Annotated in this window: 49 protein-coding genes and 1 pseudogene (1 of these 50 cut by a window edge); 17 read left to right on the top strand and 33 right to left on the bottom strand. The window is 63.4% G+C overall.

The window, feature by feature from the left end; all coding sequences use genetic code 11:
* A protein-coding gene (locus CK218_RS22680; protein WP_066990689.1) for a lytic murein transglycosylase crosses the window boundary here: on the top strand, positions 1-16 show its 3' portion. It extends 1,163 nt beyond the left edge of the window; the window shows 16 of its 1,179 coding nt (coding positions 1,164-1,179); the start codon falls outside the window, past its left edge; it ends in the stop codon at positions 14-16.
* A 37-nt stretch (positions 17-53) separates the two neighbouring features.
* Here CK218_RS22680 and CK218_RS22675 read toward each other — a convergent pair whose 3' ends face one another.
* Entirely contained in the window at positions 54-1,274 is a 1,221-nt protein-coding gene (locus tag CK218_RS22675) for an alanine racemase (protein WP_066990988.1), read from the bottom strand.
* Positions 1,275-1,485: 211 nt separating this feature from the next.
* Between CK218_RS22675 and CK218_RS22670 the strand changes: the two genes are divergently transcribed.
* The gene (locus CK218_RS22670; RefSeq protein WP_066990686.1) at positions 1,486-2,406 is read left to right on the top strand and encodes a DMT family transporter; all 921 of its coding nucleotides are present in this window, start codon (positions 1,486-1,488) and stop codon (positions 2,404-2,406) included.
* Positions 2,407-2,829: 423 nt separating this feature from the next.
* Here CK218_RS22670 and metF read toward each other — a convergent pair whose 3' ends face one another.
* Together metF and CK218_RS22660 are read right to left on the bottom strand one after the other, a co-directional pair.
* Positions 2,830-3,747, bottom strand: a complete 918-nt coding sequence (gene metF, locus CK218_RS22665) for a methylenetetrahydrofolate reductase [NAD(P)H] (protein WP_095828949.1) — start codon at positions 3,745-3,747, stop codon at positions 2,830-2,832.
* Positions 3,747-4,754: a metalloregulator ArsR/SmtB family transcription factor gene (locus CK218_RS22660; RefSeq protein WP_095828948.1), complete on the bottom strand. Its 1,008-nt coding sequence runs from the start codon at positions 4,752-4,754 to the stop codon at positions 3,747-3,749. Before CK218_RS22660 ends, metF begins: the two co-directional genes overlap by 1 nt.
* A 141-nt stretch (positions 4,755-4,895) precedes the next feature.
* Here CK218_RS22660 and tsaA point away from each other — a divergent pair, with 141 nt between their 5' ends.
* The 3 genes from tsaA to CK218_RS22645 all read left to right on the top strand — a co-directional run bounded on the left by tsaA (position 4,896) and on the right by CK218_RS22645 (position 6,770).
* Positions 4,896-5,402 (top strand): tRNA (N6-threonylcarbamoyladenosine(37)-N6)-methyltransferase TrmO, encoded by a 507-nt coding sequence (gene tsaA / locus CK218_RS22655; protein WP_066990675.1) that lies wholly within the window; start codon positions 4,896-4,898, stop codon positions 5,400-5,402.
* Complete coding sequence (locus CK218_RS22650) at positions 5,399-5,713, top strand: DUF2293 domain-containing protein (RefSeq protein WP_066990672.1); 315 nt, start codon at positions 5,399-5,401, stop codon at positions 5,711-5,713. Before tsaA ends, CK218_RS22650 begins: the two co-directional genes overlap by 4 nt.
* A 97-nt stretch (positions 5,714-5,810) precedes the next feature.
* On the top strand, positions 5,811-6,770 hold the full coding sequence (locus tag CK218_RS22645; RefSeq protein WP_066990670.1) for an aminotransferase class IV: 960 nt from the start codon (positions 5,811-5,813) through the stop codon (positions 6,768-6,770).
* Between the two features lie 70 nt (positions 6,771-6,840).
* On the opposite strand, the gene CK218_RS22640 is transcribed toward CK218_RS22645, so the two are convergent.
* Positions 6,841-7,470: an MOSC domain-containing protein gene (locus CK218_RS22640; protein WP_095828947.1), complete on the bottom strand. Its 630-nt coding sequence runs from the start codon at positions 7,468-7,470 to the stop codon at positions 6,841-6,843.
* Positions 7,471-7,649: 179 nt separating this feature from the next.
* Here CK218_RS22640 and CK218_RS22635 point away from each other — a divergent pair, with 179 nt between their 5' ends.
* Positions 7,650-8,216: an isoprenylcysteine carboxylmethyltransferase family protein gene (locus CK218_RS22635; protein WP_095828946.1), complete on the top strand. Its 567-nt coding sequence runs from the start codon at positions 7,650-7,652 to the stop codon at positions 8,214-8,216.
* A 6-nt stretch (positions 8,217-8,222) separates the two neighbouring features.
* Here the strand turns inward: CK218_RS22635 and CK218_RS22630 are convergent, their stop codons facing one another.
* From CK218_RS22630 to CK218_RS22615, 4 genes are all read right to left on the bottom strand, one after another.
* Positions 8,223-9,344, bottom strand: a complete 1,122-nt coding sequence (locus CK218_RS22630; RefSeq protein ID WP_095828945.1) for a beta-ketoacyl-ACP synthase III — start codon at positions 9,342-9,344, stop codon at positions 8,223-8,225.
* Between the two features lie 118 nt (positions 9,345-9,462).
* Entirely contained in the window at positions 9,463-10,230 is a 768-nt protein-coding gene (tam, locus tag CK218_RS22625; RefSeq protein ID WP_095828944.1) for a trans-aconitate 2-methyltransferase, read from the bottom strand.
* A 38-nt stretch (positions 10,231-10,268) separates the two neighbouring features.
* Complete coding sequence (ettA, locus tag CK218_RS22620) at positions 10,269-11,918, bottom strand: energy-dependent translational throttle protein EttA (protein ID WP_066990654.1); 1,650 nt, start codon at positions 11,916-11,918, stop codon at positions 10,269-10,271.
* Between the two features lie 155 nt (positions 11,919-12,073).
* Positions 12,074-13,084, bottom strand: coding sequence for a ribonuclease (locus CK218_RS22615; RefSeq protein WP_095779065.1), 1,011 nt, complete (start codon positions 13,082-13,084; stop codon positions 12,074-12,076).
* A 196-nt stretch (positions 13,085-13,280) separates the two neighbouring features.
* Here CK218_RS22615 and CK218_RS22610 point away from each other — a divergent pair, with 196 nt between their 5' ends.
* The 3 genes from CK218_RS22610 (at position 13,281) to CK218_RS22600 (ending at position 17,116) form a co-directional block, all read left to right on the top strand.
* Positions 13,281-14,213 (top strand): alpha/beta hydrolase, encoded by a 933-nt coding sequence (locus CK218_RS22610; protein ID WP_095828943.1) that lies wholly within the window; start codon positions 13,281-13,283, stop codon positions 14,211-14,213.
* An 81-nt stretch (positions 14,214-14,294) separates the two neighbouring features.
* Complete coding sequence (locus CK218_RS22605) at positions 14,295-15,470, top strand: CaiB/BaiF CoA-transferase family protein (protein WP_095783840.1); 1,176 nt, start codon at positions 14,295-14,297, stop codon at positions 15,468-15,470.
* Positions 15,467-17,116: a thiamine pyrophosphate-binding protein gene (locus tag CK218_RS22600; RefSeq protein WP_095779068.1), complete on the top strand. Its 1,650-nt coding sequence runs from the start codon at positions 15,467-15,469 to the stop codon at positions 17,114-17,116. Before CK218_RS22605 ends, CK218_RS22600 begins: the two co-directional genes overlap by 4 nt.
* Positions 17,117-17,167: 51 nt before the next feature.
* Here the strand turns inward: CK218_RS22600 and CK218_RS22595 are convergent, their stop codons facing one another.
* The 5 genes from CK218_RS22595 to CK218_RS22570 all read right to left on the bottom strand — a co-directional run bounded on the left by CK218_RS22595 (position 17,168) and on the right by CK218_RS22570 (position 21,982).
* A complete protein-coding gene (locus CK218_RS22595) occupies positions 17,168-17,614 on the bottom strand; it encodes a CHRD domain-containing protein (protein ID WP_066990644.1) in 447 nt (148 codons plus the stop codon).
* 174 nt (positions 17,615-17,788) lie between these two features.
* Entirely contained in the window at positions 17,789-18,760 is a 972-nt protein-coding gene (locus CK218_RS22590; protein ID WP_066990642.1) for an ABC transporter substrate-binding protein, read from the bottom strand.
* A gap of 39 nt (positions 18,761-18,799) precedes the next feature.
* The gene (locus tag CK218_RS22585; RefSeq protein ID WP_095779069.1) at positions 18,800-19,954 is read right to left on the bottom strand and encodes an ABC transporter permease; all 1,155 of its coding nucleotides are present in this window, start codon (positions 19,952-19,954) and stop codon (positions 18,800-18,802) included.
* A complete protein-coding gene (locus CK218_RS22580) occupies positions 19,951-20,829 on the bottom strand; it encodes an ABC transporter permease (protein ID WP_066990637.1) in 879 nt (292 codons plus the stop codon). Before CK218_RS22580 ends, CK218_RS22585 begins: the two co-directional genes overlap by 4 nt.
* 361 nt (positions 20,830-21,190) lie before the next feature.
* Positions 21,191-21,982, bottom strand: coding sequence for an ABC transporter ATP-binding protein (locus CK218_RS22570; RefSeq protein ID WP_066990627.1), 792 nt, complete (start codon positions 21,980-21,982; stop codon positions 21,191-21,193).
* Positions 21,983-22,092: 110 nt separating this feature from the next.
* Here CK218_RS22570 and CK218_RS22565 point away from each other — a divergent pair, with 110 nt between their 5' ends.
* Positions 22,093-22,503, top strand: a complete 411-nt coding sequence (locus CK218_RS22565) for a cupin domain-containing protein (protein WP_176478031.1) — start codon at positions 22,093-22,095, stop codon at positions 22,501-22,503.
* A 17-nt stretch (positions 22,504-22,520) separates the two neighbouring features.
* Here CK218_RS22565 and CK218_RS22560 read toward each other — a convergent pair whose 3' ends face one another.
* The 4 genes from CK218_RS22560 to CK218_RS22545 all read right to left on the bottom strand — a co-directional run bounded on the left by CK218_RS22560 (position 22,521) and on the right by CK218_RS22545 (position 27,065).
* Complete coding sequence (locus CK218_RS22560) at positions 22,521-22,898, bottom strand: hypothetical protein (RefSeq protein ID WP_066990620.1); 378 nt, start codon at positions 22,896-22,898, stop codon at positions 22,521-22,523.
* Between the two features lie 2 nt (positions 22,899-22,900).
* Entirely contained in the window at positions 22,901-24,352 is a 1,452-nt protein-coding gene (hydA, locus tag CK218_RS22555; protein ID WP_095824943.1) for a dihydropyrimidinase, read from the bottom strand.
* Positions 24,353-24,416: 64 nt separating this feature from the next.
* Positions 24,417-25,667: a Zn-dependent hydrolase gene (locus CK218_RS22550; RefSeq protein ID WP_095828941.1), complete on the bottom strand. Its 1,251-nt coding sequence runs from the start codon at positions 25,665-25,667 to the stop codon at positions 24,417-24,419.
* Between the two features lie 69 nt (positions 25,668-25,736).
* Complete coding sequence (locus tag CK218_RS22545; RefSeq protein WP_067328959.1) at positions 25,737-27,065, bottom strand: aspartate aminotransferase family protein; 1,329 nt, start codon at positions 27,063-27,065, stop codon at positions 25,737-25,739.
* Between the two features lie 254 nt (positions 27,066-27,319).
* Here CK218_RS22545 and CK218_RS22540 point away from each other — a divergent pair, with 254 nt between their 5' ends.
* Positions 27,320-27,949 carry a TetR family transcriptional regulator C-terminal domain-containing protein gene (locus CK218_RS22540; RefSeq protein ID WP_095783863.1) on the top strand — a complete coding sequence of 210 codons (630 nt, stop codon included), beginning with the start codon at positions 27,320-27,322 and terminating at the stop codon, positions 27,947-27,949.
* Between the two features lie 12 nt (positions 27,950-27,961).
* On the opposite strand, the gene CK218_RS22535 is transcribed toward CK218_RS22540, so the two are convergent.
* Complete coding sequence (locus CK218_RS22535; RefSeq protein WP_095828940.1) at positions 27,962-28,834, bottom strand: helix-turn-helix transcriptional regulator; 873 nt, start codon at positions 28,832-28,834, stop codon at positions 27,962-27,964.
* A gap of 102 nt (positions 28,835-28,936) precedes the next feature.
* Between CK218_RS22535 and CK218_RS22530 the strand changes: the two genes are divergently transcribed.
* Both CK218_RS22530 and CK218_RS22525 read left to right on the top strand, forming a co-directional pair.
* Complete coding sequence (locus tag CK218_RS22530; protein WP_095828939.1) at positions 28,937-29,782, top strand: SDR family NAD(P)-dependent oxidoreductase; 846 nt, start codon at positions 28,937-28,939, stop codon at positions 29,780-29,782.
* Positions 29,779-30,495 carry an SDR family oxidoreductase gene (locus tag CK218_RS22525; RefSeq protein ID WP_066990603.1) on the top strand — a complete coding sequence of 239 codons (717 nt, stop codon included), beginning with the start codon at positions 29,779-29,781 and terminating at the stop codon, positions 30,493-30,495. The genes CK218_RS22530 and CK218_RS22525 overlap by 4 nt, the downstream gene beginning before the upstream one ends.
* 5 nt (positions 30,496-30,500) lie before the next feature.
* On the opposite strand, the gene CK218_RS22520 is transcribed toward CK218_RS22525, so the two are convergent.
* Complete coding sequence (locus CK218_RS22520) at positions 30,501-30,995, bottom strand: DUF3592 domain-containing protein (protein WP_095828938.1); 495 nt, start codon at positions 30,993-30,995, stop codon at positions 30,501-30,503.
* Between the two features lie 293 nt (positions 30,996-31,288).
* A complete protein-coding gene (locus CK218_RS22515; RefSeq protein WP_095828937.1) occupies positions 31,289-31,954 on the bottom strand; it encodes an outer membrane protein in 666 nt (221 codons plus the stop codon).
* Between the two features lie 335 nt (positions 31,955-32,289).
* Between CK218_RS22515 and CK218_RS22510 the strand changes: the two genes are divergently transcribed.
* Positions 32,290-33,120 carry a glycosyltransferase family 25 protein gene (locus CK218_RS22510; RefSeq protein WP_179294574.1) on the top strand — a complete coding sequence of 277 codons (831 nt, stop codon included), beginning with the start codon at positions 32,290-32,292 and terminating at the stop codon, positions 33,118-33,120.
* Positions 33,121-33,633: 513 nt separating this feature from the next.
* Here CK218_RS22510 and CK218_RS22505 read toward each other — a convergent pair.
* The 5 genes and pseudogenes from CK218_RS22505 to CK218_RS22485 form a co-directional block, all read right to left on the bottom strand.
* Positions 33,634-34,092 (bottom strand): carboxymuconolactone decarboxylase family protein, encoded by a 459-nt coding sequence (locus CK218_RS22505; RefSeq protein ID WP_095828935.1) that lies wholly within the window; start codon positions 34,090-34,092, stop codon positions 33,634-33,636.
* Positions 34,093-34,103: 11 nt separating this feature from the next.
* Positions 34,104-34,622 (bottom strand): Rrf2 family transcriptional regulator, encoded by a 519-nt coding sequence (locus CK218_RS22500; RefSeq protein ID WP_066990982.1) that lies wholly within the window; start codon positions 34,620-34,622, stop codon positions 34,104-34,106.
* A 108-nt stretch (positions 34,623-34,730) separates the two neighbouring features.
* A complete protein-coding gene (preA, locus tag CK218_RS22495; protein ID WP_095828934.1) occupies positions 34,731-36,044 on the bottom strand; it encodes an NAD-dependent dihydropyrimidine dehydrogenase subunit PreA in 1,314 nt (437 codons plus the stop codon).
* 2 nt (positions 36,045-36,046) lie between these two features.
* A complete protein-coding gene (locus CK218_RS22490) occupies positions 36,047-37,411 on the bottom strand; it encodes an NAD(P)-dependent oxidoreductase (RefSeq protein ID WP_066990587.1) in 1,365 nt (454 codons plus the stop codon).
* 111 nt (positions 37,412-37,522) lie between these two features.
* Positions 37,523-37,783, bottom strand: a pseudogene (locus CK218_RS22485) (gamma-glutamylcyclotransferase); the annotation flags it as partial.
* Positions 37,784-37,957: 174 nt separating this feature from the next.
* Between CK218_RS22485 and CK218_RS22480 the strand changes: the two are divergent.
* Complete coding sequence (locus CK218_RS22480; RefSeq protein WP_095779082.1) at positions 37,958-38,734, top strand: VOC family protein; 777 nt, start codon at positions 37,958-37,960, stop codon at positions 38,732-38,734.
* Positions 38,735-38,858: 124 nt separating this feature from the next.
* On the opposite strand, the gene CK218_RS22475 is transcribed toward CK218_RS22480, so the two are convergent.
* Positions 38,859-39,347: a hypothetical protein gene (locus CK218_RS22475; protein ID WP_095828933.1), complete on the bottom strand. Its 489-nt coding sequence runs from the start codon at positions 39,345-39,347 to the stop codon at positions 38,859-38,861.
* 200 nt (positions 39,348-39,547) lie between these two features.
* Here CK218_RS22475 and CK218_RS22470 point away from each other — a divergent pair, with 200 nt between their 5' ends.
* Positions 39,548-39,940 (top strand): DoxX family protein, encoded by a 393-nt coding sequence (locus tag CK218_RS22470; protein WP_067328942.1) that lies wholly within the window; start codon positions 39,548-39,550, stop codon positions 39,938-39,940.
* 27 nt (positions 39,941-39,967) lie between these two features.
* Here the strand turns inward: CK218_RS22470 and CK218_RS22465 are convergent, their stop codons facing one another.
* Together CK218_RS22465 and CK218_RS22460 are read right to left on the bottom strand one after the other, a co-directional pair.
* On the bottom strand, positions 39,968-42,394 hold the full coding sequence (locus CK218_RS22465) for an FAD-dependent oxidoreductase (protein ID WP_095828932.1): 2,427 nt from the start codon (positions 42,392-42,394) through the stop codon (positions 39,968-39,970).
* Between the two features lie 218 nt (positions 42,395-42,612).
* Positions 42,613-44,151, bottom strand: a complete 1,539-nt coding sequence (locus CK218_RS22460; RefSeq protein ID WP_095828931.1) for a trimethylamine methyltransferase family protein — start codon at positions 44,149-44,151, stop codon at positions 42,613-42,615.
* Positions 44,152-44,362: 211 nt separating this feature from the next.
* Between CK218_RS22460 and CK218_RS22455 the strand changes: the two genes are divergently transcribed.
* Positions 44,363-44,953, top strand: coding sequence for a transglycosylase SLT domain-containing protein (locus CK218_RS22455; RefSeq protein WP_095779086.1), 591 nt, complete (start codon positions 44,363-44,365; stop codon positions 44,951-44,953).
* Between the two features lie 20 nt (positions 44,954-44,973).
* Here the strand turns inward: CK218_RS22455 and CK218_RS22450 are convergent, their stop codons facing one another.
* From CK218_RS22450 to CK218_RS22430, 5 genes are all read right to left on the bottom strand, one after another.
* Complete coding sequence (locus CK218_RS22450; RefSeq protein ID WP_066990565.1) at positions 44,974-47,184, bottom strand: ABC transporter ATP-binding protein; 2,211 nt, start codon at positions 47,182-47,184, stop codon at positions 44,974-44,976.
* Between the two features lie 50 nt (positions 47,185-47,234).
* Entirely contained in the window at positions 47,235-48,392 is a 1,158-nt protein-coding gene (locus CK218_RS22445) for an ABC transporter permease (RefSeq protein ID WP_066990564.1), read from the bottom strand.
* Between the two features lie 12 nt (positions 48,393-48,404).
* Positions 48,405-49,439 carry an ABC transporter permease gene (locus CK218_RS22440; protein ID WP_095828930.1) on the bottom strand — a complete coding sequence of 345 codons (1,035 nt, stop codon included), beginning with the start codon at positions 49,437-49,439 and terminating at the stop codon, positions 48,405-48,407.
* 149 nt (positions 49,440-49,588) lie between these two features.
* Positions 49,589-51,247 (bottom strand): ABC transporter substrate-binding protein, encoded by a 1,659-nt coding sequence (locus CK218_RS22435; protein ID WP_095828929.1) that lies wholly within the window; start codon positions 51,245-51,247, stop codon positions 49,589-49,591.
* A 270-nt stretch (positions 51,248-51,517) separates the two neighbouring features.
* Positions 51,518-57,055, bottom strand: a complete 5,538-nt coding sequence (locus tag CK218_RS22430; protein WP_095829011.1) for a translocation/assembly module TamB domain-containing protein — start codon at positions 57,053-57,055, stop codon at positions 51,518-51,520.
* Positions 57,056-57,067 lie beyond the last annotated feature (12 nt).

Here is a 57,067-nt window from a genome sequence, read left to right as displayed (position 1 = left end):
GCTGGCGAAATTGTAGCGCCCTGTCCTTCTCCCACAAGGGGAGAAGGGGGAGCTCAATCCGCCATCGTCTCCAAGCTCGCGAAACCTTGCGGCGCGTCGCCCTCGTCGAACGGCGTCGTCACCTCCACGAACGTGTCGGGATAGAACCCGTTGAATCGCGTCCTCAGTGACAGCGAGTAGGCGCCGATATGGCCGATCTCGATCCAGTCGCCTGTGTCGACCGTTTCCGGCAGCCAGAATGGGCGCGACAGGATGTCGACGGAATCGCACGTTGCGCCGCAAACCTTGAACGGCACGACCGTCTTGTCGCTGCCATTGCGCGTGCGGATCGCCGGATCGGGAATGAAGCGCGCCGGCAGCGTGATCTTGCCGGTCCATGAATCCGAGAGCGACGCCCAGATGCCGTCATTGATGTAGAGCCTTTTGCCCTTGCGCAAGAGCACGCGCACGATCAGCGACAGGCAGCGCGCCACGATCACGCGGCCGGGTTCGGCGACCAGCGGCATCTCGTCGAACTGGTATTCCTTGAGGTCGCCGGCCAGCCGCGACATGAGCTGGCCGAGCGACGGCATCTCGATGTGCTTGCGGTTGGGATCGTGGCCGTACTCGGCCGGAAAGCCGCCGCCCACGTCAAGCCCGGCAATGTCGAAGGTCAGCCGGTTGCGCACCCAGTCGGCAGAGGCCAGCGCGCGCTCGTAGGTGTCGGGGTCCTCGATCTGGCTGCCGACATGGAAGCAAAGCCCGACCTTGTAGCCGGTACGGTTGAGCCGCTCGGCAAGCTCCACCGCATTGGCGGGACCGGCGCCGAATTTCTTCGACAGCTCATAGGCCGCGTGGCCTTTGGTCTGGATGCGCACGAAGACGGTGAGAGCGCCGGGATCGATGTCGAGCGCACGCACCACGCGCGTCAGCTTGGTGATCTCGTCCTCATGATCGAGCGAAATCACGCGGATGCCGTATTTCTCCAGCGCCAGCTTGATGTCCGACTGCGCCTTGATCGGATGCATGTAGAGCATTTCGGCCTCGGGCGAGACGGCCCGCACGGCCGCGAACTCGCCGGGCGAGGCGACGTCGAAGGCGCTCACGCCAGCCTCGACCAGCGTCTTCAGCACGATCTGCTCGCCATTGGTCTTGACCGCATAGGCGGTCTTGCCCGGGAACATGCCCATGAACTGCAAAGCATCGGCCTTAAGCACCTGCGGGCGGAAGCAATAGACCGGATCGTCCGGACGAAGCGCCAGTGCCGCCTCGCGGGCATTTTCGAATCGCTGCATGGACGAATCCTTGATCTCGGCGCGCACAATTAATCCTAGCTAGACGCCAAAGAAAACAGTTCTGTGTCTCGCCTTCGCCTGCGAGCGTCCGCACCCTTTGCGCCACGCTAAACCACTGGTCAGGTTTCGGGTGGCCCTTGCCACCGAACCGTATATCGATTGGAGCTGGTTCGGGGATTGAGGGAGCGATCGGCATGGGAGGGGTGACGACATGACGATGGCGGCTGGCGCCGCGCCGACACGCGGACCGATGACGCTCAGGGATTGGGCGCAGCTCCTGCTGCTCGGCGCGATCTGGGGCGGCTCCTTCTTCTTTGCCCGCATTGCCGTGGCGGAGATCCATCCTTTGGCGCTGGTGCTGTTTCGCGTCGCCATCGCGACGGCCGCGCTTCAGCTCTATCTGGCGATCCGCGGCCCGTCCTTCCGTCTCGCCTTTCCCCACGCCGGCCTGTTCTTCCTGCTGGCGTTGGCCAACAATGTCATTCCGTTTTCGCTGATCTTCGCCGGCCAGACCGAGCTCGGCGCCGGTATTGCCTCTGTGCTCAATGCCACGACGCCATTTTGGACGCTGCTCCTCGCCAATGCGCTCACCGCTGACGAAAAACTGTCCTGGAACAAGCTGGCCGGCATCTCGCTCGGCGTTGCAGGAACAGCTGTCATGATCGGTCCTGGTTTGGCTGCTGGCCTCGGCGAGCCGGCCTGGGCCAAGTTCGCGCTGATCGGCGCCTCGGTGTCCTACGCGATTGCCCTGATGATCGCGCGCCGCTTCAAGGGGGTGCCTTCGCCGGTCATCGCCACCGGGCAACTGACCGCATCGACCATCATCATGATCCCCGTCGTGCTGATTGCCTACGGCCCGGCCGGGCTGTTTTCGGTCTCGCCCCCGGTCTGGGCCGCGGTGCTCGGGCTGGCCCTGCTCTCCACAGCCTTTGCCTACATCCTCTATTTCAACCTTGTTGCCGCGGCCGGCGCCACCAACGCCTCGCTGGTCACTTTGATCGTACCGGTGAGTGCCGTGCTGCTGGGATTCCTGTTTCTGGGCGAGCGGCTGCAGCTCTTCGAACTGAGCGGCATGGCGCTCATCGGAGTCGGCTTGATCACCATTGACGGGCGCCTGTTCGGCCGATGGTAGCGGTGCCATGCCACGGCTTCGCCATAATTTATTCACAAACTCTTGGATCGATTTTTGCCGAAGACTTTCAATGGCTAACGGCAAATTCGAGGTCGCAAATTCCACAATCGCGTCGCAATGCAGCACATTTTCCGCTTGCCTGTGACCCAAATGACTCTAGATTCCGGCCATAGCTCTTAAGAGGAGGCTATGGCATGGGACTGACGAGGCCAATCAACGCATTGATGATTTGTGCTGCGTTTGCATTCATCGGCGCCCTGATCATGGGCGTTCTTCCCTGACCCGCCGAAGCCGGGAAGACCAGCACCGAGGATGAGTCCAACCGATTCGAAAGGCCGGGTTCGCCCGGCCTTTTCCGTTTCAATCATTGTTTTGAATGCATGTCGTTTCGCAAAACCGCTGCACACTTATCGGCGAGTTTGATCAGGCCGCGGCCGAGCCGGCCGCCTCCGCCTCATGCGAGCGGATGCCGATCATGTGGCAGACGGCGAAGACCAGATCGGCACGGTTCATCGTGTAGAAATGGAAATCGCCGACGCCGCGCTCGACCAGATCATGGACCTGCTCTGCCGCGACCGCTGAGGCCACCAGTGCATGCGTTTGCGGATCGTTCTCCAGCCCTTCGAAGCGCTCGGCCAGCCAGGCCGGCACCAGCGCGCCGCAGCGGGAGGAAAAATTGGCGACCTGGGTGAAGTTGTGCACCGGCAGGATACCCGGCACGATCGGGATGTAGATGCCGGCGCGGCGCGCGCGCTCGACATAGCGCTCGTAGAGGTCGTTGTCGAAGAAGAACTGGGTGATCGCCCGCGTCGCGCCATTGTCGACCTTGCGCTTGAGCATGTCGATGTCGGTGGCGAAGTCCGGGCTTTCCGGATGCTTTTCCGGATAGGCCGAGACCGAGATGTCGAAATCGCCGACGCTCTTCAGCGCCCCGACCAGTTCGGCGCCGTTTGCATAACCATCGGGATGCGGACGATAGGCGGTCCCCACGCCTGCTGCCGGATCGCCGCGCAAGGCGACGAAACGGGTGACGCCAAAGTCGGCGAATTCCTGGATGACGGCGTCGACCTGATGCCGGGCCGCGTCGACGCAGGTCATATGCGCCGCCGGCGTCAGCGTCGTCTCGTTGAGAATGCGCTTCACGGTGCGCGCCGTGCGCTCTCGGGTCGAGCCGCCGGCACCGTAGGTCACCGAGACGAAGCGCGGCTTGAGCGGCTCGAGCCTTGTGACGGTGTCCCAGAGCCTTGCTTCCATCTCATCCGTTTTCGGCGGGAAGAACTCGAACGAAACCCGGACCTTGTCGCCAATGTCGGGGCGGCGGGAAAAGCGGAACTGGTTCATCAGGCTGTTTCCCTTGCTGGAAGTGTGTCGTTGGACGGATCGGCGATCAGCAGGCGGCGATCGCGACCCAACCAGAGCTTGACGGTGAGTCTCGCCTCGGCCTGGCCGCGCGGCTCGAACTCCTGGCTCTCTTCGAGGTCAAGCCCAGCCTCCTCGAACCAGTCGGCGATCTGCCGGTCGGAAAAGCCTAGCCGCATATGCGCGTGCTGGTCGCGCAGGAACTCCAGATTGTGAGGCGCGAAATCGACGATCACCAGCCTGCCGGACGGACGCAGCAGCCTCGCGGCCTCGCCGATGGCGCGGGCCGGATCGTCGAGATAGTGCAGCACCTGGTGGATGGTGACGAGATCGAAGGCGTTGCGCTCGACCGGCGGCGAAAAGATGTCACCCTGGCGCACCTGCGCATTGGCGACGCCGGCTTTGTCGAGATTGGCGCGCGCTACGGTCAGCATCTCGCGCGACATGTCGATGCCGACGCCGCGCCGGTAGAGCGGCGCGAAGATCTCCAGCAGCCTGCCCGTGCCGGTGCCGAGGTCGAGCATCGACTGGAACGGCCGTTTGCCGACAAGCTTGAGCAGTGCCGCTTCCACCGCGCGATCCGGCACATGCAGCGAGCGGATGCGATCCCAACTGGCGGCGTTCTCCGAAAAATACTCCGCGGCCCGGTCCTGCCGCTTGCGCTTGACAGCGGCCAGCCGCTCCAGGTCGCGCACCACCTGCAGGTCGGCCTCGCGCACGCCCGAGACCAGGCCCTGAACGAAATCGCGCGAGCTGTCTGTGTCCGACAGCCTGAAAAAGGCCCAGGACCCTTCCTGGTAGCGGCCGATCAGCCCGGCATCGAGCAGCAACTTCAGATGCCGTGAGACGCGCGGCTGCGACTGGCCAAGGATTTCGGTAAGGTCGGAGACCGTGAGATCCCCGCGCGACAGCAGCACCAGAATGCGCAGGCGGCTGGATTCGGCAGCCGCCTTCAATGTATCTACCATCGTGTCGAGCGTGACATGCATGAAAGGTTCTCGCTGAAAGATATAAAGATATGTTTATGTCGAATTTGAAAGCCTGGCAAGCGCTATGTCGCTCCCTGACAAGAAAATGGCGCAGCCATGATCCGCGCATTGCAGGCCATGCGTCCGCGGATTGATTGAACGATGTTCGAGAGACGCGAGGACGAGACGCTCTTGGAAAACGACCCGGCCGATCTGCCGCCGGACGGCCATGTCGTCTTCATCGGCCGGATCGCCTCGCCTTGGACGAGCCGCGAGGATTGTCCCAAGAACATGCGCGCCGCCCGCGAGACCGGCCGGACTGCGGCCATCCTGATCGACAAGCCCTACCGCCGGGGGCTGCAGAACCTCGATCGCGCCAGCCACATCGTCATCCTGTCCTGGCTCGATCATGCCCCACGGAATCTGATTGTGCAGAAACCGCGCCATGCGGCTGAACCGAAAGGCGTTTTCTCGCTGCGCTCCCCTGCCCGGCCGAACCCTGTCGGCCTGCACATCGCGAAGCTCGTCGCGCTCGATATCGAGGAAGGCCGGATCGAGATCGACGCCATCGACGTGCTCGACGGCACGCCGGTCGTCGACATCAAGCCCTACTATGCGTCGACCGATGCCTTCCCTGAGGCGGCCATTGCCGGACGCGAGGAGAAATGAGCGCGCCGACCGGCCGTCGCCGCGCGATTGCCAAGGCGCTCACCGCGCTCTTGCCGCTCGCCCCCTATTCCGACATGGAAAAAATCCGCGCCGATGCCGGAGCCGTGCATATGAAGAGCTTGCCGCCGACGATCGCGGTGTGGCTGGCAACCATCGCGCATGTCCGCCACACCCATACCGACTATGACAAACTGCTGGCCGAAGGCTATGACCGCGACTCGGCACGCTTCTTTGTCATCGACGAGACCAATGAGGTGCTGACCCGCTGGCGCGCGACGCGGCTGCTGGAAGAGGATGACGAGGACGAGTAAAGCACAGGCTAGGCTAGACAGCGCCGTTGGCCTGGCTCTTACTTCATTCGAAGCGGGACGCTAGCCTGCCTTTCCACAACGACGAAGAAGGAGCGAAATGAGCCAAGCCGCCCCCGCGCCTGCCGCGCCACTACCCGTTCTGTCAGAGCGTCATCTCGATCCGCATGCCTATCCCAACGGCGTCGCTTACCTCGATGGACAATATCTGCCGATGTCGCAGGCAAAGGTGTCGGTGCTGGACTGGGGCTTTCTGCATTCCGACGCCACTTACGACACGGTCCATGTCTGGGACGGCCGCTTTTTCCGTCTCGATCTGCATCTCGACCGTTTCTTCGGCGGGCTGGAAAAGCTTCGCATGACCATCCCGTTCGACCGCGACGGCGTTGCCGAAATCCTGCACAATTGCGTCGCGCTGTCCGGCCATCGCGCCGCCTATGTCGAGATGCTGTGCACGCGCGGTGCCTCGCCGACCTTCAGCCGCGATCCGCGTCAGGCGATCAACCGGTTCATGGCTTTCGCCGTCCCCTTCGGCTCGGTCGCCAATGCCGAACAGTTGCGAAGCGGCCTCCACGTCGCGATCAGCGACAAGGTCCGTATCCCACCTGCCTCGATCGATCCCTCGATCAAGAACTACCATTGGCTGGACCTGGTGCGCGGGCTCTACGACGCTTATGACCGCGGCGCCGACACCGCGCTGGTCCTCGACTTCAACGGCAACCTCGCCGAAGGTCCAGGCTTCAACGTGTTCTGTGTCAGGGCAGGCAAATTGACCACGCCCGCCGTCGGCGTGCTGCCCGGCATAACGCGCCGCACCGTGTTTGACCTGTGCGCCGAGGCGCGACTGTCCGCGGTTGCCGCGGATGTCAGCGTGGCCGCGCTCAAGTCAGCCGACGAAGTCTTCATCACCTCGACGGCCGGCGGCATCATGCCCGTCACGATGATCGACGGTGCTCCGGTTGCCTATGGCAAGGTCGGGGCGATCACTGAGCGTCTGATGCGCCTCTACTGGCAAAAGCACGAGGATCCGGCCTGGTCGAGCGCGGTGCGCTACGGATGACGACCAAAGCCACTCCAACAGTTCACTCAGAGCGAGACTTGAACCGGCGATATCCAAAGCCGAAGCCCGATCACGCGCGATAGATCCACTGCTCCGGCACCCGCACCGAAATCTCTTCGCCGGTCCTGATGATGCCGGGTTTTTCGACCCAGGCGACCAGACCGCGCAGCCTCTTCGCCGTCTTCGGAAACAGCAAGGCCGTCGCGTCGCGATCCGCCGCGTTGACATGTTCGGCGATCGATTGCCCGGCGACCCGGCAGGGCTTGTTCTGGCCGTCGATCTTGATCGTCACGCCGCCCTTGAAGAACAACAGCGACCCCGCCGGCAGCATCGAAAGATGCGGCAGGCCTTCGATCATCAGGTTGGCGCCGATCCATTCCGCCTTGATCTCCTCGAGGCCCATGCGGTGGGCGACGATGGCGAGCTCATCCGCGGCGACGAGCGACAATTGCCGCTCGTTGCGCATTTCGGTGCCGCGCGGGTACCAGGGCTCGCGCCCGCCGGAGCGCCGCGTCGCGCCGGCATGGAAGTCACCCTCGATCCCGTCGAAGCCAAGGCGCAATTCGTCCACGGGCCTTGTCTCGAAATGATCGGACGGCGCGGCATAGAGTGCCGCTGCCAATGCTGTCAGCTTGCGGCCGGCGACGATGTCGGCCGTCGGCTCCGCCGACGGAAAAAGCTCTAGGTTCGTTTCCTGCATAGCGTTGGTCTAGAGACGCTCGGCTACTCGGTCCAGTCGAAAGCGCTGATGATCCGATCACAGCGCTTGATGGCGATCACGACTTTCTTACCTGAAGATGCCGCACGCTTTCACGTTCCGCCGCATTGCCGCCGCTCCGGCGGCGTAAATGGCGGCGCGAACTTGGGAGGGTTCAGATCATGCAGGTTCAACATGCGATCGCCGCGCTCTGGTTGGCCTGGGTGGTGTCTTGGGTGCTGGCCGCCGCGTGGGCCGATCCAGCGCAAAAGCGCGCGGACTTCAAGGCTGAGGCCCGTTACCGGGTTCTCTGGCTGGCCGGCACCTTTCTGCTGTTCGCGCCGGCGCACGGCTATGTCGGCCGATTGCGGCTGTGGACGCCGACGCTTGCCGAGGCCTGGATCTGCGTCGCCCTGATCGCGATCGGCATCGCTTTCGCCTGGTGGGCGCGCTTGCATCTCGGTCGGCTGTGGTCGGGCACCGTCACCGCCAAAGCCGATCACCGCGTGGTCGACACCGGTCCCTATCGGCTGGTCCGCCACCCGATCTACACCGGCCTGCTGGTGTCGATCCTCGCTACCATGGCAGCCAAGGGCACTGTCTGGGGTGTTGCCGGCACTGCCCTGCTGCTCGTCGGCATCGTCGTCAAGGCCAGGCTGGAAGAGAGCTTCCTGCGCGGCGAGCTCGGCCCCGCCTATGACGACTATGCCAGACGCGTGCCGATGCTGGTGCCGTTCGTCCCCGCCTGAGCCGGTTTACAACATCCTCAGCAGCGCGCCGCCGATCGAATAGCCGGCGCCGAAGGCGCAGAGCAGGCCGAAATCGCCGGCCTTCATGTCCGCATGATTTTCGGACAGTGCCACGATGGCGCCGGCGCCCGCCGTGTTGCCGAGGCGTTCCAGCACCATCGGCGCGCGGTCGTGGTCGACATCGTGGCCGAAGGCGAGTTTCAGGATCATCGCATTCATGCGCGCATTGGCCTGATGCAGCCAGAAGCGGCGGATGCCTTGCGGCGTCAGACCATGCTCGGCCAGGAACTCGACGATGAACTTGTGGCCCGCGACCGTGACTTCCTTGAACACCTTGTTGCCGACCTGCTTGATCAGATTGCCCTCGAGTTTGATCTGGTAGGGATCGTCCTGGGCAGTGCGGGTGTGGTAGCCGAGATTGGTGCGGATGTTGTTCGACATTTGCGTCCAAGTGCGCGTGTCGAGCACCTCGAAGCGTCCCGGCCGCTTCTCGCCCTGGTCGAGCCCTTCGATGACCATCGCGACTGACGCGTCGCCGAAGATGAAATGCGTCTGCCGGTCGCGGAAGTTGAGATGGCCGGTGATGATTTCGGGCGTCGACACCAGGATGCGCTTGTGCGCCCCTGCCCTGACAAGGTTGACCGCGATGTGCAGCGCCGCCGCGGCGGAAGAGCAGCCGAGCCCCATGTCGAAGCCGGCGCCCTTGCTGCCCAGGGCCTGCTGCATCTCGATGGCGATCGCCGGATAAGGCCGCTGATGATGCGAGGCCGAGCAGATCACCAGATCGATGTCCGAGCCTTCCACGCCGGCAAGGGCGATGGCCTTTCTGGCCGAAGCGATGCCGAACTCCGCCTGCAGCGACAGTACGTCGTCCGGCCGGGCCGGAATGCGCGGCGCCATGCGGGTCGGATCGAGGATGCCTTCGCGTTCGATCACATGGCGGGTCTGCACGCCCGAGGCATGGACGATGAAGTCGCTGTCCGACTTCTGCAGCAGCGTCTCGCCTGTGACGGCGCGGCGCGCATTCTCGGTGTCAACCCAGCTGTTGAAGCTTTCGACCAGCTCTTCATTGGTGATGACAGGCTCGGGGATTTCGGCGCCGATGCCGCTGATGATGACGCGATGCATGTCCAATCCGTCCGAGGCACGGCCTTTGTGCCGGAGCGCGCTACCCTTGTCGCATTTGGCCGGTTTATGCCAGCCTAAATCGCAGTTCCGGCTATCGCGATGAGTTGACCGGAAACGGTCAGGCCCGCTTGGCAATGATGAAGATGCGCGGGAAGCGCAGCAGCACCTTGCCGTTCGCCGTCTTCGGATAGGCCTTTGCGATCTTTGCGGTGTAGCTTTCGAGGAATGTCTTTCTCTCGTCCGCGCCGAGCGGATCGAGGAACGGCCTCAGCCCCGTCGCCTTGACCCATTCGACGATCGCTTCGGCATCGGCCAACGGATGATTGTAGATCGTGTGCCAGATATCCACGCGATCGGCGAGCGGCGACAGAAGATCGTAGTAGAAGGAAACCGTAGGCAGCGGCGCGCGGGCGGCACTCCTGAGCTTGGCCGAGAACGGCATCTCGGCCGCGGTGTCGCGCATCAACCGATGCGAGGGTTCGCCAAGATTATCGGGCATCTGGATGGCCAAGGCGCCGCCCGGTGCGAGCAGCCCGATCAGCCGCTGGAACACCGCCGGATGCTCCGGCAGCCATTGAAAGACCGCGTTTGCGAAGATCACGTCGACGGGCTGCGCCGGCTGCCAGGCGGAAGCATCGGCTAGCGCGAAATTCACGTTGGGCAGCCGCGCCTTCGCCTTCTCGATCATGTCGGGTGAGGTGTCGAAACCGCTGACCTCCGCATCTGGCCATCGCTCGACCAGCAGCTCCGTCGAGTTGCCCGGACCGCAGCCAATATCGACGACGCGGCGCGGGAAGTCGACCGGGACTTGTGCTGCCAGGTCCCGCGCGGGCCGCGTGCGCTCATCCTCGAACTTCAGATATTGGGCGGCGGACCAGTCAGCCATTTCAGAACCTCATATTTGTTCGCCGCCCATGGACTTTGCTACCGCGTCAGCCGCTTGTGCGTCATGCGGTGCGGGGTTGCCGCTTCCGCGCCCAGGCGGCGCAGCTTGTCCTTCTCATATTCCTCGAAGTTGCCTTCGAACCATTCGACATGCGCGTCGCCCTCGAAGGCGAGCATGTGGGTCGCCATGCGGTCGAGGAACATGCGGTCGTGGCTGATGATCACCGCGCAACCGGCATAGGCTTCGAGCGCATCTTCCAGCGCGCCCAGCGTTTCGGTGTCGAGATCGTTGGTCGGTTCGTCGAGCAGCAGCACATTGCCGCCGCCCTTCAGCATCTTGGCCAGATGCACGCGGTTGCGCTGGCCGCCGGAAAGATTGCCGACCTTCTGCTGCTGGTCGCCGCCGCGGAAGTTGAAGGACGAGCAGTAAGCGCGGCTGTTGACCTCGTGCTTGCCGAGCTTGATGACCTCGGCGCCGCCCGAGATCTCTTCCCAAACCGTCTTGTTCGGGTCGAGCGCGTCGCGGCTCTGGTCGACATAGCCGAGCTTCACAGTCTCGCCCTTGCGGATCGAGCCGGCATCCGGTGTTTCCTGACCGGTGATCATCTTGAACAGGGTCGTCTTGCCGGCGCCGTTCGGGCCGATGACGCCGACGATGCCGCCCGGCGGCAGTTTGAACGACAAATCCTCGATCAAAAGCTCGTCGGCAAAGCCCTTGTTGAGGCCCTCGACCTCGATGACGACATTGCCGAGGCGCTCGCTCGACGGGATGACGATCTGCGTGTCGGTCGGCTTGCGGTTCTGCGACTGCTCGACCAATTCCTCATAGGCCTTGATGCGCGCCTTGGACTTGGTCTGGCGCGCCTTCGGCGAGGATTGGATCCATTCGCGCTCGCGCCAGATCGCCTTCTGGCGGGCGTCGTCCTCGCGCCCTTCCTGGATCAGGCGCTTGGCCTTGGCGTCGAGATATTTGGTGTAGTTGCCCTCGTAGGGAATGCCGCGGCCGCGGTCGAGCTCGAGAATCCAGCCGGTGACGTTGTCGAGGAAGTAGCGGTCGTGGGTGATGATCAGCACCGAGCCCGGATAGTCGCGCAGGTGCTTTTCCAGCCACTGCGTGGTCTCGGCGTCGAGATGGTTGGTCGGCTCGTCGAGCAGCAAAAGGTCGGGCTGCTCGAGCAGCAGCCGGCAGAGCGCCACGCGGCGGCGCTCGCCGCCCGAGAGGTTCGTCACCTCGGAATCGGCCGGCGGGCACTGCAGGGCGTCCATCGCCATCTCGACCTGCTGCTCGAGATCCCAAAGGTTCAGCCGGTCCATCTCGTCCTGCAGCTTGGCCGACTCGTCCGCCGTCTCGTCGGAATAGTTCATCATCAGCTCGTTATAGCGCTCGATGATGGCAGTCTTCCTGGCGACGCCGTCCATGACGTTTTCACGCACGGTCTTGCTGTTGTCGAGCTGCGGCTCCTGCGCGAGGTAGCCCACGGTCGCGCCCTCGGCCAGCCACGCCTCGCCCTGAAACTCCTTGTCGAGCCCGGCCATAATGCGCAGGATGGTCGACTTGCCCGAGCCGTTGGGGCCGAGGATGCCGATCTTGGCGTCCGGATAGAAGGACAGGTGGATGTTATCGAGCACCTTCTTGGTGCCGTAGGCCTTCGACAGGCCTGACATGTGATAGATGAACTGGCGAGCCACGCGCGCTTTCCCTGAAACTGAACTGTCGAATTGGGTGGAGTTGCGCGCTATGTAGGCGATGAAGCGCCGAACGGCAATCGCTTTCGCCGCGTCGTGAACTCTACCGGCCGGCAATCATGCTCGGTTCGGTGGCCGAATCCGGGCGGTGGCACGTCCTATTGGAACCCTATCGCGTCGACCGTGCCCTTCGGGCAGCCCGCCTTGCTCGTCGGCGCCGAGGCGATCAGCAGGCTGGCGAGCTTGCTGTCGGGGCCGATCGGACCGGAGAGACCGAGCGTCAGCTCGCCGATCAACCGCCTTCCGCTCGACGGATCGACAAGGCAGGAGACGCGCACGCGGTCGCCGGCACCCTTGCCGAAGGCCTGGTCGAAGGCATTGCGGATCTGCTCCGATGTCAGCTGCTTGCCGATGTTTTTGACGAAGAGATCGCGCACTGGCGAGGCGTTCACCGCGCGCATCAGATTGAGCGCGTCGGAGAAATACTCTTGCTGGCTCTTGCCGTAGCAGGTGCCGTGCTTGATCCATTCATGGCGCTCCAGCTTGGACGCCGTGCCCGGCATCATCTGGTCGAGCTCGGCGCGCGTGTTGGCGTCGAGTTCGACGGGTGGCAAATCTCCCCAATGCGCGGGATTGTCGTTGGCCTTGTCGCCCGCCGACACCTGGCAATAGAAATTGCCGTTCGGCTGCGGCCACAGCCCATGCAGCGTGAAGTGCGAAGCGTCGAATTCGTTGGGATTCTGCGCCTTGCATTCGGGTTTGTTGGCCTTGGTCTCACAGAATGCGGGCTGCCAGCTCAGCGCGAACACATATTCAGGCTTGCCGGAACCAGGTTGCGACGGCTTCATCGGATCGGCCGGCGAGGGCGTGGCGGACGCGCTGCTGCCGGTGACATGACCGCAGCCGATCTTCACCCAGCGTCGCTCCGGATCGGCGCCAGGAACCTGGATGAGATAATGGGTGGGCTCGTCCTTGTTGCCTGCCAGAAGCTGATAGGTCTGTCCCGCTTCGGTAGACACGTTGCCGGAGTTCTTGCCGCTCCTGATGGCTTGCGTTGCCGGACAGGCGCTGTCGGCCACGAAGGTGCCGCTCATCTTCACATCGGCCTGAGCCGCGCCGGCGCCAACCAGGGCCAGAACAACCGAACCCCATACTGCCCAAACCCGCATTCCCGCTCTCCCGGCGATCATCGAACCGTATCGGATTCGCCACATTAGAACAGGCGACGTGTCAGAATTGCGATCTTTGTCGTCGCGCGAAAATAATCCCCAGGAGAGCGATAAGCGCACTCCACATGGCTCGAAAGGATCGCGCTCTCTTGACGCAGCCGAAGCCCTCGCCCATCAGTCGCCAAGGGAGCGAGACATGCCATTCGACAAGCAGACCAGGCTGGCCTCACCGACCGGGGCCGACCTCAACCTCTATGTGAGACATGCGCAAATATCCCCGCGCGCCGTCATCCAGATCAATCACGGCTTGGCCGAGCATGCGGCGCGTTACGCCCGCTTTGCCGACTTCCTCTGCGCGCGCGGCTTCCATGTCTACGCCCATGACCATCGCGGCCATGGCGCGACAAAGGCGCCCGATGCGCCGCTCGGCCGGTTCGCCGATACCGACGGCATCGCCAAGGTGATTGCCGATGTCGGCGCGGTGCATGATCTGATCGCCGTTGAACATCCGGGATTGCCGGTCATCGCTTTTGGACATTCGCTCGGCGCCTCGATCGCGCTGAATTTCGTGCTCCGCCATTCCGATCGCGTCCATGCCGCAGCGATCTGGAACGGCAATTTCTCGCAAGGCCTGCTCGGCCGGCTGGCCCTGGCCATCCTGGGCTGGGAAAGGATGCGGCTGGGCTCCGACGTGCCATCTCGGCTGCTGCCCAAGCTGACCTTCCAGGCCTGGGGCAAGGCCGTGCCCAATCACCGGACCTTGTTCGACTGGCTGTCGCGCGATCCGGTCGAGGTCGACAAATACATCGCCGACCCGCTCTGCGGCTGGGATGCCTCCGTCTCCATGTGGCGCGATGTGGTCAACCTCGCGCTCTACGCCGGCAGGGATTCGAGCTTCGCCGGCGTGCGCCGCGACCTCTTCGTCAATCTGATCGGCGGCGAGAAGGATCCGGCATCGGACCACGGCAAAGCGGTTCACCACCTTGCCCGGCGGATGGACAAAATGGGCTTTTCGAATCTGGTTTCAAAGGTTTACGCCGACACCCGCCACGAAAGCCTGAACGAGGTCAACCGCGACGTCATCATGAATGATTTCGCCGCCTGGGCGGATCATACGCTGAAACCCTAGCGGCATTGGCCCATTGCATGGGTCGTGACAGGGGCGACCTCTGTTGGTAGACGCTGCGCTTTCAACCCTTCACGGTGATCCATGGCTGAACCCCCGCTGAAAGGCATCCGCGTCATCGAACTCGCTCGCATCCTGGCAGGCCCCTGGGCCGGGCAGCTGCTCGCCGATCTCGGCGCCGATGTCATCAAGGTCGAGAGCCCGGACGGCGGCGACGACACCCGCAAATGGGGCCCACCCTTCGTCATGAGCCATGACGGCGAGAACCTTTCGGCGGCCTATTATCATTCCTGCAATCGCGGCAAGCGCTCGATCGCCATCGATTTCTCCAAGCCCGAAGGCGCCGACACGCTCCGCCGCCTCGTCGCCACGGCCGACGTGCTGATCGAGAACTTCAAGCTCGGCGGTCTCAAGAAATACGGGCTCGACTATGAGAGCCTGAAGAGGATCAACCCGCGCCTCGTCTATTGCTCGATCACCGGCTTTGGCCAGGACGGGCCCTACGCGCCCCGCGCGGGTTACGATTTCATCATCCAGGCCATGGCCGGCATGATGTCGATCACCGGCGAGGCCGGCCGCGAGCCGCAAAAGGCAGGCGTCGCCATCTCCGACCTGTTCACTGGGCTTTATTCGGTGATCGCCATCCAGGCGGCGCTCCGCCACGCAGAAAGGACCGGTGAAGGCCAGCATATCGACATGGCGCTCTTCGACAGCCAGATCTCGGCGCTCGGCAACCAGAACCTCAACTATCTGGTCTCCGGCAAGTCGCCCATGCAGATGGGCAACGCGCATATGAACATCGCGCCTTACGAGGTGCTGCCGGTGAAAGACGGCCATATCATCCTGGCGGTCGGCAATGACGGACAATTCACCAAGTTCTGCGCAGCGGTCGGCCTCACCGATCTGCCAGCCAATCCGGATTTCGCCACCAATCCGGCCCGCGTCGCCAATCGCGCCAAGCTGCGCGAACAGATCATCGAGACGCTGAGCACGTGGGATCGCGATCCGCTGCTGGCGAAGCTCGAGGCGGCCGGCGTGCCGGCAAGCCCGATCAACACGATCGGCCAGATGTTCGCCGACCCGCAGACGATCGCGCGCGGCATGCGGCTCGACCTGGACGACGGTCATGGCAATTTGCTGCCTACGGTACGTGCGCCGATGGTGATGTCCGGCACGCCGCTCGTCTATGAGCGCCCCTCGCCGCGTCTCGGCGAGCACACTGAGGAAATCCTTGCCGAACTGGAGAGATCAGCAAAATGAAGACCGGCGGACAATTGATCGTCGAGGCGCTCGAAGCGAACGGCACCGACCGCATCTTCTGCGTTCCAGGCGAATCCTATCTGGCGGTGCTCGACGCGCTGCATGACTCGCCGATCCGCACTATCGTCTGCCGTCAGGAAGGCGGAGCGGCGATGATGGCCGACTGCCAGGGGCGCCTGACCGGCAAGCCCGGGATATGCTTTGTCACCCGCGGCCCCGGCGCCACCAACGCTTCGGCCGGCATTCATATCGCCATGCAGGATTCGGTGCCGCTGATCCTGTTCATCGGCCAGGTCGCCAGTCACGCCAAGGAGCGCGAGGCTTTTCAGGAGGTCGACTACAAGCGCTTCTTCGGCGACATCGCCAAATGGGTGGTCGAGATCGACGATGCCTCGCGCATCCCGGAATTCGTCACCCGCGCCTTCGCGGTGGCGACGTCGGGCCGACCTGGTCCGGTCGTCATCTCGCTGCCCGAGGACATGCTGACCAGCGAGGTCGAGGCCCCACCGGCGCTGGCTCATACGCCGGTCGAAACAAGCCCCGGTGAAGCCGAACTCGACCGGCTTGAGGCCCTGCTCAATGCCGCCAAACGGCCAATTGCTATCCTGGGCGGCACGCGCTGGGATTTTCAAGCGGTTCAAGACGTCACCCGGATCGCAGAGGCCTGGTCACTGCCGGTCGGCTGCTCCTTCCGCCGCCAGATGCTGTTCGACCACTTGCATCCGAACTATGCCGGCGATGTCGGCATCGGCATCAATCCGAAGCTGGCTGCAGCGATCAAGCAGGCAGACCTGGTGCTGCTCATCGGCGGCCGCATGGGCGAGATGCCGTCCTCGGACTATACGCTGTTGAAAAGCCCTTACCCCGACCAGATGCTGGTGCATGTCCACGCCGACGCCGGCGAGCTTGGCCGCGTCTATCGGCCGACCCTGGCGATCAACGCCTCCCCCACCGCCTTCGTGCGGGCATTCGCCAGACGCAAAGGTTCGGCCGCGCCCGGTTGGGCGGCGGAGACGGCAAAGCTGCATGCCGCCTATCTCGAATGGTCGACGCCGCCTCAGACCGGCCCCGGCGCCGTGCAGATGGGGCCGATCATGACCTATCTGGAAAAGGCGCTGCCGGAAGACGCCATCCTCACCAACGGCGCCGGCAACTACGCCACCTGGGTGCATCGCTTCCACCGCTTCCGCCGCTTCGCCACGCAGGCGGCGCCGACTTCCGGCTCGATGGGCTACGGCACGCCGGCCGCGGTCGCGGCCAAGGCCCTATACCCGGACCGCGAGGTCATCGCGTTTGCCGGCGACGGCTGTTTTCTGATGAACGGGCAGGAGTTCGCGACCGCCGTGCAATACGACCTGCCGATCATCGTGGTGGTCGTCAACAACGGCATTTACGGCACGATCCGCATGCATCAGGAGCGGGAATATCCGAGCCGCGTCGTGGCGACCGACCTCAAGAACCCGGATTTCGCCGCTCTCGCCCGCGCCTATGGCGGCCATGGCGAGACCGTCGAAAAGACCGAAGACTTCGCTCCGGCCTTCGAACGCGCACGCGCCAGCGGCAAGCCGGCGATCGTCGAGATCAGGCTCGATCCTGAAGCCATCACGCCGACCCGCACGCTGACACAGATACGCGACAAGTCCTGATCAGGCAGAACGAGGCGGTCGCCCCCCTCGTTGCTGCCTGAGGAAACTCCGCTACATCGATCCGCCGGCTTTCTCGATCTGGCCGCGGATCTCGCCGTCCGGATTCGCCTTGGTGTGGACATTGACGTAGTACTTGCCGGCCTCGAGGTCGGCCGCCTGCGCGTCGGTCAGCGTCGCCGATCCCTTGATCGGGCTCTTGAGCTTCTTGAATGGGATCACCGGAGGTGCGTTTTCACCCGACGCGGCCGGGCCGTGAATATGAGCAGCCGTCGCAGGTCCGCTGAGGCCGGAATATTTGACGTTCCAGCTGAGCTTCTTCTTGGCGGTGTCGAAGGTGAATGTGGCGGTTCCCTTGCCTTTGGTGGTGACGGGCGGGCTCTGCTGGCTACCGTCGAGCGTCGCATTGTACTTCACAGTTTCGGCCAAGGCCGGAGATGCGAGCAGCAAAGCAGTCGAGACAGCAAAGGCCGAAAGCATCGGCCATGATTGGATGCGCATTGGAGAACCTCCTTGGCTGGCGCGCATCCGCCCCGCCGCGGCTCCCCCGGCGCGCGGATGCCCCACTGCAACGGTTGGCAGGCCGCTTGTATCCCTGCACACGGATATTTTACCACAGCCAAGCAAAAGGGGCGGTCACCCGCCCCCGTTAAGTCTCGACTGGCTAGGTCAACCTTACTTGATCGCCTTGTCGGTTATCGCGGTCGTATAGGCGCCCGACGGCTCCTTCGCGATGATCTTCTGGTCGAGCAGCGCCTTGGCGGTGCGCTCATAGGTGGCCGGATCGAGCTTGCCGTCGGCATTGTCGATCAGCTTGGCGACTTCGCCCATCATGCGCTTCTGATGGTTCTCGTCCTGGCCGCCATTATCCATGACGATCTCGGCCGCCTCATCCGAATTGTCGACGGCGTATTTCCAGCCCTTCATCGAGGCGCGCACGAAGCGCACCATCTTGTCCTCGAAGGCCGGATCCTTGAGCTTGTTCTCCAGCGCGTAGAGGCCGTCCTCGAGCAGGTCGTTGCCCATGGCCGAATAGTTGAAGACGGTGAGCTGCTCCGGCTTGTAGCCGGCGTCGATCAGCTGCCAGTACTCGTTATAGGTCATGACCGAGATGCAGTCCGCCTGCTTCTGGATCAGCGGCTGCACGTCAAAGCTTTGCTTCAGCACGGTGACGCCGTCCTTGCCGCCGTCGGTCTTGAGGCCGAGCTTGTTCATCCAGGCATAGAACGGGTACTCGTTGCCGAAGAACCAGACGCCGAGGGTGTGGCCCTTGAAGTCGGCTTCGGTCTTGATCGGGCCGTCCTTCGGGCAGACCAGCTCCATGCCGGCTTTCTTGAACGGCTGGGCAATGTTGACCAGCGGCACGCCTTTTTCACGGGCGGCCAGCGCGCCGCCCATCCAGTCGACGATCACATCGGCGCCGCCGCCGGCGATCACCTGCTCGGGCGCGATATCCGGCCCACCCGGCTTGATGTCGACGTCGAGCCCTTCGGCCTCGTAGAAGCCCTTGGCCTTGGCGACGTAGTAGCCGGCGAACTGGGCCTGCGTGACCCATTTCAGCTGCAGCGTCACCTTGTCGGCCGCCATCGCTTGGAAAGCGGCCAGCGACATCGCCCCGGCCAGAGCAGAAATTACCAGTCTTTTCATGTTTTTACCCTCTGAAGTTAGCACCCAAACCCACAGCCCCTATCCACCACGGACAGAGGGATGCCAAAACGTGACGGCTCTCTCGACAAGAGCGACCACGCCATAAAAGACCGAACCCGCAAGTGCTGCAACTGCGATTTCGGCCCAGACCATGTCGATGTTCATCCGCCCGACTTCCGTCGAAATGCGGAATCCCATGCCGACCACGGGCGTGCCGAAGAACTCCGCGACGATGGCGCCGATCAGCGCCAGCGTCGAGTTGATCTTCAGCGCATTGAAGATGAACGGCATTGCCGCCGGCAGCCCCAGCTTCAGCAAGGTCGGCCAGTAGCCCGACGCATAAGTGCGCATCAAATCGCGCTCCATGTGGCCGGAGGCGGCAAGCCCCGCGACGGTGTTCACCAGCATCGGGAAGAAGGTCATGATGATGACGACCGCCGCCTTGGACGGCCAGTCGAAGCCGAACCACATCACCATGATCGGCGCGACGCCGATGATCGGCAGCGCCGATACCATGTTGCCGATCGGCAGCAGCCCGCGTCTGAGGAACGGCACACGGTCGGCAAGGATGGCGACGACGAAGCCGGCGAGATTGCCGACGATGTAGCCGATCAGCACTGCCTTGAAGATCGTCTGCCGCACGTCCGATCCCAGGATCGGCAGCGAGTTGGCGATGCGCGCGCCGATGGCGCTCGGCGGCGGCAAAAGGATGAAGGGAATGCCGGCGCCGCGCGTCACCGCTTCCCAGATGATCAGGATCCAGGCGCCGAAGATCGCCGGAATGATCAGCCGCAGCGCCGTTTTGGCCCCGCTGGCTGCCGGCCGTAGCGAGGACAACAGCGCGACGCAGCGCCAGGCAAGCAACCAGGCGGCCGCGAGAACCAGAAAGTACGGCGCCAGTGCCGTGCCCTCGAAGCCTCCGATGCCCTTGACCAGAAGCCACGCTGCGACATGGGCGCCGATGAACAGGACAACGGCTTCGATAAGTAGCGCGAGTCTCACCGTCGAAACCAGCGCCGCGATCAGCAGCAATCCGAGGATGAGACCTTTGGTGCCCATATACGGGTAGGCAACCGTCGCGGCAGGCTCGGCCAGCGCAGCCGCTTCCGGTGTCGACATCGCGCCGAGCGCGAAGGCGACGACGCAAAGAAGGATCGCCAGCACCGCTTGCCAGGATGGTTTCAGCCAGGTCATGCCGGCCTCCCGCCCATGGCGCGGTCGACCAGGCGGCCAGCGATGCCGACCACCATGACCAGAAGCGCGGCAACCACCGAGCCCGCAACCAGCGCCGACCAGATGTCGATCGTCTGGCTGTAATAGGCGCCGGAAAGCAGCTTGGCGCCGATGCCGGCGACAGCACCCGTCGGCAATTCGCCGACGATGGCGCCGACCAGGCTCGCCGCCACCGCCACCTTCATCGACGTGAACAGGAACGGCACCGATGCCGGGACGCGCAGCTTCCAGAAGGTCTGCGAGGCGCTGGCATTATAAGTGTGCATCAGGTCGAGATGCATGAGCTCGGGCGAGCGCAATCCCTTCACCATGCCGACCGCAACCGGGAAGAACGACAGATAGGTCGAGATCAGCGCCTTCGGGATCAGCCCGGTGATGCCGATGGCCGCCAGCACCACGATGATCATCGGCGCCACCGCCAGGATGGGAATGGTCTGCGAGGCGATGATCCAAGGCATCAGGCTGCGGTCGAGCGTCGTCACATGCACGATGCCGACGGCGATCACGATGCCGAGCGCCGTGCCGAAAGCAAAGCCGAGCAGCGTCGAGGACAGCGTCACCCAGGCATTGTAGACAAGGCTGCGGTTCGAGGTGATGCTGCGCAGGAAGGTGTTCTCGAAGAAGTTCACCGCCACCTGGTGCGGCGCCGGCAGCGTCGGCTTCGGCTGCGATAATGTCTTGCCGATGAATTCGACCGTGCCGGGGGTTTCGTTGGCTCTGGCGTCGAGATCGCGCTGGAACGGCGCATTGAGGATGACGGCGAAGACATACCAGAGCACCACCACGCCGGCGAGGATTGACGTGACCGGGATGATCTTGGAACGGAAGGAGTCCATTTAGCAGGCCTTCCCCCGGCGCAACGGCAGCACGCGGCGCTGCGCGTTTTTCGTCATCATAGGGCGGAGCAAGGAGCGAAGCGACGCGGCGCAGACCCTAGGATCCATGCCGTTACCTCGACGCTCCGCTGTGGCGCAGAATACGGCTCCGTGCGCCGCGCTCAGCTCGTCGGGTATTCTGAGCCGCTTACGGCCTTCGGCCGAGGTCACGGCATGGATCCTAGGGTCTGCGCTCCGCTTCGCGTCGCTCCGCCCTAGGATGACGAAATCACGGCGGTCGGCTCCCGCCACGCGCGCGGCTTCGCGCTTGCTCCGGCCCAGGATGTCGAAGCAGCGGGTGTCCGTCCGCTGGCAAGCACCCTCAATCATCATAGCTGTGCCCCGCCCTCAACCCGTCGCGCACGCGCGCGGCGATCGCCAGGAATTCCGGCGTCTCGCGGATGTCGAGCGGCCGCTTCCTGGGCAAGGTAGATTCGATCACGTCGGTGACGCGGCCCGGCCGCGGCGACATCACCACGATGCGGGTCGACAGATAGACCGCCTCGGGGATCGAGTGAGTGACAAAGCAGATCGTCTTGTTGGTCGAATCCCAGAGTTCGAGAAGCTGTTCGTTCAGATGATCGCGCACGATCTCGTCGAGCGCGCCGAACGGCTCGTCCATCAAAAGCAAATCGGCGTCGAAGGCGAGCGCGCGCGCGATCGAGGCGCGCTGCTGCATGCCGCCGGACAGCTGCCAGGGATACTTCTTCTCGAAGCCGGAGAGGTTGACGAGTTCGAGGGTTCGCTTGATGCGTTCCGCCTGCTCGGCCTGGCTGAGGCCAATGATTTCCAGCGGCAGCGCCACATTCCGCTCGATTGTGCGCCAAGGAAACAGCGCCGCCGCCTGGAAGACATAGCCGTAAGCCCGCTTCTCGCGCGCCTGCTCCGGCGAAATCCCATTGACGGAGATCGTTCCCGAGGTCGGCTTCTCCAGATCGGCGATGACGCGCAGCAAGGTTGTCTTGCCGCAGCCGGAGGGGCCGATGAAGGAGACGAACTCACCCTTGCCGATGGTGAGATCGACATTGGACAGCGCCTGCACCGGACCGTCATTGGTCTGGAAGGTGAGGCCGAGCTTGCTTGCCGAAACGACGGCTGGCGACTGTCCGCTCATCGGCAGAAACCTGTCTTTCGCAGCCGCTGCCGCGCCGGCCGGAATCCGGTTGATTTTACGATTGCCTTGCTTTCCACTCGTCCAGTCCCACTTGATCGACGCCCGGAGCCTTGCCGATGTCGCCTAAACCCACATGCCACCTTATTCGCCCTGAAAGCACTTATGAAGGCAAGCAAGGCTTGAGCTATTTCGCCGGTATAGCCGCCGAAACCGTCGGCTCCTCCGGCATTTGTATGCACCTTCTCACCATGCCGCCCGGCGCCCGCGCCAAGGCGCATATGCATGAGAACCACGAGACCGCGATCTATGTGCTCTCCGGCGAGGTCCATACCTGGTATGGCGACCGGCTCGAGCATCACAAAGTCGTCCAGGCCGGCGACCTGTTCTACATTCCGGCGGGCGTGCCGCATCTGCCCGCCAATCTGAGCGGAGCGCCCTCTTCGGCGGTCATCGCCCGCACCGATCCCAACGAGCAGGAAAGCGTGGTCCTGATGCCGGAACTGGATGCGTTGGTTGCCTGAGGTCGACGGGACCGCCGTCATTTGCACCGGGAGACTTCTCCCATCGCGTTGCCGTCCTTGTCGGCGATCACCAGTCTCTTGGCGTTCTTGGCGCTGCGCTTGATGATGAACTGGGCCGGCGTCTGCCCCTCCTCGCCTTCCGCCTCGCACTGCGCCGTCACCACAAGGGAGCCATTCGCCTGGGGTCTCTTGTCGGTAAAGGTGCAGGCGCTGGCGACCGTGACGAGCGCCTCGCTGGTCAACAGCAGCATGTCCTCGGCATAGACCTCCTGGCCGTTCTTGTTGATGCAGCCGGATTTGTTGCCCCAGGGTTTGGAGAGATCGATGCCGGCGGCGAAAGCTTGGCCGGCGGCCAGCAGCACGGCTGCCCCGGTCAGAAGGTGAGTTGCGCGCACGCTCAAACTCCGGTCGCCGGAATGCCCGTGCGCTCCACCTTGCGCGGCGCGCTGATCTCCTTCCAGGTCGAAAGCGCGCGGTTGACGGCGGCGTTCGGTTCGCGCGCCACGAACTCGCCGTGCCCGACCTTGGCCTTGACGTCCGCTTCTTCGATCGACAGTTCGCCGCGGGAAAAGACGAAGCGCGGCAGCCCCGTCACCTCGAAGCCCTCAAAGACGTTGTAGTCGATCACCGACTGCTGGTTCTTGGCCGTGATTGTCTTCTTGCGCTTCGGGTCCCAGACCACGATGTCGGCATCGGCGCCTTCGACGATCGCGCCCTTCTTCGGATACATATTGAGGATCTTGGCGATGTTGGTCGAGGTCACCGCGACGAACTCGTTCATCGTCAGTCGACCGGTGTTGACGCCGCTGGTCCAAAGCACGGGCAAACGATCCTCGAGGCCGCCGGTGCCGTTCGGGATCTTGGTGAAGTCGCCGACGCCGTTGCGCTTTTGCTTGGTGGTGAAGGAGCAGTGGTCGGTCGCCACCACCTGCAGCGATCCGGCCTGCAGGCCCGCCCATAGCGAATCCTGGTGCCACTTGCTGCGGAAAGGCGGGCTCATCACGCGCCGCGCCGCATGGTCCCAGTCCTTGTTGAAATATTCGCTCTCGTCGAGCGTCAGGTGCTGGATCAGCGGCTCGCCATAGACGCGCATGCCCTTCTGGCGTGCCCGGCGGATGGCTTCATGGCTCTGCTCGCAGGAGACGTGCACGACATAGAGCGGCACGCCCGCCATGTCGGCGATCATGATGGCGCGGTTTGTCGCCTCGCCTTCCACTTCGGGCGGACGCGAATAGGCATGCCCCTCGGGGCCGTTATTGCCGGCGGCAAGCAGCTTCTGCGAGAGTGCCGCGACCACGTCGCCATTCTCGGCATGGACCAGCGGCAGCGCGCCGAGATCGGCGCAGCGCTGGAACGAGGAATACATCTCGTCGTCGTCGACCATCAGCGCGCCCTTATAGGCCATGAAATGCTTGAACGAGGTGATGCCCCTGTCGACGACGGTCGCCATCTCGTCGAAGACCTGCTTGCCCCACCAAGTGATCGCCATGTGGAAGGAATAGTCGCAGGCAGCCTTCGAGGTCTTGTTGTCCCACATCTGCAGCGCCTCCAGCAGCGACTGCTGCGGCGCCGGCAGGCAGAAATCGACGACCATGGTCGTGCCGCCGGAAAGCGCCGCGCGCGTGCCGGATTCGAAATCGTCGGCCGAATAGGTGCCCATGAAGGGCATTTCGAGATGGGTGTGCGGATCGATGCCGCCCGGCATGACATAGCAGCCCGTTGCGTCGAACTCGTGATCGCCATGCAGGTTCGAGCCGATGGCGATGATCTTGCCGTGCTGCATCAGCACGTCGGCTTTCCACGTGCGGTCGGCGGTGACGATGGTGCCGTTCTTGATGACTTTGGTCATATCTGTTCCCCTGATCTTTTCGCGCTTCTTTGCGAGCGGCTTTTTCGAGGTGATTTCTATTGGGTCATTCGACGATTCCTGCCGTCTCGACCACCGCGTGGAACAGCACATCGGCACCTGCCGCCGCCCATTCCTTGGAGATGTCCTCGGCCTCGTTGTGGCTGAGCCCGCCGACACAGGGACACATGACCATGGTCGCCGGCGCGACCTTGGCCGCCCAGCAGGCGTCGTGGCCGGCGCCGGAGATGATGTTCATATGGCTGTAGCCCAGCTTCTCGGCGGCGGTGCGGACACGGCCGACCAACGTCGGATCGAAGGTCACCGGATCGAAATGGCCGACCGCCTCGACGGCGCATTTCACGCCGAGCGGCTCGCAGATCTTCGGCGCCTCCTTCTCGATGCGGGCGCGCATGCCGTCGAGCTTCGCCTTATCGGGCGAGCGGATATCGACAGTGAAGATCACCGTGCCCGGCAAAACGTTGCGGGAGTTGGGCGAGAACTTCACCTGGCCTACACCGCCGACGGCGCCAGGCTGGTTCTCCATCGCGACCGTCTGCACCATCTCCAGGATGCGGGCCATGGCCAACCCCGCATTGACGCGCATGTTCATCGGGGTCGAGCCGGTATGCGCCTCCCGGCCGGTCAGCGTGAATTCCAGCCACCACAGGCCCTGGCAGTGGGTCACCACGCCGATCTGCTTGTTCTCGGCCTCGAGGATGGGCCCCTGCTCGATATGGTACTCGAAATAGGCGTGCATCTTACGCGCGCCGACCGTCTCGTCGCCGACCCAACCGATCCGCTTCAGCTCGTCGCCGAAGCTCAGGCCGTCGAGATCCTTGCGGGCATAGGCATAGTCCTGAGTGTGGACGCCTGCGAACACGCCGGAGGCGAGCATGGCCGGCGCGAAACGGGCTCCCTCCTCGTTCGTCCAGTTGGTGACGACGATCGGATGTTTGGTCTTGATGCCGAGATCGTTGAGCGAGCGCACGACCTCGAGGCCAGAGAGCACGCCGAGCACGCCGTCATATTTGCCGCCGGTGGGCTGGGTATCGAGATGGGAGCCGACATAGATCGGCAGCGCGTCCGGATCGGTGCCGGGCCGCGTCATGAACATGGTGCCCATCTGGTCCACGCCCATCGTGAGCCCGGCCTGGTCGCACCAGGACTTGAACAGTTCGCGGCCTTGCTTGTCGGAATCGGTCAGCGTCTGGCGATTGTTGCCCCCGGCGATGCCGGGGCCGATCTTCGCCATCTCCATGATGGAATCCCACAAACGGTCTGAATTGATTCGCAGATTCTCGCCGGGGGCGGCCATTCAAAGTCCTCTCATTTCAGGTCTCCGGTCGGGCGGCGGTTCCCGTCGCCGCCCGAGCGGTTTGAGCACTTAGTCTATAGAGCGCAGCACATCGCGAACATGGTCGATCAGTTCGTTGATCTGGCCCTTGGTGATAATCAGCGGCGGCGACAGCGCGATGATGTCGCCGGTTGTGCGGATCAGCGCGCCGCGTTCGAACGCTTTGACGAAGGCCGAGAAGGCCCGCTTGGTCGGGCTACCGGCGATCGGCGCCAGCTCGATCGCGCCGATCAGGCCGATATTGCGGATGTCGATGACATGCGGCTCGCCCTTCAACGAATGCAGCGCGTCTTCCCAGTAAGGCGCCAGCTCCTCGCCGCGGGTTAGCAGGCCTTCTTCCTTGTAGGTGTCCAAAGTGCCGAGAGCCGCGGCGCAGGCGATCGGATTGCCCGAATAGGTGTAGCCGTGGAAGAACTCGATCATGTGCTCCGGGCCGTTCATGAAGGCGTCGTGGATTTCCTTCTTCACGAAAACCGCGCCCATCGGGATGACGCCGTTGGAGACGCCCTTGGCCGTCGTCATGATATCCGGCGTGACGCCGAAATAATCGGCGGCGAATGGCGCGCCAAGACGGCCGAAGCCGGTGATCACTTCATCGAAGATCAACAATATGCCGTGCTTGGTGCAGATTTCTCGAAGCTTCTGCAGGTAGCCTTTCGGCGGCAGGATGACGCCGGTCGAGCCTGCGACCGGCTCGACGATGACCGCCGCGATGGTCGAGGCGTCATGCAGGGTGACGAGACGCTCGAGCTCGTTCGCCAATTCGGCGCCGTGCTCAGGCACGCCCTTCGAGAAGGCGTTCTTCTCCGGCAAGTGGGTGTGCGGCAGATGGTCGACGCCGCCGAGCAGCGTGCCGAACATCTTGCGGTTGGCGACGATGCCCCCGACCGAAATGCCGCCGAAATTGACGCCGTGATAGCCGCGCTCGCGGCCGATCAGCCGGGTGCGCGAGCCCTCGCCGCGGACACGGTGATAGGCGATCGCCATCTTCAACGCGGTCTCGACCGACTCCGAACCGGAATTGGTGAAGAACACATGGTCCATGCCCTTCGGCGCGATATCGACCAGGCGGTTCGCCAGTTCGAAGACGATCGGGTGGCCCATCTGGAAGGCCGGCGCATAGTCGAGTTCGGCGGCCTGCTGCTGAATGGCCTCGGTGATCTTCGGCCGGCAATGGCCGGCGTTGACGCACCAGAGGCCTGCAGTGCCGTCGAGCACCTTGCGGCCATCGCTCGTCGTGTAGTGCATGTCCTTGGCGGACACGAACATGCGCGGCGCCTGCTTGAACTGCCGGTTTGCCGTGAACGGCATCCAGAATGCGCTGAGATCGTTCGGCGTGACTTTCAGCCGGTTGGACATGACCAAGATTTCCCCTTGTAACCTGTTTCTGTGCGCTAACGCTTGGTCTTCCCAAGGCTTGGTCTTCGTTGCGTTTTCGTGCTACGCAAAATTTTGACCGGTTGGACAAACGTTAGCACCGCCCTGTCGGCGGTCAAGGGACTACTAACGGAAATGCGGCATCGAAAGCGCGCTCCACGACTCGGAGAAAAACTGGTCCAGAGAATTGGTCCAGAGTGCCCACACGGCAGCAGCCGGCAAGGATGACGGACACGATGGAAGGCTCAGCTCCACGCCGCACCCGCATCCAGCAGGAAAAGCGCGAGCTCATCCTGGAAGCCGCGCTGGAAGTCTTCTCCGCCAACGGTTTTCGCGGCTCGACCATCGACCAGATTGCCGAAGCCGCCGGCATGTCGAAGCCGAACCTCCTCTATTACTTCCGCCGCAAGGAGGACATTCACGAGACGTTGATGCAGCGGCTCCTGGACACCTGGCTGGCGCCGCTCCGCGAGCTTGACGATATCGGCGATCCGATGACCGAGCTCAGAAGCTACATCCGCCGCAAGCTCGAAATGGCGCGCGATTTTCCGCGCGAAAGCCGGCTCTTCGCCAACGAGATCCTGCAGGGCGCGCCGCGCATCATGCCGATGCTCGAGGGCGAGCTGAAAACGCTGGTCGAGGAGAAGGCCGCCGTCATCAAGGGCTGGATGCGCGCCGGCAAGATAGCCCGCACCGACCCCTGGCATTTGATCTTCTCGATCTGGGCGACGACGCAGCACTACGCCGATTTCGATGTCCAGGTGCGCGCCGTGCTCGGCCCCGACCGCGGCGGCGACGGCCGCTTCGAGGATGCTGCCCGGTTCCTGGAGCAACTGTTCCTCGATGGGCTGAAGCCGAAAGTCTAGGTCGGGCGAAGATCAGGCGCTGCGCCGCTCGGCGGGCTTCTCTTCTAGCAGCTTCTTGAGCTTGGCGATCGTATTCTGCTCGGGCAACGGCGTGTAGACGATCAGCCGCATGTCCGAGCCGTCGTCGATCGACAGGCTCATATGCTCGAAAGCCATCGGGCCGGCTGTGGGATGGCGGACGTGTTTCACGCCCGTCAGCCTTCTCGCCACGTCCCGCCGCGGCCACCAATCACGGAACTCCGGGCTTGAGCGCATCATCAGCGCGATCAGCCGCTCGAAATCCGGATCGCCGACATATTTGGCGCTCTCCGCGCGAAACGAAGCGAGCACCACGCGGGCAAGCTCTTCCCAATCGACCAGCAGCCGGCGGTGATGCGGGCTTGTGAACACCAGATGGACGATGTTGCGGGCATCGCCCTCCAGCAGGCCATAGTCGCCGAACACGGCTCCCGCCGCCGGATTCCAGGCGAGCACGTCCCAACGCCGGCCAACCACATAAGCCGGCTGCAGGACGAGGCTCCTCAGCATGTGCAGCAGTGTGGCGTCGACCTTTTCAGAGGTCGCCGCGCGCTGCTCCGGCTGCTGGCGGCCGGCAAGGATGAACAGATGCCGCTTCTCGACGGCGTCCAGTCGCAGCGCCTCGCAGAGCGCGGTCAGCACTTCGACCGAGGGCCGCACGTCTCGCCCCTGCTCCAGCCAGGTGTACCAGGTGGTGCCGACGCCGGCGATCATTGCCACTTCCTCGCGCCTCAACCCGGGCGTACGCCGCCTGGCGCCGCTCGCAATCCCAATGTCGGCAGGCGAGAGCCGCTCCCGGCGCGAGCGCAGGAAAGCGCCGAGCTCGCGGCGGCGACTGTCCTCGGGGGAATGGGGCACGGCATCCATGCAGCTATTATAGCAGTATCGATACCAGGATAAAAATTGAACTGTTTGGCCTGCGCGCCGCGCCCCATCTTGCGTTCAGAGCAGCATAAGGAGGCTCTGAACATGGACCTTAAGAATAAGACCGTTCTCGTCACCGGCTCGACCGACGGGGTTGGCCGCGTGGTCGCTGAAAGGCTCGGCGCTGCCGGCGCCCGCGTGCTGGTGCATGGCCGCGACCAAACTCGCGCCAAGGCGACAGTCGCTGCCATCGAAGCCGAGGGCGGCAACGCCGAATTTCTGCTTGCGGATCTTTCGTCGCTTGCCGAAGTGCGCCGCCTTGCCGGCGCCGTGCGGGCAGGAACCGACCGGCTCGACATATTGATCAGCAATGCCGGCGTCGGCACGGGCGGCGAAGGCGCAAAAAGGCAAGTGAGCGCCGACGGCTACGAAATGCGCTTCGCCGTCAACTATCTCGCAGGCTTCCTGCTGTCGTCGGAGCTTTTGCCCTTGCTGAAGGCAAGTGCGCCGGCGCGCATCGTCAATGTCGCCTCCGCCGGCCAGCAGGCGATCGATTTCGACGATATCAATCTGGCCCGCGGCTACAGCGGCGTGCGCGCCTATTGCCAGAGCAAGCTGGCGCAGATCTTGTTCACCATCGATCTGGCCGAGCAGCTCGAAGGCAGCGGCGTCACCGTCAATGCACTCCATCCGGCAAGCTACATGGATACCACCATGGTCCGGCAGGCCGGCATCACACCGTGGAGCTCGGTCGAGACCGGCGCCGACGCGATCCTCAACTTGGCAATATCTCCGGCGCTCGAAGGGCGCAGCGGCCTCTATTTCGATGGCCAGCGGGAAGCGCGCGCCGATGCCCAGGCCTATGACGAAAGAGCCCGCAGCCGGTTGCGGGCGCTCAGCCTCGAACTGACCGGACAATCTTCCGCGACATCCAGGGAACAGCATTCATGAGCATCGAACATTGCGTCATCATCGGCGGCTCGTCTGGCATTGGCCTTGCCACAGCCAAACGGCTGCTCAGCCCCACGATGAAGGTGACGATCACCGGCCGCAGCGAGGACAAGCTGAACAACGCCTGGAAGAGCCTCGGCGGCACCGTCGGCAAGGCCGCTTTCGACGCGACCAAGCCGGACGCGGTCCGGCACTTCTTCGATGGTCTCGGCCCATTCGACCATCTCGTTCTCGCCGCAAGCGGCGGCAGGGGCCTTGGGCCGTTCGCGACCCTCGACCTTGCCGACATCGGCAGCGGCGTCGACGAGAAGATCAAGCCGCAGCTAGGCTGCTTGCAAGCGGCCCTGCCGACCTTGAACAAAGCCGGATCGGTCACTTTCATTTCGGCCGTCTCGGCGCAGATCGCAGCACCCGGCATTGCCGGCATCGGCGCCATCAACGGCATGCTTTTGACCGTAGTCCCGATCCTGGCCGTCGAACTGAAGCCGCTGCGCGTCAACGTCGTGGCCCCCGGCGTCATCGATACGCCCTGGTGGGATTTTCTATCGGGCGAAGAGCGGCAGGCGGTCTTTGCCGAGTACGCCGGAAAGACGCCGGTCGGCCGCATCGGCCGCGCCGAGGACGTCGCCGACGCGATCGCCTTCCTGGTGTCCAACGGTTTCATGACCGGCCAGGTGCTGACCTGCGACGGCGGCCTGCGCTTCGCCGCCTGAATGGATCAATTGGAAAAGAGGCCGGGCAAGAAGGCCAGCACCATCAGCCCGGCGACGACCGCATACCAGACAGCCAGGTGGACGGCCTTCATCAGCGGGCGGCCGACTTCCCGCGCCCGCTTCGGGTGGAGAGGGTCATAAATCACTTCGACCACTGCGCCGACGTTCCCGGTCGTTCCGTTGACCGGCAGATGCGATCCGAAACGCCAGGTCTTGCCCAGTCGGTCGGCGAATTCGATGATCGGCGTGTCCGGCCCGTCGCTCGACTTGTCGATGCCGATCACCTTGCCGGTGGCAAAGGCGCCGCGTCGCCTGAGCATGATGTCGCCATAGGTCTTTATGGCGACGACCGCTAGGAAGAAGACGCCGCACAGAAAGCACCATATCTGAATGTCGCTCGGATGCTGGCCGAAGGCTCCCGCGACTGCACGGAACGGAAACAGCGCCTGGTGGAAGGCATCCGAAACGCGTGCCCAGAATGCAGTCCAGCTCTGCTCCATGAACGCTCCGACGGGCGAACCTGTTTTTTGCCAATACAGGACAATCGCGACAAACCGATTAACGCGGCGCCGCTCAATTGTGCGGAATCCGCAGTTGTCAGGCATAGTGCGTGATCAGTGCCAGAATGCCGCTGGGTAAGGCGACATTGGCGACGAAGCCGTTGATGCGTGAGGCGCGATCCGGCCCTGATGATCCCAGAAATCTAAAACATCGGCGTCGCGAAGGCCGCTGCAGCGAGGCCACCCCCAAGCAACGACAGGCAGGGGCGGCTCCTATGAACCCACCGAGCGCCTCAGAATTTGTAGTTGATCTTGCCGACGACGACATTTTCCGTGTCGCGATTGTCGACCGGAGCAATCGGTACCACACTGGCAAAGCCGCTCCTGGTGCCGAAGTCGTAGTAGTTCCATTCCGCTCCGGCGGTCCAGTGATCGGTGAAGGCGTATTCAACGCCAAGGCCAGCGGTCCAGCCGACGCGCGATCCGCCCCCGAAGGTCTGAACAAAAGGCTGAAACGCGGTGAATTTGTACTTAGTGAATGCGATACCACCATCGCCATAAACCAAGAAACGGTCGAAAGCGTATCCGAGACGGCCACGCACCGAGCCCAGGTAATCCTGCTTGGTCTCGCAGGTGGTGAATGTGGCATTTGGACCACATTGGTCGTCGCCCTTTACGGTCGAGCCCGCGAGGTCGCCTTCAATGCCGAGGACATATTGGCCGATCTGGTAATTGTAGCCGATCTGGCCTCCGAAATTCCCCCCGGACCCGTTGGTGTTGAAGAGAAGGAAGAAATTCCCCGACCAATGGCTGTCATTCCACCCGCCGCCGATCTGGCCGCCGACATAGAAGCCGGTCCACGAAAAAGGCATGGCGGCGACTGGCTGGACGAGGTCCGCCGCCAGGACCGGTGACGAGATCGCCCGAACCGCGACCGAACAAAGCAATGCAAGTTTCATGCGAGCCTCCCGCATGGATCGACGCAGTCGTATCTCTGGGGGTTCGTGGATCACAACTACACGTTTAAGCTCTCGAAATTGTGATCACGTGCAGTTGCACGAATGCAACAGCTACCGCACGCCGAAGAGCCACGGCAAAGCCGGCCAAATCCCCACTTTCAACCATCGACAGGCAAGGATCGCTCCCATGAGTCCAACACCGATCCGTCCATCACCCAGATGTGATGCCAACCAGCCGAAACGTGCTGAGACAAGGTGACGGTCTCAAACTAAATCGCCGACCTCAAGAGCAGTTCAAAGAGACTGATCTGCCAGCAAAGCTGACGACCAACGCCATGAAATCGTACGTCATCAACTTGGATCGCAGCCCCGACAGATGGCAGCGGATGGTCGATCGCCTCAACTCGATCGGAGCAGCCTTCGAACGAGTCCCGGCGGTCGACGGGCGGCTGCTCAGCGACGCTGAAATTTGGGACGTCCACAAGCCCGTCGCTGGCGCGGCCACGATGACGCCGGAAGAGGTGGGGTGCTTCCTGAGCCACCGTAAATGCTGGGAGCGGATCGTGTCGGGCCCGGACGCCTACGGCTGCGTTTTCGAAGACGACATGTTGATATCCAAGCAAGCGGCACTGTTCCTGGGTGAGGACACCTGCTGGATTCCCGCGGACGCGGACATCATCAAGATCGAAGCAGTCCCCGGAAGAGCGTGGCTTGACCGCGTGATTTCTCCGCTACCCGGCACCTTCAAACTGGCGGTTCTGCGGAGCTTTCTCTGGGGGTCCGGCGGATACATCCTGTCGAAAGTGGCGGCCGAGCGCCTCTTAGCACTCACAAGAGTATTCTCGGACGCGGTGGACCATGTGAAGTTCAACCCCGCCTGTGGAATAGCCCGCAGTCTGAAATCCTATCAGGTGATCCCGGCCCTTTGCGTTCAGACACAGGTCTTCTATCCCAACGGATCCAATTTGATCGATGCTCCGGCGCTCGCAATGCACAGTGATCCGCGTTTTCCGGAGAACCTGGAGAACAGGCCATGGCTGGAGCGAAAAGTTCTGCGGGCGTTTCATCGGGTGGCACACAGGCTGCGCCGACATTGGCGAACCGAGATCCTGTTTGCCGATCAGCCAGCTGCTTTCGGCCACACGCAAGGTAGGTCAGTTTGTTGACGTATTCTCGGTCGGTCTGGACGAAATCCCGCGCGAACAGATCAGCACCGAAAGGATCCTATCGATCCTCCACCGTGAGGGCCGGTTCAGCACTTTTGAGGCCTCGGCAAACCCAACGATCGCCCGCGCCATGACGACCATCTTGAAAAAGATGTCTGGCCTGGTCGAGACCTATCTGGAGGAGAGCCACAAAACATCGGCGTCGCGACGATCAGGAACGGGGTCAGGCTTGCCACCAGCCCGGTCCATAAGCCGCCGATCACCAGCAGTCCGGAGCGACCTGCAGGACATGCCCAGCCACAATGCCGGCCCTGCCTACGGCACGCCGCGTGCCGCCACCATCAGGATGAGCAGGTCTTGTGCTGGGCGTTGCGCAGGCCGGCAATGACGAAGGCGCCGCCGAGCAGCAGGCGCGCGGCAAACAGAATCTCGTTCTGAAAATTCTCAAACATTCATTGATCTCGCAAATGAAAGCCGCGCGGAACGTTTTGCGATCCGCGCGGCTTTGGATGGTCAGGCAGCCCTGGCGGCCGGCATCGGATGAATGGCGTGGAACGACACGCAGAGCCGGTTCCAGGTGTTGATCATGCCGATCACCACCGTCAGCTTGACCAGCTCTTCCTCGGAGAACTGCTCCAGCGTCCTGGCGTAGAGATCGTCCGGAACGCCGTTGTCGGAGATGTTCGTCACCTTCTCGGTCCAGGCGAGCGCGGCGCGCTCGCGCTCGGAAAACAGCGGCGACTCCTTCCAGGCGGCGACCAGATATAGCCGCTGTTCCGTTTCGCCATCTCGCCTTGCCTCGCGGCTGTGCATCTCGACACAATAGGAACAGCCATTGATCTGCGAAGCCCTGAGCTTGACCAGGTGCATCATGCTTTCTTCCAGCCCGCACTCCTCGACGGCCTTGTTGAGCGCCATCACCGCCTTCATGATTTCAGGCGCCTTGGCGAAGAATTGCAGCCTCTGTTTCATTCTCTTACCTTTCACGCTTTGCTTGGTTGTTGAACTTTCTGCAGCCGCTGATGGCGTTCGACGAAGGCGCAGCTTGCGGCGACGGTGCGGGGATCGGCGTCGTTCATGAAATCGGCGACGATGTCGGAGAGCTTTGCCTCGGCAAGGGCGGCACGATAGGCGCGCTCGGCCTTCAGCATCGCGGCATTGATGCCGCACGGTTTGACATAGGCCGACGCGTCTAGCTTGACCGGCCCGCGCTGGCGGATCTCTCCGCAGCGGAAGGCAGGCTCCCTGCCCTCGACGGCAAGCACGATGTCGAGCAGCGTGATCCGCTCGGCCGGCCGCGCCAGCCTGTAGCCGCCTGCCGGCCCCGGCACGGATTCCAGGATGCGCGCCGTTGTCAGCTGATTGAGATGCTTCAAGAGATAGCTCGGCGACAGGCCGAACGCCTCGGCCATCGCTGCGCCCGACATGGTGCTGTTGCCGTCGACGCCGGCAAGCATGGCGGCGCAGTGGATCGCCGCTTCGACGCCCTCTCCCAGCTTCACGATCTTTGGCTCCAATTCATGGATAGTACCTATCATGGATAATTATTATCTGCAATAGGTAACGAAAAACGGCACCCGAAGGCGCCGCATTTCGTTCAAAAGTGTTCCCTACTCCGCGGCCACCTTGGCCATCGGATTGTTCGGATGCGTCGTCCAGTTCGCGTAGACCGGCGACACCGGCATGCCCGTGCGCTGATCCAGCACGCCGGCCGCCAGCGGTTCCATGGTGATGCAGCCCTCGACCGGGCAGACATTGACGCAAAGATTGCACCCGACGCATTCGGCCTCGATCACCTCGAAATGCCTGACGCCGTCGACCATGCTGGTGATCGCCTGGTGCGAGGTATCCTCGCAGGCGATGTGGCAGCGCCCGCATTTGATGCACGCGTCCTGGTCGATATGCGCCTTGGCGACATAGTTGAGGTTGAGATACTGCCAGTCCGTGACATTGGGTGTGGCGCGGCCGATGATGTCGGACAGCGAGGCGTGGCCCTTCTCGTCCATCCAGTTCTCCAGCCCCGCGATCATCTCCTGCACGATCTTGAAACCATAGGTCATTGCCGCCGTGCAGACCTGCACGTTGCCCGCGCCGAGTGCCATGAATTCGGCAGCATCCCGCCAGGTTGTGATGCCGCCGATGCCCGAGATTGGCAGGCCGTGCGTTTCCGGATCGCGCGCGATCTCGGCCACCATGTTCATCGCGATCGGCTTCACCGCCGGGCCGCAATAGCCGCCATGCGAGCCCTTGCCGTCGATGGTCGGCTGCGGCGCAAAACTGTCGAGGTCGACCCCGGTGATCGAGTTGATGGTGTTGATCAGCGACACCGCGTCGGTGCCGCCGGCTTTGGCGGCCCGCGCCGGCTTGCGGATGTCGGTGATGTTCGGCGTCAGCTTGGTGATGACCGGCATGCGCGTGTACTGCTTGCACCAGCGCACCACCATCTCAATATATTCCGGCACCTGGCCCACCGCCGAGCCCATGCCGCGTTCGCTCATGCCGTGCGGGCAGCCGAAATTGAGCTCGATGCCGTCGGCGCCGGTCTCCTCGACCAGCGGCAGGATCGCCTTCCAGCTTTCCTCCTCGCAAGGCACCATGATCGATGCGACCAGCGCCCGATCCGGCCAGTTCATCTTCACCTGCTTCATCTCGCGCAGATTGGTCTGCAGGTCGCGGTCGGTGATCAGCTCGATGTTGTTCAGGCCGAGCAGCCGGCGGTCGGCGCCCCAGATCGCGCCGTAGCGCGGGCCGTTGACGTTGACGACCGGCGGGCCCTCTTCGCCAAGCGTCTTCCAGACCACGCCGCCCCAGCCGGCTTTGAAGGCGCGTTCGACATTATAGGCCTTGTCGGTCGGCGGCGCCGAAGCCAGCCAGAACGGATTTGGCGACTTGATGCCGACGAAGGTGTTGCGGATGTCTGCCATGCTCATGCCCTCCCGTTAGAGGTCAGTGCCCGGTGGATGGATTCGGCGGCGTCGCGGCCTTGCGCCACGGCCGAGACCGTCAGGTCGTCGCCTCCGAAGATGCAGTCGCCGCCCGCCCAGACTTTCGCCAGCGAGGTGCGGCCCTCGGCATCGACCCTGATGCGGCCGCCATCGAGCTCGATGGAAGCAACGCTGCCGTTGAGATGAGCCGGCACAAAGCTCTGGCCAATCGCCTTGAACACCTGGTCGGCGTTGAGCCTCAGCATTTCGCCGGTACCGGCGAGCTTGTCGCCATTCATGGCTGTGTATTCGAGCTCGATCGCCGACACTTTGCCGTTCTCGGCGATGACGCGCTTCGGCTGCAGCCAGTGGCGGATCGTGACGCCGTTCGCGGCGGCCAGATCCTGCTCGAAGCCGGAGGCATTCATATGCTCCTGGCCGCGCCGGTAGCAGATCGTCACCTCCTCGGCGCCGAGCAGCTTCGACTGCACCGCGGCGTCGATCGCCGTCATGCCGCCGCCGATGACGACGACGCGGCGGCCGACCGGCAGGCTGGAAAGGTCGCTTGCCTGCCTGAGTTCGGCGATGAACTCGACTGCGTTGGCGACGCCATCCGTATCCTCGCCTTCGGCGCGCAGCGCATTGACGCCGCCGAGCCCGAGGCCAAGGAACACCGCATCGTAGTTGCGGATCAGGTCGGAAAGCTGGAAGTCCCGTCCGAGCGCTTTGCCGTTCTGGATGTCGATGCCGCCGATCGCGGTGACGTAGTCGACCTCGGCCTGAGCGAAATCGTCGACGCTCTTGTAAGCCGCGATGCCGTATTCATTGAGGCCGCCGGCCTTCGGCCGCGCTTCGAGGATCGTCACATCGTGGCCGTGGCGGGCCAAGCGATGCGCCGCCGCCAGGCCCGCTGGCCCGGCGCCGACCACGGCGACCGTTTTTCCGGTCGGTTCGGCGCGCTTGTAGAACTGCTTGCCCTCATCCATCGCGACATCGGTCGCATAGCGCTGCAGCCGGCCGATCTGCACCGGCTTGCCCTCCGCGACCTCGCGCACGCAGACCTCTTCGCACAGCGTCTCCGTCGGGCAGACGCGGGCGCACATGCCGCCAAGAATGTTCTGGTCGAAAATGGTCTTGGCCGAGCCCAGCGGATTGCCGGTCGCGATCTGCCGGATGAACAACGGGATATCGATCGAGGTCGGGCATGCATTCATGCACGGCGCATCGTAGCAGAAATAGCAGCGATCGGCCTCAACCAGCGCCTCGTGGTGATCGAGCGGCGGGTGCAGGTCGGAAAAATTATCGGCGTATTGCTCCGCAGACAGCCGGCCGCCGGCTATGCCTTCGATGAAATGACCAGTCGCCATTCCAGTTCCCCTTGTTTGTTTTGAGGAAGGCTAGCACGTTTTATTTTTTTATCAATTGGTCAATTTTCGGCCAAGCTGCTGTATTGCTTGGACAAAACATGATAGTCGTACTCATATTATCGCGACGCCGATGTCTGTCGGTTCAGCGCTTTCAATCCTGGAGGGATGGATCGACCTGATCTCGTCGGCCACGAGTTCCTGCAGGCGCCACAGATTGCGGTCATGGATGCCGAATGTTTCGAGGTGGCTGACGGTGTTGTAAAGATATTCGGCGCCGGAACCGACATGGCCGCATGCGCGTGCCAGTGTCTTTGCCACCCTTTCGAGCGGCTGCCTGAGCGACGTGCCCCTACCCGTCACCCCGATCCAGAAGCTCCGTTTTTGATGCGTGTCGGCCGCCCAAAAACCGCTGCGCATTTTTGAGTGACACGCATGAGCGCCTTGCCGTTCTCGATTTCTGGTCCAGATGTCGGATTTCTGTCGCCGAGATCGTCCTATGATGGATCGGAACCGCGATCGCTGCCTGAACCGGTGAGGAGACCGACCATGCCGAATGCCGCAAAACCCTTCTTCTGGTACGAACTGATGACCACCGACCTCGACGCCGCCGAGGCTTTTTATACTGCCGTCGTCGGCTGGCGGGCCGAGCCCTTCGACAAGGCGCCGGGCATGCCGCGCTATATCGTGATGAATTCCAGCCTGCGCGGCGTCGGCGGTTTGATGACGATGCCAGAGGATGCCGCCAAGATGGGCATGCCGCCGGCCTGGCTCGGCTACATCTACACCAAGGACGTCGATGCCTCGACGAAGGCGCTCAAGGAGGCCGGCGGTGCCGTTCATCGCGCGCCGGATGATATTCCCGGCGTCGGTCGCTTCGCCGTCGTCGCCGACCCGCAGGGCGCGACCTTCATGTTCCTGCAGCCCAACCAGCCCGAGCAGCCGCCGGTACCCGCTACCACGCGCGGCCATGTTGGCTGGCACGAGCTCTACACCTCGGACTGGAAAGCCGCTTTCGACTTCTATTCCAGCCAGTTCGGCTGGGAGAGCGCCGGTCAGTTCGACATGGGCGAGATGGGCATCTACCAGACCTTCGGCGCCGGCCCCGAATCCGGCGGCGGCATGATGAACAAGCCGCCGCAGATCCCGGTCCCGGTCTGGCAGTTCTATTTCAACGTCGACGCGATCGACGCCGCCGCCAAGCGCGTCACCGACAATGGCGGCAAGGTATTGATGGGACCGATGGAGGTGCCGAGCGCGCAGTGGATCATCCAATGCCAGGACCCGCAGGGCGCGCATTTCGCGCTGCTGGCGCCTGGGCGATAGAAACTGCCGCCCCCCTTGTGGGGCAGATGTCCGGTCCATCCTCCGCAGCCGCGGCGCAGCTGCGCGGAGGTCGGGCCGGGCAGAGGGGAGCGCTGGCCCGGCGCCGGCGTCGCCCTCTTGGGCGTCACTCCGGCGTCAGCACCGCCACTTTGAGATCGGCCTTCTTGGCGCCGCTGAGCTGCACGGTGGCCGGACCGGCGGACAGCTTGAAGCGCACGCTCTTGCGAATGCCCGGGCAGGTCTTTGCGCGGCTGAAGCCCGCCGACTTCACCGCGCGGCCGTCTTGGACGACATCAATCCAGACCTCATCGGACAGGCTGAACTGGAGCTCTCCTTCAGCCGGTACGGTCACGGTTGCCATCGCGCCAAACGTGCCGGCTGCCGGTGCACGTCCCGGCGGAAGTTCGAAGCCGATCGTGTCGACCGCTGCAAGTGCGAAATCCGCCGCTTGCCCGACTGTCAGGGCGGCGCCGGACTGGGCGGCGGACGCTGACGGAAACAGGGCCTGCTCGCGTGTCACCGGCCATTTGAAGGCATCACAACCAGCATCGGCAGCTATGGCGAAGCTCGTGCCTGCAAGGAATGCGAAGAGGCTGATGGCGAATTTTTTCATGGCGATTGGATTCCCGGATCATTTTGTGTATCCGCGCATTAATACAACTTATGAGAGACAATTGCAACCATGGAGAGAGTGGACGAGAAGACATGAAACCATGCCCACTCACCGATTGTTGATGGCGGGGCATGGGAAGTGAATGGCCCGCTTCCGGGCGATAAATTATGGCGGGTCGAGAAGGGCAAGATGGAGTTTAGATGAAGCTTTTTGAAGGTCTCTCCCGCTATCAGCCGCAGGCGCTGGGCGTGCTTCGCATCATGACGGCGCTGCAGTTCACCGAGCACGGCACCCAGAAGCTGTTCAATTTCCCCGCCGGCGCCCATGCCGGGGCGCTGACGGGGCTCGCGCTGACGTCCGCAATCCTTGAATTCGCCGGCGGCATCCTGCTGGCGCTGGGGCTGTTGACCCGCCCCGTGGCGTTCCTGCTCTGCGGCGAAATGGCCATCGCCTATTTCATGGCGCATTTCCCGCGCGACTTCTTCCCCGTCAACAATGGCGGCGACGCGGCGATCTCGTTCTGCTTCATTTTCCTCTATCTGGTCTTTGCCGGTCCCGGCGCTTTCGCGCTCGACAACCGCCGCAGCGCCTGATGCCCTGTGCGGACGCGCGCCTGTTTTTCAGGCGCGCATCCGCTCGAAATTGGCATCGAACAGCGGCGTTGCCTGAATGCGCGCGGCGTGGCGCTTGCCGAGGATCTCGATCTCGAAGCCGTCGGGCCTGTCGGCGATCTCCTTCGGCACGTAGCCCATGGCGATGGACTTTTTTGCATTGTGCGCATAGCCGCCGGACGTGACCCAGCCGCGCACGACGCCGTCATGCCAGATCGCCTCGTCACCGATGACATCGGCATCAGTGGTCTCGACGATGAAGGCGCGCAGCCGGAGCTTGCCGCCCTGCTTGCGCTCGGCAAGTGCTGCTTCCTTGCCGATGAAGTCGGCCTCCTTGCCATAGGCGACGAAACGGTTGAGCCCGGCCTCGACCGGTCCGTAGATCGGCCGGTATTCGCGCGCCCATGAGCCGTAGTTCTTTTCGAGCCTGAGCGCATTGAGCGCGCGCGATCCGAACAGGCCGATGCCGAATTCCTCGCCGGCCGTGATCAGCGCCTGGTAGGCGGCGCGCTGATACTCCGGCGCCATCCAGATCTCGTAGCCGAGATCGCCGGTGTAGCTGACGCGGCCGACAAGACACGGCGCCATGCCGATATCGATCGTGGCGACGGCCATGAATGGGAACGCCGGGTTTGAGACGTCGGCGCGGGTGACTTTGGCCAGCACCGCCCTCGCTTTCGGCCCGGCGATGGCTAGGCCGGTGAGCTTCTGCCCCAGCGATTTTATCTGCACCGAGTCGTCCTTCGGCAGATGCGCCTCGAACCAGCGCATATGGTACTGCTCGGCGACGCCGGAGCCGGCGACGAACCAGTCGCCCTCGCCGACATTGGCGAGCGTGAAATCGCCGATCAGCTTGCCGTCTTCCTTCAGCATCGGCGCCAGCGTCATGCGGCCGGGCTTGGGCAGGTTGCAGGCAAGCATCCGGTCGAGCCAGGCCGCCGCCCCCTCGCCCGTCACCTTGTACTTGGCGAAGCTCGAGATCTCCGAGATGCCGACGCCGTTGCGAACGGCGGCCACTTCGCTGCCGACATGGTCGAAATCGGTCGAGCGGCGCCAGGAGAACTCGTCCTTGACGCCGTCGGGCGCATACCAGAGCGGCACTTCCAGCCCAAAGGCGACGCCCCATTGCGCGCCCTTGGCCGACAATGTGTCGTAAAGGGGCGTTGTCTTCAGCGGACGCCCGGCCGGCAGTTCCTCGTTCGGGAAGCGGATCGAGAAGCGGCGCGAGTAATTCTCGCGCACCTTGGCATTGGTGTAGGCCATCGTCGCCCAGTCGCCGTAGCGCGCCACGTCCATCGCCCAGATATCGGCGCCGGGATCACCCTCGATCATCCAGTTTGAGAGCGCCAGGCCAACACCGCCGCCTTGAGAAAAACCCGCCATGACGCCGCAGGCGACCCAGAAGCCCGGCAGGCCGCGCACCGGACCGACCAGCGGATTGCCATCCGGCGCAAAGGTGAAGGGGCCATTGATGATCTGCTTGATCCCGGTTTTCTGAAAGGCCGGGAAGTGACGGAAGCCGACTTCGAGCGAGGGCGCGATACGGTCGATATCCGGCTCCAACAGCTCGTGGCCGAAATTCCATGGTGTGGAGAATTCGGACCAGACCTTGTTGGCTTTCTCGTAGGTGCCCATCAGCATGCCGCCGCGCTCCTGGCGCAGATAGAGCTCGCCGTCGAAGTCGACCGCATGGATGATTTCCGTGCCGGTCTTCTTGTTCCAGTCGGCGACCTCCGGCATGTCCTCGGTGATCAGATACATGTGCTCCATGGCGAGCACCGGCAGTTCGAGCCCGACCATGCGGCCGACCTCGCGCGCCCAAAGCCCGCCGGCGTTGACGACATGCTCGGTGATCACATCGCCCTTGTTGGTGATGACCCGCCACAGCCCGTCGGGCCGGCGCACGATGTCCTCGACCTTGGTGAAGCGCTCCACTTCCGCGCCCAGCTTCCGCGCCGCCTTGGCGTAAGCGTGGGTGACGCCGGAGGGATCGAGATGGCCGTCCTCCTTGTTGCGCACGGCGCCGACGAATTGCTTCGGATCGATGAGCGGCATCAACTCGGCCGCTTCCTTCGCCGAGATCACCTCGAGGTCGATGCCGAGATAGCGGCCCTTGGAGACGACGCCGCGCAGCCAGTCGAGCCGCGCCTCGGTTGCTGCCAAGAGCACGCCGCCGGTCAGATGCACCCCCGTCGCCTGGCCGGAAAGCTCCTCGATCTCCTTGTAGAGCGAGATCGTGTATTTCTGCAGCTTGGCGACGTTGGGATCGCCGTTGATGGTGTGCATGCCGCCGGCCGCGTGCCAGGTCGAGCCCGAGGTCAGCTCATCGCGCTCCAGAAGCACCACGTCCGTCCAGCCGTGGCGGGCAAGATGGAACAGCACGGAACATCCTACAACACCGCCGCCGATGACCACGACCTTTGCATGCGACTTCATGGGTTCTTCTCGTTGTTTCAGTGAGTTGGATGACTGAGTGGATTCAGGATGAGAGGCATGTCTCTCCTCAAACGTCGGCGCTGCCCCTCACCTTGCCCTCTCCCCGTGAAAAACGGGGAGAGGGGTCGCCAGCGCTGTAGCGCTTCCCTTCTCCCCGTCCTTCACGGGGAGAAGGTGCCGGAAGGCGGATGAGGGGCGGCGCCAGCGTTCCAAAACCGTCACGGCTCGCCCTGCCCGATCGCTTCCTTGCGGCGCGCCATATAGACTTCAAGTGCCTCGCGCACGGCTGGGTCCATTGTCGGCTGAACGTACTCTCCCAGCGCCTTCTTCCAGAGCCGGGTCGCGCGCGCCGTCGTGTCAAGCGCGCCGGCCTCCTGCCAAGCCTCGTAGTTCTGCCAGTTGGAGAGCATCGGCTGATAGAAGGCGGTGGCATAGCGTTCAAGCGTATGCGGCTCGCCGAAGAAGTGGCCGCCGGTGGGCACGGCGCCCAATCCGTCGACCGCCAATTCGCCTTCGTCGACCACGATCGGTCGCAGGAATTCCATCATGTGCTGCATCATCTCGACATCGATGATGAGTTTTTCGAATGAGGCCGTCAGTCCGCCCTCCTGCCAGCCGGCGGCATGATAGACGAGGTTGCCGTGGCCAAGCACGGCACCCCACAGCGCCATCAGCGTCTCATAGGCGCCTTGCGCATCGGCGGCATTGGACGCCGAGCCCGGCGTCGTGCGGTACGGCAGATTGTAGCGCCGCGCCAATTGCCCGGAGGCGATGTTGGCCTTGGTGTTCTCCGGCGTGCCGAAGGCCGGCGCGCCGGACTTCATGTCGACATTGGAAGTGAAGGCGCCATACATCACCGGCGCGCCCGGCCGCACCAATTGGGTCAGCACGACGCCGAACAGTGCCTCGGCATTTTGCTGAGCCAGCGCGCCCGCAAGCGTCACCGGGCTCATCGCGCCCATCAGAGTGAACGGCGTCACCGCCACCGACTGGCCGAACTCGGCCATGGTCATCAGCCCTTCGGCCATCATCTCATCGAAGCGGCGCGGCGAGTTGACGGAAATGATGGTGGTGACGCCGGGGTCCCGGCCGATCTGGTCGAGAGTCAAGCCACGCGCGATCGCCATCATCTCGATGCCGTCCAGCGCCCTGCCCCGGCCGATCGCCGAGACATGGAAGCATTTGTCGGTCAGCGTCAGATTGGCGAAGTAGGTGTCGAGGTGCCGCGAATTCGCCGGCAGCTCGATCGGCGCGCAGACCTGGTTCCCCAGCATGTGGATGCAGTTGAAATGCTGCGCCAGCCGGACGAGATCGCAATAGTCGGCGAGATTGCCGGCGCGGCGGCCGCGCTCCATGTCGTGCACATTGGGCGGCCCGGCCACCAGCGTGAAGTTGATCGTGTTGCCGCCGAGATGAACGGCGTGAGCCGGGTTGCGTGGCCTAAGTGTGTAGCTGGCCTGTGTCGTCTTCAGCGCTTCGTCGACCATGCCCCGATCGAGGCGCACATTCATCGAGCTGTGATCGACCTTCGCGCCGGCGCGCTCGAACAGCGCGAGCGCTCGCGGGCTCATCACCTCGATGCCGAAATTTTCGAGAATATGCATCGAGGCTTGATGAATGGCCTCGATCTGGCCGGCCGAAAGCACCGCCATCGGCGGGTAAGGGTTGACCACGCGCCGTGGCGGCAGCTGCGGAATGGCGGCGGGCCCGCGGTTGCTGGTCCGTTCGGCGCCGCGTTTTCGTCTTGGTTCGGTCATGCGTCTATCAGAGCGCCGACGTCAGGCGCGAGCTGTCAGGAATTCGCCATTTGCCGGCGTGATTATAGCCAAGGCGGCATTTTTTCACTCTGATGAAGACAAATACGACGAGCGAAGTCGAAATATCGATAGAGCCAAGGTCGAGGCGCCTCGGCCGGCGTTAAGGAAGCTTGAAAGACTCCTTTTATGATTTCGGCCTATTCGTCTTCCGATGCCTAGGTCGAGTTTTAGTAAAATTGTCGTTGTCTCTGTGCTGCTGGCGCTTTCGGCCTGCGCGACGGCGCCCAGCCACATCAACAATGTCTGCGCCGTCTTCGACCAGAATGACGGTTGGTTCGACAACTGGCAGGCCGCCGCCGAGCGCACCGAACAAAAATACGGCATTCCCGTTCCGGTGCTGATGGCGACGGTGCGCAAGGAATCCGGCTTCAAGAGCAACGCCCGGCCGCCGCGCACCAAGCTGCTCGGCTTCATTCCCTGGAAACATGTCTCCACCGCCGCGGGCTATTCGCAGGCGCTAGACGGCACCTGGTCGCAATATCAGATGGAGACCGGCAACTGGGCGGCGCGCCGCAGCCGTTTCGCCGACGCCATCGACTTCGTCGGCTGGTATCATTCCAAGACTGTCGACAGCTTCGGCGTCGCCCGCAACGACACCTACAGTCTCTATCTCGCCTACTATCTCGGCTGGTCGGCCTACGGACGCGGCAATCGCGGCGATGCCGGCGTGCAGAACTACGCGCGCGCCACCGACCAAATGGCCCGCGACTACGCCGCCCAGTTGCGGCAATGTGGGAGCTGAGGCCGGGACCCGGCGAAGTTTTAGTTCGGCTTCGGCCTCTTGCCCCTCGGGCGCTTGGGCGGGGTGCCGGCAAAACCCGGCCCGGTGCCGTGCGGCGCGTCGTCCGGCACGCCTTCATGTGCCGCATGCTCCTTGTCGAACTTGATGACCGGCTCCATCTTCGCCAAGACATCGTCCGACAGCCAGCACAGGCTCATATGGCCGTTGCCGAGATTCTTCACCGGCGGCACCGTCGTCTCGCACAGATTGTCCGGCACCAGCTTCTTGTAGCCGCAGCGCGTCTGGAAGGGGCATCCGGTCGGCGGGTTCATCGCCGATGGGATATCGCCTTCGAGCACGATGTGCTTCTTGACCACGCTGGTGTCGGCGATCGGGATCGCCGAGAGCAGCGCTTCCGTGTAGGGATGGTAGGGCGGCGAGAAGATCTGGTCCGTCGTGCCCTGCTCGACGATATAGCCGAGATACATGACGACGACGCGGTCGGCGATGTAGCGCACCACGGACAGGTCGTGGCTGATGAACAACATGGTCGTCTTGTTCTTGCGCTGGATGTCCATCAAGAGTTCGGTCACCGCCGCCTGCACCGAGACGTCGAGCGCCGAGACCGGCTCGTCGGCCACCACCACCTTGGCGTCGCCAGCGAAGGCGCGGGCCACGCCGATGCGCTGCTTCTGGCCGCCTGAGAGCTGGCGCGGCTTGCGGGTCTCGAAGGCCCGCGGCAGCTTCACCAGGTCGAGCAGCTCCAGCATGCGCTTGCGCCGCTCGGCGACGGTCTTGCCGACATTGAACTTCTCCAGCGTGCGGATGATCTGCGAGCCGACCGTATGGCTGGGGTTCAGCGTGTCGAACGGGTTCTGGAAAACCATCTGGATCGACGATACCGTTTCGACATTGCGGCTCTCGATGCCGGTCGACTGGATCTCCTTGTTGCCCAGCGTCACGGTGCCCGAGCTTGCGGTCTCAAGCCCCAGAAGCACCTTGGCGAGCGTCGATTTCCCGCAGCCGGACTCGCCGACGATCGCGACCGTTTCGGACTCGCGCGCGGTGAACGAAATCGTCTCGTTGGCCTTGACGACGCGGCCTTCGCTCGAGCCGAACACCTCGCTGCCGCCGACCTTGTAGTACTTCTTGAGATTGTCGATCTTGAGCACCGGCGCGCCGGGCTCGACCTTTTCGTTGACCTTCTTGGCGCCGGGCGGCAGCGCTTCCCAGTCGATCTCGTTGAAACGCACGCAGCGCGAGAAATGGCCCTCATGCCCCTCAACGGCAACCATCGGAATTTCGGCGGCGTTGCAGACGCCCTCGACGAAATGGTGACAGCGGGGTCCAAAATTGCATCCCTTCGGCCGCTCATGCGGCAGCGGCAATTGGCCGGGAATGGAGATCAGCGGCCGCGAATTCTTGTCGGCGCCAGGCAACGGAATCGAGCGGAACAGTCCTTGCGTATAGGGGTGGCGCATCCGGTCGAACACGTCCTCGATCTTGCCGGTCTCGACCGCCTCGCCGGAATACATCACCGTGATCTTGTCGCAGGTCTCGAGAATGAGGCCCAGATTGTGCGACACGAAGATCATCGAGGTGCCGAACTTCTGGCCCAGCCCCTTGACCAGTTCGACGATGCCGGCCTCGACGGTGACGTCGAGCGCCGTCGTCGGCTCGTCGAGGAGCAGCAGCGCCGGTTTCGACAGCAGCGCCATGGCGATGACGATGCGCTGCTGCTGGCCGCCCGAAAGCTGGTGGGGATAGGAGCGCATCATGCGCTCCGGATCGGGCAGCTTGACCGCGCGCACCATCTCCAGTGCACGGTTATGGGCCTCTTCCTTCGAGACCTTGTCGTGGATCAGCGGCACTTCCATCAATTGCTGGCCGACCTTCATCGCCGGATTGAGGCTCGCCATCGGCTCCTGATAGATCATGGCGATCTTGTTGCCACGGATGGCCCGAAGCTCCTCGTCGGACATCTCGCCCATGTCCCTGCCCTGGAACTTGATGCGGCCGCCGACGATCTTTCCGATGTTTGAGAGGTCGCGCATGATGCCGAGCGACACGGTCGACTTGCCGCAGCCGGATTCGCCGACGATGCCCATCGCCTCGCCGGGCATGACCGTGCAGGAAAAGTCCATCACCGCCGGGATCTCGCCCTTGCGGGTGAAGAAGGAGATCGAGAGGTTCTCGATCTCGATGATCGGCCCATTGGTCGTCTTGGCTGGATCTCGAACTGCCTCGTTCATGGGTCGCTCCAATCCTTGCTTCCTGGAAGATGGGGCCCGAAGCCCCGCCATCAATCCTTCATCGACTGTTCGCGCAGCGAATCCGCCAAAAGGTTCAGGCCCAGCACGAACGACATCAGCGCGATCGTCGGCGGCAGCGCCGGGTGGATGAAGGAGCGCAAGAGCCGGCTGGCATCCTTGATCGCGGTGCCCCAATCGGGACTCTCCGGCGCCAGCCCCAGGCCGAAATAACCCAGCGTGCCGAGCAGGATCGTCGTATAGCCGATGCGCAGGCAGGCATCGACGATCAGCGGTCCGCGTGCATTGGGCAGGATTTCCCACAGCATGATGTACCAGGGCGATTCACCGCGCGTCTGCGCCGCCGCCACGTAGTCGCGCGTCTTGATATCCATGGTCAGCCCGCGCACGATGCGGAACACGCCGGGGCTGGAAGCGAACACCACCGCCACGAAGATGTTGAGCTGGTTGGGATCGATGTGGACGATCCTCAGCGGATCCTTGTCGAAGACGAGGCCCGTATAGATCCAGCCCCCGATGACGAGCGTCAGGCCGAGCAGGATATAGAGCCGGTCCGGCCGGTTCTTGTAGCGGGTCCAGAACAGCACGCAGAAGAAGATGATCGGGAACAGGAAGAACAGCCCGGCCAGGGCGTACGGGATAGGCGTATCCATGATGCCTGGCGTCACCAGCAGGTAGAACAAAAGGATCACCGGGAAGGCCAGCACCAGATTGGCGAGGAAGGACAGCACCGTGTCGATCTTGCCGCCGTAGTAACCGGCCGGCAGGCCGAGCGTGATGCCGACCATCAGCGCAAAACCGGTCGCCGCCGGCGCGATGATCAGCACGATCTGGCTGCCATAGACCATGCGCGAGAACACGTCACGGGCGAGCTTGTCGCCGCCGAAATAGTAGACGAGCTTCGATGTCGGCTCGATCGCGCCGGGCAGCGTATCCTTCATGATCGACACCTGGGCCAGCGGATCGAAAGGCGAGATGGTCGAGGCGAAGATCGCCGTGAACAGCCAGAACAGGCAGATGCCGACGCCGGCAATGCCGACGCCGCTGTCAAAGAGCTGGCCGTAGAGCCCGAGCTTCTTCTTGTAGGTAAAGCTAACGCCCATCACCAGGACAAGCGCGACCCATACCGGCCAGAAGCGCCAAAGCACGCCGAGCACGACATCGAAGGCACCGATATATTCGATCTGCATCCGCCCTGCCCCCTATTGAACTCTGATGCGCGGATTGAGAAACGCGTAGCCGACATCCGAGATGAGTTGGGTGATCAGCACGATGAATACCGAGACCAGCGAGCAGCCGAGCAGAAGGTCGATGTCGTTGTTGCCGGCGGCCTCGACCAGCGTGTAGCCGAAACCCTGGTAGCGGAACATCACCTCGACGATGACGACGCCGGTGAGCAGCCACGGGAACTGCAGCATGATGACGGTGAAAGGCGCGATCAGCGCGTTGCGTAGCGCGTGCTTGATCACCACACTGCCGAAGGAGAGGCCCTTGAGGCGGGCCGTGCGGATAAACTGCTGCGTCATCACCTCGACCATCGAGGCCCGTGTCATGCGCGCGATATAGCCGGTGCCGTAGATCGCCAGAGTGATCACCGGCAGGGTGAAATTGTAGAAGGTGATGCCCTGGCTGGCGGATGCCGCCGAGCCGTTCAGCCAGCCCAACCACGAGGCGAAGATGACGGTGAAGATGACGCCCGACACATATTCGGGCGTCGCCGTCGAGGCGATCGAGGCCACCGACAGGGTCCGGTCCGTTCGCGAGCCTTCGCGCATGCCGGCAAGGATGCCGATGAGCAGCGAGATCGGCACCATCACCGCCAGCACCCAGAACATCAATATGCCGGTGGCGCCGAGTGCCGGAAACAGCTTGGCCGCGACCGTCGTCTTGAACTTGGTCGAACAGCCGAAATCGCCCTGCAGCACGCCGGAGAATTTCGGCTCGACCGGGTCGTTGCAGAAGGAGAAGCGCTGCGTCACCTTGCCGGTGGCAGGATCGGTGATCGGCTGCTTGGGCAGGACGCCGAGCCATTGGCCGTAGCGCGCAAAGAAGTTCTGCCGGTAGCCGTGATTGACCAGCCAGCTTTCGAGCTGTTCGGCCGACGTGTGCATCTCGGTCTGGCTGATCGCCAGCTTCTTCAAGTTGGGCTCGAGATTGACGAGAAAGAAGACGACCAGCGTCAGGCATAGCATCGTGAGCAGAATCGTGCCGATGCGTCTGGCAATGAATGAGAACATGCGCGCTCCCCTGCCGGCCGGGTTGGGGTCAGATAGGTTCAACCCTGTGTCGGATACCTTGTGAGGCTCCGCCACCGTTGCACAATACGCAACGGCGACGAAGCTGCAAATAAGAGGGGCTGACGCCCCTCATATTTGTCGCAAAAGGATCACGCCTGTTCGAGCCAGACCTTGCCGAAGTCGTGCTCATAGGTCGGGTGCATCGAGTGGTTCTTCACCTCGGGCTTGATGTTGATGTAGAGCTTGCGCCAGTAAGGCTGGATGATGATGCCGGAATCCTGCAGGGTCTGCTCGATGTCCTTCATCACAACCTTGCGCTTCTCCGCATCGGCGATGCCGAGCGCCTCGTTGACCTTCTTGTCGAAGTCGGGATTGGCGTAGGCCGTCTCGTTCCACGCTTCGCCGGAGCGATAGGCGATGGAGATGACCTGGATGCCCAGCGGGCGCATGTTCCAGTTGGTTTGCGAGAACGGATACTTCGTCCAGTCGTTCCAGAAGGTCGAGCTCGGCAGCACGGTGCGCTTCACCTTGATGCCCGCTTCGCGCAGCTGGGCCGCGATCGCGTCTGTGGTGTTCTTGTGATAGTCTTCGTCGTTGCTGATCAGTTCGTGCTCGAAATCGATCACGCCGGCTTCCGTCAGCATCTGCTTGGCCTTGGCGATGTCGCGCTTGACCTCGGGCAGCTTGACATATTCCGGATGGATCGGCGCGACATGGTGGTTTTCAGCCGGGGTGCCGGCATTGCCGTAGCCGAGCTGCAGCACCGTGGCGTTGTCGACCGCAAGCAACATCGCCTGACGAACCTTCTGGTTGTCATACGGCTTGTGGGTGATGTTGAAGCGCGACACCACGGTGGCGGCCGTGACGACCTCCGAAACCGGCGCGCCGACATCAGCGATGATCTTGATGTAGTCGGCGGTCGTTTCGTGGTTGGTCTGGACTTCGCCGGATTCGAAAGCCGAAACCGTCGCCGCCGGATCGGTGCCGTAATCGATGAACTCGACACCGTCGAGGAAAGCTTCGCCCTGCCACCACTTGCCGGTCTCGCGGCGCTTGTAGACCACCTTCTGGCCGACATCGTAGGAGACAAGCTCGAACGGGCCGGTGCCGATCGGGCAATTCTTGAAGTTGGCGCCCTTCTCATCGAAGGTCTTGTGCACGATCAGTGCCGGGTAATCGCACATGTTCGGGATGATCGCGATGTCGGGCTTGCTCAGCTTGAGCTTGACCGTCATGTCGTCGACCTTGACCACGGAGCCTTCGCGCAGCTTCTTGGTGCCGTCGTCGACCAGGCTGCCGAGGCGGCCAGGCATCGAGTTGCCTTCCGCTGCCTTGTCGGCCCAGCGGGTGAAATTGTAGATCACGTCGTCGGCGGTGAACTTGTCGCCGTTATTCCATTCGACGCCTGGCCGCACATGCAGCGTGTATTCGGTGGCGTCGTCGTTGATGTCCCAGCTTGCCAGCAGGTAAGGCGCGAAGGTGTACTCCTTCGTGTACTTCACCAGCGGCTCGAGCGCCTGGCGCTCGGCGTTCGCAATTTCCGACCAGTCGGCGGTGCGTGGATCCTTGGGATCCTTGATCGACATGGCGACCTTCAGCACGCCGCCCTTCTTGCCCTGCACGTCCTCGGCCTTGGCCGGCGTCGGCGCGGCGAGACCGAGCATGCCGTAAGCCATTGCCGTCGATGCACCGAAAACGCTGGCCAAAGCCAGGAATTCACGGCGGTCCACCGTGCCCGACTTGGCCGCTTCGGCCATCGCCAGGATGTGGTCCGGAACGCGGTCACCGTTACTTTTGTAGATTGCCATGACTGACTCCCATTGTTTGGCTTTCTGCCTTTTAACATTCCGCATCCAGACCGTGATGTCAAAAGCCGGTTTGGAATTGGAACATGGTTGGGAATGTGCAACTTTGGAATGGGGCCGGTTGGCGTGATAGCGACAGCCTTGACGCAAATTTGTTAGTCCACAGCACATTTCCGAAAATTAACAGGGCAATCAAATCAAGACATTGTCGGCGGACAGGGCCTCGCGCGCGCGCCAAAAGTCCGCTTCAGCCTGCCGGGGCGGGCAACACCGTCAATATTCGCGTTCGTAAAAGACGCCGCCCTTGGCTTCGCCCGCGTCGTTGGCCTCGCCGCGCAGCTTCACGCCCCTCCCGACATTGAGATCGATCGTCGCCTTGCCGGAGCCCGGTTTGTCGCCCTTCTGGATTGTCACATAGGTACGGTCGTTGAGGTACTTGCCGGCCGAAACCGCGGTGCCGCCCTTCTCGTCGGTCGTCACGTCGAGATCGTCGATGCCGATCGCGCTGCGTAGATTGTCCAGCAGCGAGGTCGTGCCGCCGGCGCCGGCCAATTGCGCGGCCGCGTCGGCAAGCTGGGCGATCTGCAGCGGCGAGAGATTGGACATCGAGCGGCCGAAGATCAGTTGCGCCAGAACCTCGTCCTCTGGCAGCGCCGGTGCGGAGGAGAAGTTGAACTTCGGGTTGGTCGCCTCGCCCGAAACGACGATGGTGACGGTGGCGCTGCTGGTCGTCGTGGTCGCGGTCAGGTTGAGGTAAGGCACAAGCGAACCCTGGAACCCGACCGTGCCCTCGGTGAAGGTCAGCCGCTTGGCAAGGATCGTCAGCCGGCCGCGCTGCAAGGTGAAGGTTCCGACGGCCTGCGGCGAGGATGCCGGGCCGGTCAGCTTCAGCGAGCCGCCTAGCTCGGCGTCGACGCCCCTGCCCTGGATGAAGATCTGATTCGGTGCGTTGACCGTCACGTCGAGGACAAGGCCACTGCCGCTGCTGCCGCCGCTGCTGGATGTCGGCGGGTTCAGCGCCCTGTCCTGCGCGCGCACCGCGCGCGGCGGGTTCTTATGCTTCACATCCAACTCCGAGAGCGAACCGGGCAGTTTGTCCGGCACGGTGATGACCGTCCTCGCCAGATTGATGGTGCCGGCGATCACCGGCGCCGACACGAGCGGGCCTTTGATGGTCAGGTCGCCGCCGAGATTGGCGGTCACCACCCTGCCGTCGGTGTAGCGAGCGTCGGTGAGTTTTATCGACAGGTCGGCCGGAAAACCTTGCGCCGGCGTGATGCCGACGGTGCCGCTCGCCGAAAGGTTGCCGCGCGTCGACAACGTGCCCGTCAGGCGATTGATCCTGGCGACGCCGCCGCCGATCGACACGTCGGCCCCGATGTCGTTGACCGCCAGCCCGGAGCGCGCGTCGATGAGACGGGCGCCCGACGTCGTGACTTTGCCGCTGATCACCGGCGCGGATACAGGACCGCGCACCTGCACGTCGACATTGGCGGTTCCGTTGAGCGCCAGGCCTTGCACGGCGAGTTTCGAGGCAAGGAAGGAAAACGGCACCTTGCCTTTGAAATCGAGCGTCAGGGTCGGCCCGCCTGCCGTCGTCACCGTGCCGCCGCCCTTGAGACCAAGGCCGGCGCCGTCGCTGATGTTGGCGTCGAAGGCAAGCTTGCTGCCGGCAAAGGTTCCCGACGAGGATACGTTCATGCCGCCGAGGCCTGCGCCCCGCGTCTGCGAAGTCTGCACGCCCGAAGCATCGACATTGAAGGCGACCGTCGGAGTGGCCGGCGCGCCGGAGACCTTGACCGTGCCCGAGATCGAGCCTGCCGCATCGAGGCCAGGCGAGAAACTGTTTGCGAGCGAGACCGGCACCCGGGCCAGATTGGCGTTGATGTCGAGCGTCTGCGTGACCTTGCCCGTCACCGTCGCCGTGCCGCCGCCGAGATTGAGCACCAGCCGGTCGAGCGTCGTCGCGCCGTTGGCGATGGTCACGGTCGAGGCCTGCGCGATCGCCGCCTTGATGCCTTGCACCGTCGCTTGGCCCGACGCGAGCTCGACGGTCGTCGTGCCGTTCGCCACTTTCACCCGGCCGGCCGCTTTCGCCGGAATGTTCTTCACGGTGGCGCCGCCGGAAAAGGCGGTCCAGTCGCCATCGCGCTTCAGGTCGACATCGATGCCGGTAACGGCAGTGCCGCCGGAGGTCACGCTGTCGGCGCGGATCTTGCCGGAGATGACAGGTGCTGCGAGGTAATTGGCGATCTGGGCGTCGACGGCGACTTTTTTGGCCGAGAGGTCGCCGCGCCTGATCGCCGCCGTCGTTGCCTTGACGGCGACGTTCGGTGCGTTGCCGGCCTTCGAGAAGGCGATCGCGCCGCGGACGTCGCCTTCCGCCTTTTCTAGCGCAAGCGCCGCCAGCGGCCCTATGTCAGGAAGATCGAGCGACACGGTGCCCACCGGCACGAACGCTTGGTCAAGCGCGAGGTCGCCCGAGATCTTGTTCGGTCCCAGCGACAGCAGAAGCCCGTTGATCGCGCTCTTGCCATTGGCGGTGGCAAGCACCGCATTGGCCTGCAGCGGCTGTCCGGCGACATTGCCGGTCAGTTGCACATCGGCCGCCGGATTGGCGGCATCCGCCTTGCCTGTCGCGGTGAGTTTCAATCCGGTGATCTCGCGCGCTGCCACGGACAGCCTGTCGCTGTTCACCGTCAGCGCAAGGTCGGGCGCCATGATCGGACCTTGCGCATTCAGGCCAAAAGCGATGGCGCCCTTGGCGTCTTTCGACAGCAGCGAAACGTCGCTCAACGCCCCCCTGATGTCGGCGGCAAGCTTGTTGTCGGCAAGGCTCGCCTGCCCGTCGGCGCTCAGTGCGCCCGAGTTGAGCTTCAAGCCGGAGACATTGACGTTGCCGTTGGCGTCGCGTTTCAGCGCGGCGCTCAATTTCGCGCTCTCGCCCAACATGCCCCGCACCGCCGCCGGCAAGGCGGAAGAAGCGACATTGGCGTTCACATTGAGGTCGACGGCGCCGTCGCGCAGCGACATGCGGCCGGCGACCTGGCTGTTGAGCGCATCGCTCTTGAGCGAGCCGCTGTTGACGGCAACGGCGTCGCTCGTCAAACGGCCGTTGACCTCGGCCGTGACCTTGCCGGCAACCAACGGCGCGATCATCGGATTGTCCAGGCCGATCCTGTCAATCGACACCGTCCCGGAGACCGGGCCTGCCCGCCCCTTGAGATCGAACGCATCCGAATGCAGCGCAACGGCAAGGCCGTCCACATTCACCTGGCTGGCAGCAACCGAAGGCAGGATCGCGGAAGCCTCGAGGCGGGCTTGCGTGCTTTGGCCGGCTATTTTTGCCGACAAGGACTGGACCTCGATCTTGACCGGGCTTTCGGCGCTGCCGATCGTCAGCGGCAGGCTGGGCCCGGATGACGTCAGATCGAGCGAAAAATCGCTGACGCCGTTCGGATTTAAGGTGCCGGCGGCGTTGCCGGAAATCTTGTCGCCCGCAAGCGCTGCATGGTCCAGGGCCAGGCCGCTCGCCAGACCGTAGCTGCCGGCGGCATCCAGATTGAGCGGCCCAAGTCCGGCCTGGCGGGTCTGGCTGGTCTCGGCGCCGGCAAGCTTGGCGTCGAACTCGATATCGGGATTGGCCGACGGCCCCGTGAGGTGTGCCGTGCCTTCCAGCGTTCCGGCAGCATCCAGGCCCGGCACGAAATCATTGGCGAGCGCCGCAGGCAGGCTGGCGAAATTGGCCGTCAGGTCGAGGATCTGGCCGGCGCTGCCGGAAATGGTCGCCGAGCCGCCGCCGAGATTGAGCGCAAGCTTCTCGACGCTGGCGACGCCGTTGGCGATTGCAAGGGGCGACGGCTCGGCGATCGCCGCCTTGATGCCGCGCAGGGTCGCTTCGCCGGACGCGATCTCGACGCTGGTCTTGCCGTCGGCGATCTTCACGCGCCCGGTCGCGGTGGCCGGAATGCCGGATGCCGTCGCCCCGCCGGAAAAATTGGTCCAGTCGCCGTCGCGCTTCAGGTCGATGCCGATACCGCTGACCACCGTCTTGCCGGAAGTGACGCTGTCGGCCTTGATCGTGCCCGATATTGCCGGTCCCTTGAGATAATTGGCGATCAGCGCGTTGACGGTGATCGCCTTCGCCGCCAGTTCGCCGCGCGCGATCGATGTGCTGGCCACATTGATGGTGAGGTTCGGAGCCGCGCCATCCTTGGCGAAAGCGATCGTGCCGTTGATATCGCCGGTCGCCGTCTGGCCGCCAAGCGCCGCCAGCGGACCGACATCGGGAACGGTGAGCGTCAGCGTGCCCACCGGCACGAACGCTTCGTCAAGCGCAAGGTCGCCGGAGATCTTGTTCGGTCCCAGCGACAGCAGAAGCCCGTTGATCGCGCTCTTGCCATTGGCGGTGGCAAGCACCGCATTGCCCTGCAGCGGCTGTCCGGCGACATTGCCGGTCAGTTGCACATCGGCCGCCGGATTGGCGGCATCCGCCTTGCCTGTCGCGGTGAGTTTCAATCCGGTGATCTCGCGCGCTGCCACGGACAGCCTGTCGCTGTTCACCGTCAGCGCAAGGTCGGGCGCCATGATCGGACCTTGCGCATTCAGGCCAAAAGCGATGGCGCCCTTGGCGTCTTTCGACAGCAGCGAAACGTCGCTCAACGCCCCCCTGATGTCGGCGGCAAGCTTGTTGTCGGCAAGGCTCGCCTGCCCGTCGGCGCTCAGTGCGCCCGAGTTGAGCTTCAAGCCGGAGACATTGACGTTGCCGTTGGCGTCGCGTTTCAGCGCGGCGCTCAATTTCGCGCTCTCGCCCAACATGCCCCGCACCGCCGCCGGCAAGGCGGAAGAAGCGACATTGGCGTTCACATTGAGGTCGACGGCGCCGTCGCGCAGCGACATGCGGCCGGCGACCTGGCTGTTGAGCGCATCGCTCTTGAGCGAGCCGCTGTTGACGGCAACGGCGTCGCTCGTCAAACGGCCGTTGACCTCGGCCGTGACCTTGCCGGCAACCAACGGCGCGATCATCGGATTGTCCAGGCCGATCCTGTCGATCGACACCGTCCCGGAGACCGGGCCTGCCCGCCCCTTGAGATCGAACGCATCCGAATGCAGCGCAACGGCAAGGCCGTCCACATTCACCTGGCTGGCAGCAACCGAAGGCAGGATCGCGGAAGCCTCGAGGCGGGCTTGCGTGCTTTGGCCGGCTATTTTTGCCGACAAGGACTGGACCTCGATCTTGACCGGGCTTTCGGCGCTGCCGATCGTCAACGGCAGGCTGGGTCCGGATGACGTCAGATCGAGCGAAAAATCGCTGACGCCGTTCGGATTTAAGGTGCCGGCGGCGTTGCCGGAAATCTTGTCGCCCGCAAGCGTTGCATGGTCCAGGGCCAGGCCGCTCGCCAGACCATAGCTGCCGGCGGCATCCAGATTGAGCGGCCCAAGTCCCGCCTGGCGGGTCTGGCTGGTCTCGGCGCCGGCAAGCTTGGCGTCGAACTCGATATCGGGATTGGCCGACGGCCCCGTGACGTGTGCCGTGCCTTCCAGCGTTCCGGCAGCATCCAGGCCCGGCACGAAATCATTGGCGAGCGCCGCAGGCAGGCTGGCGAAATTGGCCGTCAGGTCGAGGAGCTGGCCGGCGCTGCCGGAAATGGTCGCCGAGCCGCCGCCGAGATTGAGCGCAAGCTTCTCGACGCTGGCGACGCCGTTCGCGATTGCAAGGCGCGACGGCTCGGCGATCGCCGCCTTGATGCCGCGCAGGGTCGCTTCGCCGGACGCGATCTCGACGCTGGTCTTGCCGTCGGCGATCTTCACGCGCCCGGTCGC

It is taken from the genome of Mesorhizobium sp. WSM3879, from assembly GCF_002294915.1.
Lineage (GTDB): Bacteria > Pseudomonadota > Alphaproteobacteria > Rhizobiales > Rhizobiaceae > Mesorhizobium.
The sequence above is the reverse complement of the archived record's forward strand: the minus strand, read 5'-3'. Positions and strand labels throughout refer to the sequence as shown.

Excerpts from the sequence above, each read along its gene's own strand:
- CK218_RS22675 (WP_066990988.1), bottom strand. The coding sequence starts at position 1,274 with ATGCAGCGATTCGAAAATGCCCGCGAGGCGGCACTGGCGCTTCGTCCG.
- CK218_RS22670 (WP_066990686.1), top strand. The coding sequence starts at position 1,486 with ATGACGATGGCGGCTGGCGCCGCGCCGACACGCGGACCGATGACGCTC.
- metF (WP_095828949.1), bottom strand. The coding sequence starts at position 3,747 with ATGAACCAGTTCCGCTTTTCCCGCCGCCCCGACATTGGCGACAAGGTC.
- CK218_RS22660 (WP_095828948.1), bottom strand. The coding sequence starts at position 4,754 with ATGCATGTCACGCTCGACACGATGGTAGATACATTGAAGGCGGCTGCC.
- tsaA (WP_066990675.1), top strand. The coding sequence starts at position 4,896 with ATGTTCGAGAGACGCGAGGACGAGACGCTCTTGGAAAACGACCCGGCC.
- CK218_RS22650 (WP_066990672.1), top strand. The coding sequence starts at position 5,399 with ATGAGCGCGCCGACCGGCCGTCGCCGCGCGATTGCCAAGGCGCTCACC.
- CK218_RS22645 (WP_066990670.1), top strand. The coding sequence starts at position 5,811 with ATGAGCCAAGCCGCCCCCGCGCCTGCCGCGCCACTACCCGTTCTGTCA.
- CK218_RS22640 (WP_095828947.1), bottom strand. The coding sequence starts at position 7,470 with ATGCAGGAAACGAACCTAGAGCTTTTTCCGTCGGCGGAGCCGACGGCC.
- CK218_RS22635 (WP_095828946.1), top strand. The coding sequence starts at position 7,650 with ATGCAGGTTCAACATGCGATCGCCGCGCTCTGGTTGGCCTGGGTGGTG.
- CK218_RS22630 (WP_095828945.1), bottom strand. The coding sequence starts at position 9,344 with ATGCATCGCGTCATCATCAGCGGCATCGGCGCCGAAATCCCCGAGCCT.
- tam (WP_095828944.1), bottom strand. The coding sequence starts at position 10,230 with ATGGCTGACTGGTCCGCCGCCCAATATCTGAAGTTCGAGGATGAGCGC.
- CK218_RS22615 (WP_095779065.1), bottom strand. The coding sequence starts at position 13,084 with ATGCGGGTTTGGGCAGTATGGGGTTCGGTTGTTCTGGCCCTGGTTGGC.
- CK218_RS22610 (WP_095828943.1), top strand. The coding sequence starts at position 13,281 with ATGCCATTCGACAAGCAGACCAGGCTGGCCTCACCGACCGGGGCCGAC.
- CK218_RS22605 (WP_095783840.1), top strand. The coding sequence starts at position 14,295 with ATGGCTGAACCCCCGCTGAAAGGCATCCGCGTCATCGAACTCGCTCGC.
- CK218_RS22600 (WP_095779068.1), top strand. The coding sequence starts at position 15,467 with ATGAAGACCGGCGGACAATTGATCGTCGAGGCGCTCGAAGCGAACGGC.
- CK218_RS22595 (WP_066990644.1), bottom strand. The coding sequence starts at position 17,614 with ATGCGCATCCAATCATGGCCGATGCTTTCGGCCTTTGCTGTCTCGACT.
- CK218_RS22590 (WP_066990642.1), bottom strand. The coding sequence starts at position 18,760 with ATGAAAAGACTGGTAATTTCTGCTCTGGCCGGGGCGATGTCGCTGGCC.
- CK218_RS22585 (WP_095779069.1), bottom strand. The coding sequence starts at position 19,954 with ATGACCTGGCTGAAACCATCCTGGCAAGCGGTGCTGGCGATCCTTCTT.
- CK218_RS22580 (WP_066990637.1), bottom strand. The coding sequence starts at position 20,829 with ATGGACTCCTTCCGTTCCAAGATCATCCCGGTCACGTCAATCCTCGCC.
- CK218_RS22570 (WP_066990627.1), bottom strand. The coding sequence starts at position 21,982 with ATGAGCGGACAGTCGCCAGCCGTCGTTTCGGCAAGCAAGCTCGGCCTC.
- hydA (WP_095824943.1), bottom strand. The coding sequence starts at position 24,352 with ATGACCAAAGTCATCAAGAACGGCACCATCGTCACCGCCGACCGCACG.
- CK218_RS22550 (WP_095828941.1), bottom strand. The coding sequence starts at position 25,667 with ATGGCCGCCCCCGGCGAGAATCTGCGAATCAATTCAGACCGTTTGTGG.
- CK218_RS22545 (WP_067328959.1), bottom strand. The coding sequence starts at position 27,065 with ATGTCCAACCGGCTGAAAGTCACGCCGAACGATCTCAGCGCATTCTGG.
- CK218_RS22540 (WP_095783863.1), top strand. The coding sequence starts at position 27,320 with ATGGAAGGCTCAGCTCCACGCCGCACCCGCATCCAGCAGGAAAAGCGC.
- CK218_RS22535 (WP_095828940.1), bottom strand. The coding sequence starts at position 28,834 with ATGGATGCCGTGCCCCATTCCCCCGAGGACAGTCGCCGCCGCGAGCTC.
- CK218_RS22530 (WP_095828939.1), top strand. The coding sequence starts at position 28,937 with ATGGACCTTAAGAATAAGACCGTTCTCGTCACCGGCTCGACCGACGGG.
- CK218_RS22525 (WP_066990603.1), top strand. The coding sequence starts at position 29,779 with ATGAGCATCGAACATTGCGTCATCATCGGCGGCTCGTCTGGCATTGGC.
- CK218_RS22520 (WP_095828938.1), bottom strand. The coding sequence starts at position 30,995 with ATGGAGCAGAGCTGGACTGCATTCTGGGCACGCGTTTCGGATGCCTTC.
- CK218_RS22515 (WP_095828937.1), bottom strand. The coding sequence starts at position 31,954 with ATGAAACTTGCATTGCTTTGTTCGGTCGCGGTTCGGGCGATCTCGTCA.
- CK218_RS22510 (WP_179294574.1), top strand. The coding sequence starts at position 32,290 with ATGAAATCGTACGTCATCAACTTGGATCGCAGCCCCGACAGATGGCAG.
- CK218_RS22505 (WP_095828935.1), bottom strand. The coding sequence starts at position 34,092 with ATGAAACAGAGGCTGCAATTCTTCGCCAAGGCGCCTGAAATCATGAAG.
- preA (WP_095828934.1), bottom strand. The coding sequence starts at position 36,044 with ATGGCAGACATCCGCAACACCTTCGTCGGCATCAAGTCGCCAAATCCG.
- CK218_RS22490 (WP_066990587.1), bottom strand. The coding sequence starts at position 37,411 with ATGGCGACTGGTCATTTCATCGAAGGCATAGCCGGCGGCCGGCTGTCT.
- CK218_RS22480 (WP_095779082.1), top strand. The coding sequence starts at position 37,958 with ATGCCGAATGCCGCAAAACCCTTCTTCTGGTACGAACTGATGACCACC.
- CK218_RS22475 (WP_095828933.1), bottom strand. The coding sequence starts at position 39,347 with ATGAAAAAATTCGCCATCAGCCTCTTCGCATTCCTTGCAGGCACGAGC.
- CK218_RS22470 (WP_067328942.1), top strand. The coding sequence starts at position 39,548 with ATGAAGCTTTTTGAAGGTCTCTCCCGCTATCAGCCGCAGGCGCTGGGC.
- CK218_RS22465 (WP_095828932.1), bottom strand. The coding sequence starts at position 42,394 with ATGAAGTCGCATGCAAAGGTCGTGGTCATCGGCGGCGGTGTTGTAGGA.
- CK218_RS22460 (WP_095828931.1), bottom strand. The coding sequence starts at position 44,151 with ATGACCGAACCAAGACGAAAACGCGGCGCCGAACGGACCAGCAACCGC.
- CK218_RS22455 (WP_095779086.1), top strand. The coding sequence starts at position 44,363 with ATGCCTAGGTCGAGTTTTAGTAAAATTGTCGTTGTCTCTGTGCTGCTG.
- CK218_RS22450 (WP_066990565.1), bottom strand. The coding sequence starts at position 47,184 with ATGAACGAGGCAGTTCGAGATCCAGCCAAGACGACCAATGGGCCGATC.
- CK218_RS22445 (WP_066990564.1), bottom strand. The coding sequence starts at position 48,392 with ATGCAGATCGAATATATCGGTGCCTTCGATGTCGTGCTCGGCGTGCTT.
- CK218_RS22440 (WP_095828930.1), bottom strand. The coding sequence starts at position 49,439 with ATGTTCTCATTCATTGCCAGACGCATCGGCACGATTCTGCTCACGATG.
- CK218_RS22435 (WP_095828929.1), bottom strand. The coding sequence starts at position 51,247 with ATGGCAATCTACAAAAGTAACGGTGACCGCGTTCCGGACCACATCCTG.